Genomic DNA, 57,671 nt, shown 5'->3' with positions numbered 1-57,671 from the left:
ATGTACTTGACCACGGCAACGTTCTCCTTGATCAACTCCTCGCCGATCGGCGAGCCCGTCCGGCGGTCGATCACCGTGCGCCAGATCTCGTTGCGGCGGAAGTACTCGCTGCCGGCCCGCAGAAACCGCTCGCCACGAGCGAACACCCGGTACGACGAACTCGTCGACTCCTCGGCCAGGATCTCGCCCTCGAGGTACCGCTCGCCGACTCCGACGCGGAGCTGGAAGGTCTGGTCGGTGTCGTTGCGGAACTGCAGATCCACATAGTTGTAGACGATGCTGCAGCCGACACCCCACGGCAGCACGCGGCCGTTGTCCGGGAACGGGTCGAAGCTGTGGTTCGAGCGCTGGGTCACGGTGAGCGGCGAGTGCAGGACCATCCAGTGCAACAGGTTCGCGAGCTGGCAGATGCCGCCGCCGATCCCTGGCTTGGCCTGGCCGTTGGACAGCCGCATGCCCTTCACATAACCCTTGCGACGGGTCGCGTTGCCGACCAGCTTGTTGAAGGAGAACGTCTCGCCGGGCTTGATCAGTACGCCGTCGACCTGCTCACAGGCGAGCTTCAGATTGGTCACCTTGTTGTGCTGCATCCACATCTCGGTCTCACCGAGCTGGCGCAGCAGCAAAGACTTGTGCCGCTTCACGCGCACTGGCAGGTCCACTGCTCGCCGGTCCCGCGCGTACGCCGTACTGGACCTCATCCACTCGATCCGCCGCCGGGCCCGGTGATACCGGACAGCAACCGGATAAAGCGCAGGAACCCGCTGCGACCACCGCCGCTCCCCAACCCGAGGCAACACCCGAGCCAACTCCGCGGGAGTCAGTTCATCCCACTCATCCAGCCCACCACCCGACTCCGCTGCGGTGACCGACTCGCGGGTGGTGGCGGGTGGGGTGTGGTTGGGCGGGTTGGTTGCTCCGGCACCCGGGGCCGGCGTACCGGCTGCGGTGGTGTCCGCGATGGACAGGGTGCTGGTGGTGCTCTTCTGCATTCGTTCCCCCGGAACGGACTGGATCGATCCCCCTGACCGATCTCGCAACGCTATGCCCGGTCGTACGGCAGTTCAGTGACAGTGAAGGCACGATCGGGTTGCATGGGGTGTGACGCCGCGAACCTCAGCCAAGTTCGAGCGCAGTGCAGACCCAGCGGTTTCTGTGCACTTCCAGGCGAAGCGCCATCGCGCGGGACCGATCGCCGTACCGGACGTGAGCCGAAACCTCCGCGACCTCGGTGGCAGGCGTGCACACCCGAACCGACCGAACGGCACTCCGTTCCTTGGCACTACGGCCGGTGGCGGTGGTCGTCAGCCCGAGCACGCGAACCCGCCGATTGAGGTCGCTGAACACCACCGTGTCAGTAAATCGAATCAACTGCCCGATCGGCCGATCCCCAGCCAGAACCTCAGCAACCGCCTGCACCAGCCGAGTCGCCCAGGCCTGCGCATCAGGCAACGACGGCCCGCCCGGCACCAACCGAAGCACCGGCGGCACCGGCACCGGCTGAAGCTCCGGCACCTCTTGATACCGCAGAGCCAACGCCCCCTGCGTCATCACCCCAACCGACCTACCCGCCGCAGCCCGCTCCCGCCGCCGAGCCGCCAGCACATCCTGCCCACCCACCCCGGCCTCGCCAGCCAAACCCTCCCCACCCGCAGAGCCCTTCCCGCCGGCCGAACCCTTCCCACCGGCCGAACCCTTCCCAACCGCAGAACCCTTCCCATCCGCAGAACCCGTCCCATCCGCGGAGCTCTTTCCGACGGCGCCACCGTCGTCGGGCTTGTCTGCGAGGGCGTTCTTGTCGGTCAGGACGTCATTGGCCGCGGAGATGTTCTGACCGGTGACGACGCCTTCGCCTGCAGCGGATTCGCTGGTCGCGTGAGTGGCCTTGGCGAGGGCCTTCGGTGCCGACTGCGTGGCGGCTGCCGGAGTGCTGGCGACGGCCTGAAGTTGCTCCGTTGAGGACTGGGTGTCGATGGTCGGTACGGGGGTGAGGTTGCGGTGGTTGCTCATGTCACTTCTCCTGGTGGGTTGGCGGCACGGGGTGGCTGGGTGGTGGTGGGGTGAGCACCTGGCCGGGGTGGATCAGGTTGGGGTTCGGGCCGATCTGGTGACGGTTGGCCTCGTACCACTGCGGCCAGCGGGCGGCGATGGCGTCGGTGGTTGCGTCGGGACCGAGTTCGGCGGCGGCGATCGACCAGAGTGAGTCGCCCGCCTTCACCACATGAGAGGCGGCACGAGCCAGCCGCCCGGACTGCAGGTGGGTATACCGAGTAGGAGCCCCACTAGTAGGCCGATCCGGAACCGCAATCTCCCCACCCGACACCCCACCCCGCCCAACCACCGCCCCTCCGGTACGCCCGGTGGTGGCGCGCTTGGTGTCCGGTACTCCGGTACGCCCGGCGGTCGGATGCTTGGGGCCGGGTGCTCCGGTGTGGCCGGTGGTCGTACGTCGGGGGTCCAGTACGTCGGTGCGCGCGGTGGCTGGGTGTTTGGGGTTGGGAGCCTCGGTACGACCGGGTGTGGTGTGGTCGGTCTGGTCCGGTGCGGCGGTGGGGGCGGTTGGGGACTGCTTCCTGGGTGCTCGGTCGCTCCGAGTGGGCGGTTGAGCGGGTGGGGTGGTGGGGCGCGGGGCTGGTTGGTGGGGGCGTGTGGCGTTGGGGTGCGATGGGCTGGCTGGGGCGGTTGGTGCGCCTAGCTGGACGGAGGACTGCTTTTCGGGTGCTCGCCAGTTGGTGGGAGTGCCGTCGCTCACCTCGACGGTCGAGCTGGGCTCGACGGAGCTCCACGGGCGGGAGCCGGGCGGAGTCTTCGCGGCGCTCGTCGTCTGTGGGCGAGTGGACTGGGGTTTTGCCGAGCCAGAGCCACCTGAGGCGACTGGGTGGCCTGCGATTGGGTTGTTGGTGATCTCGAGGGTTGAGGCAGGCTCGGGGGACGTCCAGGCGCGGAGGCTGGGGCGGGAGGTGGAGGTGGTGCCGGCAGTGGGGGTGCTGCCGGCACCGGATTGGGGGGTGACGGGGTGGGTGGGGGTGGCGTGGGCTAGGCCGATGGTTAGTGGGGTTACGGCGGCGACGCCTAGGGCCGAGCGGAGTAGGGCTCGGGAGCCTTGGGAAGTGATTTGGGTGGCTACGAGGGAGGCGCCTCGGCCGACCGCGCCGGGGAGCTGCTCCAGGACCGTGGCTAGTACGGCGACGGCTAGCCAGCAGTAGGCGGGCCAGGCGACTGCGCCGATGGCGAGGGAGGCCATCGAGGTCAGGTCCTGGGTGGTGGCTGCCTCGATCGAGCCGGCGGTGACCCAGTGCAGGAGGAGGCCGAGGCCGGCCAGCGCGCCTAGCGCGATCAGCCCCTTCAGTCCACGGATCGTCGTTTTCATCCGTTTTAGCCTCCGACCTATGAGTTTGCGTTAGTTTGCGTCTGCTTGATCAATATAGACCTGACTAGACCAGCCTTGGCAAGTCGAAAAACGGGCGATCGGTGTCACGGAGTGCGAGAGCGGTCGACGCAGAGTGGTGATGACCGCGCGGAAGGGTAGGTTCGCGGCATGCGTCTGGAAGCCCTGTTCGAGGACCTGGAGTCACAGTTCGAGGCCCTGCAGGACGGCGATCTGTACGGCGAGGTGGCGGACCGGATCCGTGCCGAGGTCGGCAAGATCACCGTCCTGGACCGCTTGCGCGGCGCCGTCGGGACGGTGATCCGGGTCGAACTGAGGCATGCCGAGCCGGTGCAGGGCACCCTCAGCCGGGTCGGCAAGGACTGCTTGTTGCTGGAGGCCGAGCGCTATGAGGAGTGGCTGATCCCCGATACCGCGCTCACCGGGATCCACGGGCTCGGCCCGTTCGCGGAGCCGGCCGAAGGAGCGGTCGCGGCCAAGCTCGGTCTCGCGCACCTGCTGCGGGGGATCGCCCGGGATCGTTCACCGGTGACGCTGTACTGCGGTGGGCACCCGATCACCGGCACGATCGACCGGGTCGGCGCCGACTTCCTCGAGCTCGCCGAACACGCCCTCGACGCGCCAAGACGCCGTACCGAGGTCTACAACTCCCGCCTCGTCCCCACCCAAGCCCTCGACGCCGTCCGCCGCCGCTGACCCACCCCCAACGCGCCAGAACACCTCGTCGCAGCGCCGGCCGGCCAGGCCTCGGGCGACTTTGTGCTCGATGTGAGCGTTTCCGCCTGCCCCGAACGCTCAGGTCGAGCACAAAGTGGGCGCGACGACACTGCGGGTGGGCGACGGAGCGGGGTCGGCCGGCTGGGCGGTTAGAGCTGGGCGTCCTCGGGGGTTTCGGCTTCTTCGCCGAAGGGGTGGGAGTCGATGAACTGCTTGGTCTCGGTGTAGAGCCGCTCGATGTACTTCTCCAGCTCGGTCGACTCCACCCGCCACTGGCCGCGGCCGCCGATCTTCACGGCGGGGATGTCGCCCCGGCGGACCAGTGCATAGACCTGGTTGGCCGAGATGTTCAGGACCTCGGCGACGTCGGACAGCTGGAGGAAGCGTGGAGCCGGCATACGCGCTTGGTCCCTTCGAGGAGTCGGTTGCTTCAGTTTGCCACGGTTGGCGTCCGGATGAGCCGGTTTGTCCCCAGGCGCCGCCGACCTGTGGATGACGGTGAACGCCGGACCGCCGGACACGGCAGAATGTCGGTCGCCAAGGGCAACCGAGCGCGATCGCCCGCAATCAATTGGTGACCGATACAAGAACCGTCAACGACTGGGGAGTGTTCCGAGTGGCCGACAGTCCTGTGCTGCGGAGTGGGTTCGCGGCGCCGTCAACGCCGACCCTGCGGACCCGGCGGGCGCGCTGGAAGGACGGCCGGCTGCTGCTCGGTGTACTGCTGGTCGCGATCACCGCACTGGCCGGCGCCAAGCTGCTGTCCGCCGCCGACGACACCACCGCCGTCTGGGCCGCCAAGCGTGACCTCCCGATCGGCCAGACGCTCACCGGCGATGACCTGACCACCGTCAACGTCCGCTTCACCAGCGACGCCGCCGCCGGCCAGTACGTCACCGCCGACGCCGACCTCAAGGGCCTGATCGTCACCCGTCCCGTCACCAAGGGCCAGTTCGTCCCACGCGACGCAGCGACCCCCAAGACCGACAGCGACCGCACCGAGCTCCCACTGTCGGTCGCAACCGGCCACCTCCCGTCCGACACCGCAGTGGGCGACCACGTCGACGTCTGGGTGGTGACCAAGGACGCGCCGGCCAGGATGCTGTGGACCGAGGTCCGCGTAGTACAGGTCGATCAGGTGAAAGGTGTGTCCGGCAGTTCAGCCCGCAGGCAGGTGCTGATCGCTCTTGAAACCAAGGACGTCACCAAGCTGTCCGCAACCCTGGCACTGCTCAACAACGGCGAACCAGTGCTCATCAGGCGGGGCAGCTGATGTCCCTCCCCGTACTGCTCGCTGTCACCGGCGCGCCCTGGGAAGCAGACGTCGTACGCCGAGCCGAGCGGGCCAACGGCATCCGCGTAGTCCGCCGCTGTGTCGACATCGCCGACGTGATGGCCGCAGCCGCGAGCGGGCAAGCAAGAGCCGTGGTGCTCGCAGAAGACCTCCCCAGGCTCACCTCTGACGCAGTGGCCGCCCTCCACGCCCGCCACATCGCAGTAGTCGCCCTGGTCGACCCCTCCGACAACGGCGAACCCTCAGGCGCCGAAGACCGCCTGAGCCGGATGGGCATCGAGCGCATCCTCCCCGCCGACGTCAGCGCGGACGATCTCGGCCGGGCGATCATCGACGCCGTCGAGTCGGGCCCGCCGGCGACGGTCTCCCACTTCGCAGGCGGTTTCGTACCGTTCAACAGCGAATCAGCACCCAGCCCCGAGCCCTACGGTCAAGGCACCGGCCGGATCATCGCTGTCTGGGGCCCCACCGGAGCACCAGGCCGCAGTACGGTCGCCGTAGGACTCGCAGCAGAGCTAGCCGCACGCCAAATCCCCACTCTGCTGGCCGATGCCGACGTGTACGGCGGCACGGTCGCCCAACTACTCGGCATGCTCGACGAGACCTCCGGCCTGGCCGCAGCGGCGAGATCAGCAAGCGGCGGTTCCCTGGACGTAGCAGTGCTCGCCAGGCACGCCAGGCAGGTCGGGCCGAACCAGCTGGTCCTCACCGGCCTCAGCCGCGCAGACCGCTGGACAGAGCTACGTCCCACCGCGGTCGAGTCGGTCTGGTCGACGGCGAGGATGCTCGCACCCTGCACAGTCGTCGACGCGGGCTTCTGCATCGAGAGTGACGAGGAGATCTCCTTCGACACGCTCGCACCACGCCGCAACGGCGCCACCCTGGCAACGCTCGAGGAGGCTGATGAGGTGGTCGTGGTCGGGACGGCCGACCCAGTCGGCCTCACCCGGCTGATCAGGTCGCTGCACGAGCTCAGGGCGGCCGTACCGTCTGTCACCACCCGGGTAGTGGTCAACAGGGTTCGCTCAGGGTCGCTCGGGAGCTCCCCGGCCGACGCGGTGACAGAGGCTCTCACCCGGTACGCCGGGGTCGAGCCTGCCGCCCTGCTCCCGTTCGATCAGGCGGCCTGCGACGCTGCCCTGGCGCACGGCCGGAGCCTGGTCGAGGCGGCGAAATCCAGCAAACTCCGTAAGGGAATGCAGCAGCTGGCAGCCGGGGTAGTCAGGGATCTGTTCAGTTGAAGATAGGGGGTCAACCCCACCGACAAGGCCCTGGCGATGTGCCAGGGTTGAGCCATGTCCGACCTCGAGGGCCGTCCGGCCAGCACGATGAGCGCCGAGCGCCGCTACGGCATCGCGATCTCGGTCGCCCTGATCCTGGGCGGCGTCTACTGGGCGCTGACCAGCCTGAGCGAGGACACCAAGACCAGCCACCAGACCTACCCGGTGGTCGGCACGGCGCTGTCGATCGATACCAGCTCCACCGACCTTCAGGTGCACTCGGGCGACGTCAAGGAGATCACCGTCGACCGGAAGTTCGAGCGCAACGCCCTCGGCTCGGACCCGAAGGACAACTACGACAACGGCAAGCTGGAGATCAGCGACTCCGGCTGCGGGTTCCTGTCGTTCGGCTGCCACACCGACTACGTGGTGACCGTGCCGAAGGACCTCGACGTGACGATCAGGACCAGCAGCGGTGACCTCAAGGTGGTCGGCCTGGGCGGATCGACCACGCTGGAGTCGAGCTCCGGCAAGATCGAAGCACAGGGTCTGTCCGGCAGCCTGACGATGGAGTCCTCGTCCGGCGATCTCGAAGCGGCCGGGCTGAGTTCGAGTTCGGTGACGTCGAAGAGCAGCTCCGGCAGCGTCGAGCTGAGCTTCACCACCGCGCCGACGACCGTCGACGTGACGACCAGCTCCGGAGACGCGCTGGTGCGGCTGCCGGACGGCACCGAGACGTACAAGGTCGACACCGCCAGCAAGTCCGGCGACGAGAACGCGGAGGTGAAGATGGACCCGGCCGCCACCCGCACGATCAAGGTCAGATCCTCCTCGGGCGACGCGGTGGTCGAGTACGACCGGTGAGCGGGCGGCCGGAACCCGTGACCATGTCCTGAGTAGTCTTGCGCGCATGCCTGACGACACGCCCGTACTCCGTGGCCTGCTGGTGGACTGGGGTGGTGTGCTCACCTCCGGTCTCGACGACGCCCTGGGCCGCTGGGCCGAGTTGGACGGTCTCGACTTCGAGGCGTACTACCGGGCGATGGTCGACTGGCTGGCCGCCAGCCCGGTCGAGGCCGAGGTGAACCCGATCCACGCGCTCGAGCGCGGCCAGATCGCGGTCCCCGACTTCGAGCGCAAGCTGGCCTCGATGCTGGTCCGCAAGGACGGTGGCCCGGTCCAGGCCGAAGGCCTGATCGAGCGGATGTTCGCCCACTTCGAGCACCAGCCGCAGATGTCCGCGCTGATCCGCCGCGCCCGCGGCCACGGCATCAAGACCGCGCTGCTCTCCAACTCCTGGGGCAACAGCTACCCGCGCGAGACCTGGGACGGCATGTTCGACGACATCGTCATCTCCGGCGAGGTCCACCTGCGCAAGCCGGAGCCGGAGATCTACCACCTGGCCGCGCAGCGACTCGCGCTGCGGCCTAGCGAGTGCGTCTTCATCGACGACCTCGAACTGAACGTGATCGCCGCCCGCGAACTCGGCATCACCGGGATCCTGCACACCTCGTACGACGAGACGCGCCGCGAACTGGAAGCCCTCTTCGGAGTCGATCTGACGTGACCATGACCACTACCCAGCCCCGCACGGACCGCCGCTGGATCATCGTCGCCGTCCTCGGCTGCGCGGCCTTCGTCGCCCTCGGCGCCTGGGCCTACGGACTGTTCGACGGGATGATCGACCTGCGGGTGTACAGGTTGGGCGGTTCGGTCCTGCTCGACCGCGACTCCCTGTACGACGCCCAGCTGCCGGGCTCGGGGCTGCCGTTCACCTACCCGCCGTTCGCGGCGATCGCGATGGTGCCGCTGGCCGTCGTGCCGTGGGGTGTCGCGCTGGTCGTGTGGACGACCATCTCGGTGGTCTGCATCGCGCTCATCTGGCGCGCTGCGCTGCCGGCCGGAGCCTGGACGCTCGTCCCGGCGCAGTGGCGCGACCGGCGGCTCGTAGTACTGGCTGCGTTGACCGGGTTGTCGTTGCTGCTCGAACCGGTCTGGCAGACGATCCAGTTCGGCCAGATCAACTTGTTGCTCACCGCAATGATCCTGCTCGACCTGGTCCGTCCGGCGAACGCGAAGTGGCGCGGGTTCTGGGTCGGCGTGACGATCGGGGTGAAGCTGACGCCGCTGCCGTTCCTGGCGTTCCTGCTGATCACCAAGCAGTGGCGGGCGTTCCGCAACGCGGTGCTGGGGCTGCTCGCGACGATGGCGATCGGCTTCGCCGTCATACCGCATCAGTCCTGGGAGTACTGGACCGTCGTCATCCGCAACGCGAACCGGGTCGGCGGCCTGGCGTACACGGCGAACCAGTCGTTCATGGGCTTCCTCAGCCGGCTCGGCGACGAGGCGTCCTGGGTCGAGCCGGTCTGGTTCCTGCTGTCGGCCGTCTTCGGTCTGGCCGTTCTCTGGCTGGCCCGCAAGTACTGGCTCGCCGACGAGCGCGTCACCGCGATCTCCGTGATGGCGCTGGCCGTGCTCTACGCCTCACCGGTCAGCTGGAGCCACCACTGGGTCTGGATCATCCCGCTAGGCATCAGCCTGATCCGCGCCGTCCAGCGCGAATGGGGCACCAAGCCCGCCCTGGTCATCGGCATCCTCTGGTACGGCCTCTTCGTACTCCGCTCGATCTGGTGGGTGCCCTTCCGCGACGACCGCGAACTCAGCTGGACCTTCTGGCAGTCCATCCCCGGCAACTCCCACCTGATCCTCGGCATGCTCGCCTTCCTAACCCTCGCCTACACCAGCCGCTCCCTGCCCGATACCTCGGCCGCAGCAGAGGTACCGGCCAAGCAGAGCTAGGCAGAGAAGAGCAGTAGTAGGCCGCCGACTGTGTAGCCGACCATTACTACCAGGAGGGGGAGTTGGCCGGCTAGGGCCTTGTTGCGGGGGAAGAGGGCTACTGCTCGGTCGTGGGCGGAGACGACGCCCATCAGGTGGCCGGAGACTACGGCCAGGACCTGGATGACCGAGATTGTCGTGCTGTGGTTGGTGATTCCGGTGTTGAGGCCGAGGAGGCCGGTGCCGAAGATGTTGGCGCCGTTGGACAGCGGGTCGCTCAGGTAGATGAGGGTCCGCTGGCCTTCCAGGATCAACAGGGTCAGGTAGTGCGCTACGACGTACCCGAAGGCGATCGGTACTACGGAATGCGCGAACAACCCAGGAAGCGCCGTCCGCGAGCTGTCCGACAGCCGCCCGGCAAGGAGAGTCGCGCTCGAATACGTCACCAGCACGAACAGGATGAAGACGATCAGCGCGAGCGTGCCGAGCGTCGTCATCGAGTAGTCGGTGTTCTGGGCCCAGCCGATCCACGCGGTCGAGTTGGAGAAACCGTCGTACGCCGTCGAGCCGAGCAGCGCGGCGACCATACCGACCAGACCGGGTTGCGCCTTCAGCCCGTCGAGGTTCTCCAGCGGTCGCCGGATCACCAGCTTGCCGTCGTCGCGCCGGCCCCACGGGGACAGCCGCGCCATCAGCGACGCGTAGACCTCGAACGGATCGGCCGTCGAGAACCACCGATCACCGAACAGAAGAGCGCCGAACAGCATGATCACGACGTACAGCGCGAGCCACGCCTGCAGGACCGGCTGGGTGGCCCGGTCCGGAGCGACCAGTTCGAGCCAGGTGAAGGCGAAGATGCCGAGCGCGGCAGGCCACAGCCCGAGCCACTTCGGCAGCGTGAGGAGGCCTTGGGACGGCGGCTGGCGGAGCAGCTTGCTGAGCAGCAGGTGGATCGTGCGCAGCGGGTTCAGCGTGCGCCAGACCGGGCCGAGGAACAGCGAGATCGGCACCAGCCCGACCCAGACCAGGATGTAGATGAACCCGAAGATCGGGTTCGTCAGCCGGTCCACGCCGAACATCAGCGCCACCATCGCGTACAGGAAGATGGCCAGCCCGACCAGCCGGACGAACCAGCGGAAGCCGGCCGAGTCGACCGTCCGGGTGACCGCGTCCGGCAACGCCTTGCCGGACTTGTCACCCCGGTACTTCGGGTTGCGCCAGGCCAGTCCGAGGACGACGAACGAGAGCGCGATCGCCACGCCGGCGCCGCCGACGGCCAGCCCGAACGGTACGGGCAGGTCTTGCCGGCCGCCGATCCCGTGCAGCGGCAGGAGTAGAGGCATCACAGCCGGGTCAGGAGACGACGAGCTTGGCGACCAGCTTGCCGCTCTTGTGCGTCTCGATCTCGAAGGTGCCCTTCATGTTCGCCTCGAACTTCACCGAGTTGGGCTTGCCCGGCGCCAGCTCGAGCTCCTTGTCGTAACCGTGGATGTGCAGCTCCTCGTCGGCGTCGCTGACCGCGGTGATCAGCACCGTCTGGCCGGCCTTCACCTTGACGCCGGCGCCGCTCGGGTTGACCTTGCCGTTGGCAACGATGACGTTGATGGTCACGTCCGCGGTCTCGCCGGACGGGTCGGCGGTGTTCGACGGCGACTTGGTGTTCGGCGTGCTGCCCGGGCCGCTCGGCGTCCCGGTCGGGGCCGACGTCGGCGCGGTGGTCGGGGCGGTCGACGGGCTGGTCGGGCTCGATCCGCTGCTCGAGTCGTCGCCGCAGCCGGCCAGGACCAGCATGCCGAGAGCGGGCAGGAGCGCGAGCGCGGTACCGCGGGAGAACGTCGAACGCATGAGACGAGGGGCCTTTCGAAGGTCGATTCACTTACCGGGGCGCACGACACGCCCCCTTGCCTGACGAACGCGCGGGCCCCAGTGTTCCCGCTGTGCACCATCAGTCGTGTCACTGTCGCTGACAGCCAGGTTTGCCAATCCCAGCCAGTGTCGCAGCCCACTGTCGGCGGTGCCGGTTAGGGTGACTCAACACGAACCTGATCGCCGAAGGAGGGCCCGCGGATGCCGGACCGGTTGACGTCGCTGGACCTGACCTTCCTGAAGGCCGAGAGCGCGGCCACGCCGATGCACGTCGGCACCGTGGACATCTTCGAGCCGCCGGTGCACGGGGACGACGGGTTCGACTACGAGAGCCTGGTCGCGTTGATCCGGGACCGGATCGCCTTCGTGCCGCGGTACCGGCAGCGGATCCAGCAGATCCCGGGCCGGTTCGCCGGTCCGATCTGGGTGGACGACGAGGACTTCGACATCACTTTCCATGTCCGCCGGTCCGCGCTGCCGCGCCCTGGCACGCATGCGCAACTGCTGGAGCTGGTCGCCCGGATCATGTCGCGGCGACTCGACCGGGCCCGGCCGCTGTGGGAGATGTACCTGGTCGAGGGGCTGCAGGGAGACCGGTTCGCGATCATCGCGAAGTCCCACCAAGCGCTTGTCGACGGCAACAGCACGGTCGACATCGGCCAGGTCGTCCTGGACGCCACTGCCCACCCACGGGACACCCCCACCGACACCTGGCAGCCGGCGCACCCGCCGTCGGCCCTGGAGCTGCTCGCGGGCGTGTTCGCCGACGCGACGCGGAGCCCGACGGCCGTGCTGGAGCTGGCGCGGGCCGAGATGACCAGCCTGACCGGTTCGACCTCCCTGCGTGAGGTGCTCGGTGACGTGGTCGGCTCGGTGGTCGCGCAGCGGCATGTCCAGGAGAGCTCGCTGCACGTCAAGACGTCCGGGCAGCGCCGGTTCACCACCGTGCAGACCGACCTCGAGGACTATCGGGCCGTCCGGGCGATGCACGGCGGCACCGTGAACGACGTGATCCTGGCCGTGGTGGCCGGCGCGCTGCGCGCCTGGATGATGACGCGTGGTGAGTCGGTCAGCCCGACGCGCGGGGTGCGCGCGGTAGTACCGGTGAGCATCCGGGACGACGATGACGAGGAGCCGACGTCGCTCGGCTCGCGGGTGATCGCCTCGACGGTGAACCTGCCGGTCGGGGAGAACTCGCCGGTCATGCGGCTGCACCAGATCTCGTACCAGACCAAGGTGCACAAGGACACCGGGCGAGCCGTCAGCGCCCGCTCGCTCGTCGGGATCGCGGGCTTCGCGCCGACCACACTGCACGCGCTCGCGGCGCGGGTGGCGACGGCGACGGTGCGGCCGATCGACGACGTCGTGATCACCAATGTGCCCGGACCACAGTTCCCGTTGTATGCCCAGGGTGCGCCGATGCTGGCGTCGTACCCGGTGGTGCCGTTGATGCCGGGGCAAGGTCTGTCCGTGGGCGTCACGTCGTACGACGGGAAAGTGTCGTTCGGGCTGAACGCGGACCGGACGGCGATGCCCGACCTCGCTGTCTTCGCCCAGTGTGTGACCGATGCGCTGGACGAGTTGCTGGATACGACCAAGGGGAGCCGTAGTCGCGCAGCGCGGGGACGGAAGAAGCCTCGCAGCAGTAGTAAGAAGGCGGGTTCATGAGGATCTACATCCCAAGCACCATCCCCCTGCTCGACGCCGCCTGTCACGCGGGGGAGTTCGGACCGGCGCCCCAGACCGCGTACGCAGTGACCCCGGCGCTGCGCGAGTGGTTCGCGACGGCCGATGACGAGGAGCTTGAGTACGCCGCGATGGAGCAAGCGGCCCGGGCGTCTGTCGGACTGGTCGCGGCCGACCCGGCCGCCCCGCGGAAGCGGGTCGTGGTGGCCTGTGACGTCGCGGCGATCCCACCGGCCGACGGCACCGTCCAGCTGGGCGATGCGCGGCTGGAGCTGCACGTGGTCGTGCCGTGGACGGCGGTCGCGGCAGTGCATCTGGACGGCGACCCCGCGGTCGAGGTGGTCCGCAAGGCCGCGGAGCTGTGGGACGTGGCGCACGGAGATACCGCGGATCCGGGCCACGAAGACGCTGTCTTCGCCCTCGACTCGTGCGAAGGTGAAGACCTGCTGTGGTACGCGACACAGGAGATCCCGGATTTCCTCGCGGCCGTGGGGCCGCGTGGCGGTTTGCAGGGTCGGGCGACGAGCTGACAGGGAGCTGATGGCGATGCAGGCGATCTGGAAGGGCGCCATCTCGTTCGGGATGGTGACGATCCCGATCAAGGTGTTCTCGGCGACGGAGGAGAAGGACATCTCCTTCCGTCAGGTGCATGTCGCCGACGGCGGCCGGATCAAGTACAAGCGGGTCTGCTCGATCGACGGCGAGGAGGTCCCGTACTCCGATATCGGCAAGGGCTACGAGATGGCCGACGGCCGGATGGTGGTGCTCGAGCCGGAGGACTTCGCCGACCTGCCGCTGTCGAGCAAGAAGGTCATCGACGTGCTGGAGTTCGTGCCGGCCGACCAGGTCGACCCGCTCTACCTCGGCAAGTCGTACTACCTCGCCGCCGACGGCGGTCCGGGCGCCAAGCCGTACGTGCTGCTCCGGGACGCGCTGGAGGGCTCCGAGCTGTACGCACTGGTGAAGGTCGCGCTGCGGTCTCGTGAGTCGCTCGGCCTGCTCCGCACCCACGACAACGTGCTCGTGCTCCAAGTGATGCTGTGGCCGGACGAGGTCCGTGACTCGGCCTTCGCGGCGCCGGACGAAGACGTGGAGATCCGCAAGCAGGAGAAGGCGATGGCGGAGTCGTACATCGACACCCTGCGCGGCGAGTTCGACCCGGACCAGTACCACGACGAATACCGGCACGCGTTGGAGCAAGTGGTCGAGGCGAAGGCCGCCGGCGTACCGCTGCCTGCTGAGGCGGATGAGGAGGAGACGGAGGGCGCAGAGGTGGTCGACCTGGTCGCGGCCCTCCGTGCTTCCGTCGAGGCCGCCAAGGCTCGCCGGGCAGCCGGGGGCTCCGGTGGCGGGGGTCAAGGCGATGCCCCGGCCAAGAAGGCACCCGCTGCGGCGAAGAAGGCGCCGGCCAAGAAGACCGCCGCTGCCAAGAAGACTGCGGCTCCCGCGAAGAAGACCGCTGCCAAGAAGGCCACCAAGAAGTCGGCCTGACCCGGTGGAGTTCCGCCTGTTCGGAGGGGTCGATGTTTTGTCGGACGGCCGGCTGCTGGACGCCGGCTCCCCTCGCCAGCGGCTGGTGCTGGCCGCGCTGCTCGTAGACCCGGGCCGCGCGGTCACCATCGAGACCCTGATCGACCGGGTCTGGGACGACGATCCGCCACCAGCCGCGCGCAACGTCCTGTACGCGCACCTGAGCCGCATCCGCCGCCTCCTCGGCCCAGCCGTCAAGGTCGAACGACGCCACCCCGGCTATCAGCTGGGGATCGACCCGGACCAGGTCGACCTGCATCGCTTCTGGCAGTTGGCGGACCAGGCCAACAACCCGGAGTACCGCGCCCAGGATCGCGCGAGTCAGCTCGCGAAGGCGCTCGGGTTGTGGCAGGGAACCCCGCTGGCCAACCTGCCCGGTGCGTGGGCCGCGCAAGTCCGTGATCGGTGGGACCGGCGCCGGGTGGACGCCATCGTGCAATGGGCCGAATCCGAGCTCCGTCTGGGCAATACCGCCACAGTCATCGCCGAACTGCCCGAGCTGATCGCCGTCTACCCCCTGGTCGAGCCGCTCGAGGCGCTGCTCATGCGGGCCTTGCACACGGCCGGGCGGCCCGCCGAAGCGCTCGACCGGTACGCCTTGGTTCAGCGGCGTCTGGTGGAGGAGCTCGGAGCGGATCCGGGCATCGAGCTGAGCGAAGTCCATCGATCGATCCTGCGCGGCGAACTCCCGGTCCAGCCGGCCGGGAGACTTGCCGTGCCGGCCCAGTTGCCACCGGCCACCTTTGGCTTCACCGGCCGGGTCAGTCACCTGCGCCGCCTGGACAGCGTCCTTGCGAACGGCGGACAAAGCATCGCCGTGGTCTCAGGGACGGCCGGTGTCGGCAAGACCGCCCTCGCCCTGCACTGGGCACATCAGGCACGCGACCGGTTCCCCGACGGCCAGATCTACCTGAATCTCCGCGGCTTCGACCCAGGCGGTACGCCGGTGAGCCCGGCCGAGGCCGTCCGGACCCTGCTCGACGCCTTCGCGGTGGAACCCGAGCGGATCCCCGGCGGACTGGAGGCGCAGGTCGGGCTTTATCGCAGCCTGGTCGCCGATCGCCGGGTCCTGATCGTGCTCGACAACGTTGCCGACGCGGATCAGGCCCGGCCGCTGCTGCCGGGTGCGCGGGAATGTCGAGTGGTCGTGACCAGTAGGAACCAGCTGCGTGGTCTGCTGACGGCCGACGGGGCCCAGCCGGTCACCCTCGACCTGCTCTCGATCAGCGAGGCCCGCTCACTGCTGGCCCAGCGGCTCGGCGCCGAGCGGGTGTCCGCCGAGCCTGCGGCTGTCAACGAGATCATCACGCATTGCGCGCGGCTGCCGTTGGCGCTCTCGATCGTTGCGGCCCGGGCCGTCAGCTATCCCGAGTTCAGCCTGCAGGTGCTGGCGGGCGAGCTGGGGGCCGGCCTGGACGAGTTCGCCGGCGCCGACAATGCAACCGACGTACGGGTCGTCTTCTCCTGGTCGTACCTGCGGCTTTCGCCGGACGCTGCCCGGCTGTTCCGGTTGCTCGGGCTGCACTCCGGACCGGATATCGGCCTCCCGGCGGCGGTCAGCCTTGCCGCTGAGGCGCCTCGGCAGGTGCGGCGGTTGCTCGGCGAGTTGTGTGCCGCGCACCTGTTGACCGAGCATGCGCCCGGTCGGTACGCGTTCCACGACCTACTGCGGGCGTACGCCGCTGAGCTGGCGCTGGCCGAGCATCCCGAGGCCGAGCGGCTCGAGGTGTCGCGGCGGATCCTCGACCACTACGTGCATACCGGCTATCTGGCGGACGGACTGCTCAACACCCGCCGCGACGATGACCCGACCGTGCTCTCGCCGGTAGCGCCGGGGGTCGTTCCCGAGTGTCCTTCGTCGTACGACGAAGGGCTTGGGTGGTTCACCACCGAGCTGCCCGTGTTGTTGTCCATCGTCCGTACGGCCACGGATCCCTGGCAGCTCGTCTGGACGATGACCAGGTTCCTCGCCTATCGAGGGCTCTGGCAGGAATCCCTGGCGGCGCTAGGCATTGCGGTCGCGGCCGCCGAGCGGTCGGGCGACCAGGCCCGGCAGGCCTTCGCGTACCGCTATCTCGGCTGTGCGCAGATCCGGCTCGGGCAGTACGACGATGCGGGGGTCCAGCTGCAGGCGGCCCTCGATCGGTACCTGGCGTCGGGCGATACGGTCGGCGCCGCGCATACGCATCGGCACTTCGCCTGGATGCTCGACCGGCAGGCTGCTCACGCGGAAGCGCTGGAGCATGCCGAGCTGGCGCTGGAGCTGTTCGAGTCGGCCGGTCATCGGGCGGGGCAGGCGCGCTCGCTCAACGCCGTCGGCTGGTTCCACGCGATGCTCGGCGACCACCTCGAGGCACTGCGGAACTGCGAGCTAGCCCTCGAGCTGCAGGCGAGTCTGGCTGACCGCTTCGGACAGGCCGAAACGCTCGACAGCCTCGGGTACATCCAGCAGCGGCTCGGCCGGTTCACGGACGCCATCGAGAGTTACGAGCGGGCAGTGGCCTTGTTCCAGGCTGTCGGCGATCGTTACAACGAGGCCGACACGCTTGGCTCGCTCGGGGACGTCCACCAGGCCGCCGGTGATGACGGCGCTGCCCGGATCGCCTGGGCGCGGGCGGTCGACGTACTGGAGCGGTTGGGCCACCCCGACGCCGATGCCCTTCGGGCTAGACTCACCCTCTGAAAACGCCTCGAAATGGTGAACGACCGCGAGGCCGAACCTGGGGGAGAACGATGGTCGAAGTAACTGTCAGCGCAGACGACGTCGCCGGGCTGGTGACGACGCTGGACGAGCTGAATCTGCCGGAGCCGCAGCGGGTGCTGTTGTCGGGGCTGCTGGCGCTGGCCGCCGAGGTGATCAACAAAGGTGAGCGGACCGCGACCGTCGAGGTGGCCGAGCCGGTACCGTCGTTCGCCGACCAGTTCGCGACCGCGTTCACGCCGGGCGTGGTGCGGAGCCTCGACGCGGGCGGCACGGGCGCGGTCAGCTTCACCCAGTCGTCGAAGATCACCCGTTTCGCCGACGAGTAGCCCCGGGCCGTCTGATGCGGACGGTCCTGGTGTCCATGCCGTTCATGGACGTCGATCGGCCCTCGATCCAGCTCGGTCTGCTGAAGGCGATCGCCGGGCAGCAGGGCCACGACGTCCGGACGTTGCACGCCAACCTCGACTTCGCGGCACAACTCGGGGTCGAGCTGTATCGCAAGCTGTCGGAGCATCGCGGCCGGCTGATCGGGGACTGGCTGTTCTCGATCGAGGCCTTCGGCGACGAGGCGCCCGATGCCGCCGGCGCTCTGCTGGCCGACCACGATTTCGGCTACCTGGCCGATGACGCCGAGCGGCTGCTGCGGCGGATTCGCGACCACGAGGTGCCGCTCTTCCTCGACGGTCTGCTGGAAACCCTTCCCTGGCAGGAGGTTCAGGTCGTTGGGTTCAGCTGTACCTTCCAGCAGAGCGTGGCGTCGTTCGCCTTCGCCCGGCGGCTGAAGCAGCGGTACCCGGAGATCGTCACCGTCTTCGGTGGCGCGAACTTCGACGGTGAGATGGGCCACGAGCTGGCCAGATCGATCGACTGCATCGACCACGCGGTCGTCGGGGAGGGCGACACGGCGTTCCCGGCGCTCTTGCGCAAGCTTGCCGAGGGCAATGAACCGGGGAAGGTCAGCAGCCAGCCGCTGATGACCAGGATGGCGGACCTCCCCGCTCCGGACTACGACGAGTACTTCGAGCGAGCGCGGCACCTCGGCGTCTTCCCGGACGACCTGTGGATCCCTTTCGAATCCGCCCGTGGTTGCTGGTGGGGAGCGAAACACCACTGCACGTTCTGCGGCCTCAACGGCACGACGATGCAGTTCCGGTCGAAGCCGGCCGAACGGGTCGTCACCGAGCTCGCGGACCAGGCCAGCCGGTACCAGACGTCCCGCTTCGAAGCGGTCGACAACATCATCGACATGGCCTACCTGAAGGACCTCTTCCCGGCGCTCATCGACGCCGGCGCCGACTACGAGTTGTTCTACGAGGTCAAGGCCAACCTCAGCCGGGCTCAACTGGAGCTCATGGCCAAGGGCGGTGTCCGGGTGCTCCAGCCGGGACTGGAATCGCTGAGCAGCAACGTCCTGCGGCTGATGGACAAGGGGGTTCGAGCCGCGCAGAACGTCAACCTGCTGCGCTGGGCGCAGTACTACGGGATCCAGGTGGAGTGGAACATCCTCTGGGGATTCCCGGGCGAGACGGTCGGCGACTATGCGGACCAGGCGGCCGTAGTACCGGAGCTGGTGCACCTCCGGCCGCCGGCGAGCGCGGCCCGGATCTGGATCGAACGCTTCAGCCCGCTCTTCTCCAGCCTCGGCCGCCGCTCTCCGGAGAGCAGCTACCGGCACGTCTATCCGGCCGGGGTCGATCTGGGCAAGGTCGCGTACTTCTTCGAGTACGACCTCCCCGGTGCCCTGCCCGACAGCGCGTACGACGAGCTGCGGAAATCCGTAGACGAGTGGAAGACCGCGTGGGCCGGCGACCGGCTCCCGACCCTGCGGTACTGGGCGTCACCCGGCCGGCTGGAGATCTACGACAGCCGCCGGCCGGGTCGCGAGGGCACGTACACGTTCCAGAAAGCGCTCGCCGACATCTACCTCGCCTGTAGTGACCGGCCGACCACGGCGAGCGCCGTCGGACGCAAGCTGGAGCTGCCCGCCGAGGCCGTCGAGGAGGCTCTCGCCGGTTTCGCGGAGCGTGGCCTGATCTTCCTGGACGAGGATCTGGCCGTCGCGCTGGCCGTCCCCGGGGAGTAGACCTGTCAGGTTCGTGGTTCTCCTTTGGACATGGCACGATGGCAGCGTCAGTTCTGGAGGGCCGCCCGCTGAGACCCAGTCGAGCCGAACGAGGAGCACCGCACACCATGGATGCCGTCACCGCAGTACCCACTCCGATCAACGAGACCGTGCGTGGGTACGCACCCGGTTCGCCCGAACGGGCCAGCCTGGAGGCGAAGCTCAAGGAGTTCAACGCGGCCGGTGCGATCGACCTGACCTGCACGATCGGCGGCGAGCAGAAGCTCGGCGGCGGTACGCCGTTCCAGGTGGTCCAGCCGCACAAGCACGCCCACGTGCTCGGCACCCTCGGCAACGCGACCGAAGCAGACGGCAAGGCCGCCGTCGACGCGGCCCTCGCGGCCGCTCCGGCCTGGCGCGGGCTGTCCTTCGACGACCGCGCCGCGGTCTTCCTCAAGGCCGCCGACCTGCTGGCCGGCCCGTGGCGCGACACGCTGAACGCGGCGACCATGCTCGGCCAGTCCAAGACGGTCCAGCAGGCCGAGATCGACGCCGCCTGCGAGCTGATCGACTTCCTCCGGTTCAACGTCGCGTTCGCCCGCAACATCATCGACGACCAGCCGATCTCCTCGCCGGGGATCTGGAACCGGGTCGACTACCGCCCGCTCGAGGGCTTCGTCTACGCGATCACCCCGTTCAACTTCACCGCGATCGCCGGCAACCTGCCGACCGCGCCCGCGCTGATGGGCAACACCGTGGTCTGGAAGCCGTCGCCGACGCAGCAGTTCGCGGCGCACTGGACGATGCGGCTGTTCGAGGCGGCCGGGCTGCCCGCCGGTGTGATCAACCTGGTCACCGGCGACGGCATCGACGTCAGCAAGGCCGCCCTGACCCACCCGGATCTGGCCGGCATCCACTTCACCGGCTCCACCAAGACGTTCCAGTCGCTGTGGGGCACGGTCGGCACCAACATCGCGGGGTACAAGACGTATCCGCGACTGGTCGGCGAGACGGGCGGCAAGGACTTCATCCTGGCGCACCCGTCGGCCGACCCGGCAGTGTTGAAGACGGCGATGGTTCGCGGTGCTTTCGAGTACCAGGGTCAGAAGTGCTCGGCGGCCAGCCGCTCGTACGTCCCGCGCAGCGTGTGGAACCAGATCCGCGACGACATCGCCGCCGAGACCGACTCGCTGACGATGGGCGACGTGACCGATCTGTCGAACTTCATCGGCGCCGTGATCGACGACCGCGCCTTCGCCAAGCACAAGGCGGCACTCGACCGGGCCCAGCAGACGGCCGGCATCGAGGTCCTTGCCGGTGGCACCTATGACGACTCCGAGGGCTACTTCGTCCGGCCGACGCTGCTGGTCTCGGACGACCCGACCGACGAGATCTTCAGCACCGAGTACTTCGGCCCGATCCTCGGCGTGCACGTCTACGAGGACGGCGACTTCGACAAGGTCATGCAGCAGATGGAGCACTCGGCGCCGTACGGGCTGACCGGTGCGGTCATCGCGCAGGACCGGCACGCGGTCGCCGAGGCCGCGGAGTACCTGCGCTTCGCCGCGGGCAACTTCTACGTGAACGACAAGCCGACCGGCGCGGTCGTCGGTCAGCAGCCGTTCGGTGGAGCCCGCGCGAGCGGCACGAACGACAAGGCCGGCTCGATGTGGAACCTGATCCGCTGGGCGAGCCCGCGGTCGATGAAGGAGACCTTCACCCCGCCGACCGACTACCGCTACCCGCACCAGGGCTAGACGACCAAGCCTCTGCGAACAGTGATGTAGAACGACGTCATGTCCTCGACCAGAGTCTCCACCTGGTCGGGGGCGTAGACGTCGGCGTCGAGCAGCCAGTCGGCGATCTGGTCGAAGAACCCGCCGATCAGCCCGATGGCGACCGCGTGCCGGGAGCGCCGGTCCAGCTCGTCCGGAGGCTCCACTTCGTCGCCGGAGTCGGCAGGCGCGTCGAACCGGTCCCAGATCTGTTCCATGAAGCCGGCCGCCCAGCGGCGATTGGTGCGCCGCTGCCGCTCGACGGTCTTGGAGATCCCGCCGGCTTGGCCGAAGGTGACCATGGCGACCCGCGGATCGTCCAGTAAAGCGTGTGCGAAGGCGGCGATGATGCGCGGAACTGCCTCGCGTTCGTTGCCCTGGGCGCCGGCCGCGACCGCCATCATGTCGGCCATCAGGCGCTCAGACGTCCGCTGGAGCAGGGCGACGTAGCAGTCCTCACGGTTGTCGAAGACCTCGTAGAAGCTCTTCGTCCCGACGTACGCCGTACTGCAGATCTGCTCGATCGACGTGCCCAGGTAGCCGTGCGCGGCGATCAGGTCGAGCGCGGCGTCGAGCAGTTGCTCGCGGCGCTCGGCCTTGCGCTGGTCGGCCGTCAGACCTCTGATCACTCGCCCCATGAAGCGACGTTACCCCGGTGGCAGGTTGATAACCACTCGGCGAGTTATGAACACGAAGGCTTGTTCATAACCGCGAGACGTGCTCCACTGTCGGTCATCCCGTCGTCACCGAACGACACTGCCCCTCGGGAGCCGCTATGAGAACTGTTCTCCGGCGAGCCGCAGCAGGCCTGGTGGCCGCCGCACTGCTCGCCAGCACCTTCACTGCCTCGGCACAGGCCGCCCCACCCAGCTCTGGCTTCGACGACTGGTCCTGCAAGCCTTCGGCCGCGCATCCCAACCCGCTGGTGTTGCTGCACGGTCTGGGCGGCAACGGGCCGGGCAACTACTCGTTCCTCGGGCCGTACCTCGCGGCGAAGGGGTACTGCGCCTTCACGCTCACCTACGGTCAGGCGACGCCGGTCATCCCGGTCGGCGGTACGGTCTCGATCGTCCAGTCGTCGGCGGAGATCGAGGCGTTCGTCGACCGGGTCCGGGCCAGCACGGGAGCGGCGAAGGTCGACATCGTCGGGCACTCGGAGGGCGGGTTCCAGAGTCTGTACGGCCCGAAGGTTCGCGGGTACGCGGGCAAGGTCGGTCGCGTGGTCGCGCTCGCGCCGCCGACGCACGGGACGACCTTCGGCGGTCTGGTGAGCGTCGGCGACTACCTCGGGCTGCGGCCGCTGGTCGACCAGGTACTACGGGAGTTCGGCTGCCCGGCTTGCGACGAGATCATCGTCGGCGGCGCCGAGGTGGCGAAGCTGACGACCGGACCGATTGCGCAGGCGGGGGTCAAGTACACGGTGATCGCGTCACGGGCCGACTTGCTGGTGACGCCGCACGAGACGTCGTTCATCCGGGAGTCCGGTGTGACGAACCAGTACGTCCAGGACACCTGCCCCCTCGACCCGGTTGGCCACGTCGGCCTCGCCTTCGACCCGACGGTCGCCCAACTGGTCTCCAACGCCCTTGACCCCTCGCACGCATCGCGCGTGCTGTGCGGCTTCGGCCCGCCGCTCTAGAACCTGGGGGTGGCGCGAATGCCGACAGCAGGGGAGCCGGCATCCGCGCCATCGTTTTGCTTTTGCTAGGCGGTGTGGTGCAGCTGCTGGGCGGCGGGGGCGATCAGGACGGCTGAGCCGCAGGCCACGCAGATCCACTCGTCGGACAGGTCCTCGGCGGGGTGATCGCCGGGATTGACCCGCTCGAACGGGACCGTGTCGTCGCAGAGTACGCAGTACCAGGTGTCGTCGATCGGGCCGCGGCGTCGGGTACGCATCAGAAACCCACCTCCGATAGTCCTTCTCAGGTTGCCATCGGAGGTGGGTTCACCAGGTCAGCGACACGGCCCGGCGGAGCAGTTGTCGCCGGACGGTCAGTTGTCGCCGTTGTGCCAGTCGCGGCCGAGGTCGTGCTCCTTCTGCAGGCCCTTGCGGATCGCGTCGACGACGAACGGCTCGATCTTCTTGCCGATCAGCGGCACCGCGACCTTCACGTCCAGGTCGATCGCCTGCACGGTCTCCCCGCCCGTCGAGGTGATGCTGGCCGTACCTTTGAGCGTCACCGGCGTGTTGGCGATCTCGCCCTTCACCTCCGCGTTCCGCGACCCGTCCGCGTTCGCCGGATGCCAGGTCTCGGTCTGCACGACGGTGAGCGTGCCACCGACGAACTTCCGCGCGATGTCCGGCACGTCGTCCGACGGCATCTCCCGCTGCACCCGCACCACGGTGTCCGCCCCGGACTGGCTCACCTTGACGTCGTACGACAACGCCTTGGTCTTCTCACAGGCCTGCTCGCGAAAAGTAGCGTCGGTGACGATCGCGAAGACTTCCTCAGGGGTGGCGTCATAAGACGCCGACATCTTCAGCTCCATGCCGCACATCATGACATCACCCCGGACGACAAACCCCCCACGCGCCCGCCGCCGCTCGCTCCTGCGTCGCTCCCGCTCTGGGTGCTCCCACCCACCCTTTCCGACTACCGCTCCTGCGTCGCGCAACCACCCGCTTGGCACCCGGCCCCCGCCGAGAGGTTGCCCACGGCCTCGACCCCAACGGTCCCCCGTCGCACCCGGACGCCTCTCGTCCGGGTTGACCGCTAGCGTGCCGGAATGGCGACCCATTGGACCCTCGGCTGCGACGCCCGCGACCCCCACCGACTGGCAGCCTTCTGGGCACTCGCACTGTCCTACATCCCTGAACCCCGCTACGACGACCCCGAAGGCGCCTCGGGTGGTTTGGCTTGGCCAGGGGCTTGCGACTATTTCTGATTAGATAAGGATGCGAGGGTCGAGATGGACCAGGACAGTCGGGCGGTTTGTGAGCAGCTCAACCGCGCTCTCGTCGACAGTGGGCTGTCTCAGGCTGCGTTCGCTACTGCGCTCGGTACTTCTGCCTCCCGATTCTCGACCTACCGTTCTGGCCGGACCAGGCCGACGGCGCAGTTCTTCCTGCGGGCTGGACGGATTGCTGATGCCCTTCACGCGGCGCGGGAGTACCGGATCATGACCGCGCCGGCGACAGCGACAGCGATTCGCGGGGCGGGTGATGATGATTGGGCGTGGCGGATGCTGCTACAGGGGCGGGACCATCTGCGCTTGCTGCTCCGCCGCCATGACGGCTCCGAAGCCGCTTGGGAGGCAGCGCCGGCCTCGACCGGCCGGGCGGATTTCGACACTCTGCTTGCCGTTCTGACCGCGCACGAATTCGAGGCGGCAGGCGAGGAACCACCTGAATGGAGCCGGACAGATGCTCTCGCGGAGCCATGGATTCCCGAGCATCCGTTCCTGGAGCGTGAAGAGATCATCGCCCAAACACCGGAGTACCTGGCGCAGGCCAACATCTTTGTCCCTGCTCGCGACCTGGTGACCGCGTGAGCGACCCGCGCAACGAATTCACGGCCGGCGAAATCGTCGGTCTCCTCTCGGACCTCGACCAGCGTTGAAGGCGCGTGGCATTTCCGCGGCGGTCTCCGTTGTCGGGGGCGCCGCCACTGCCAGAGGGGGCGTTGCAGCGCGGTGAGGCGCCCGGTCTGCACATCACGTACGCCACCGACGAGTTCTTGTTGGCGACCAAGTTGGTTGCCCAGCGCCGCAAGGATGCTGCCGACATCGTTGCCCTCGCCAAGCGTCTTGCCATGGAGCATGCGTCGGCCGACGACCTCGAACGGCTGATCCACCGCTACTACACCGATGAGGATTCGCTCGAGTTCATCCTCGACGGTAATGACGTCGGCCGCGAGACGCGTCTCCTGGCAGTCAGGGCCGCGCGGCTGCTGGCCGGCCAAGCAGGCTGATCGGAGCAAGTCAGGCTGACGGTGGACGCAAGCCGGGTGGATTGCAGCAAGTTGCAGTGGGTGGGTGGGGTGGGGGGACCTTTGCGTCGGTAGGGTTTCAGGGCTGCGGGGGTGGCTACGTGAGGAGTTTTTGGTGAGGGTTTTCAGGGCTGCTGTGGTTTCTACGGTGGTTGCGTTGGTGGGTGGGCTTGTTGTCGGGGCGGGGGCTGCGGGGGCGGAGGATACGAAGACCGTCTCGTACCTTGGGTATGAGGTGAAGGTGCCTGCTAGTTGGCCAGTGGTGGATCTGGCCAAGGATCCGACGGCCTGTGTGCGGTTCGATCGGGCAGCTGTTTACCTGGGGCGGAGTACTGCGCAGGCTGATTGCCCGGCTCATCTTGTGGGGCGTAGTGAAGGGCTGGTGTTAGCGCCGCTCAGCGAGCCGGCTCGGTCGACGGATGGTGAGCTGCAGGTTGCGGTTGAGGGCGCTGGTGTGTTGGCGACTGCGTATTACGTGCCTGGGGCGGATCAGACGGCTCGCAAGGTGCTTGCCAGCGGTCGGGTGACTGCGAAGGCGAAGGGCAATGCGGTTCAGGCGCCGCGGGCGATCCAGGCCACGCCTTCGATCATCGCGACCAAGAACATCTACCAGCCTGCGTTCGACATCTGCGACGCGCCGACCCAGAGCACCATGGATGCCTGGAAGGCGCCGAACTCGCCGTACCGCGCGATCGGCATCTACATCAGTGGCGCTTCCCGTGGTTGCGCCGCGCAGCCCAACCTGACGCCGCAGTGGGTCGCCGCGCAGGACAGCGCCGGATGGCAGTTCCTCCTGATCGACGTCGGCAAGCAGGCGCCGTGCACCAGCTTCTCGAACAAGATTTCCACGGTCCCGGCCACGGCGGCCGCTGAGGGGCGTACTGCTGCGGCGCAGGCGGTTGTTGCAGCGCAGGCGCTCGGGTTTGCGCCGCGGAGTGCGATTTACAGCGACGTCGAGCACTACACGTCGACGGCGGCTTGTAAGGCTTCGGTGCTCTCGTACCTGAGTGGCTGGACGCAGGAGCTCAACTCCCGGGGGTACGTCGGTGGCGCTTACGTCGGCGCGTCGTCCGGTGGGGCGGATCTGGCCAGCGCTTACACCAGTACGGCGTACACGCGGCCGGACAACCTGTGGTTCGCCCACTGGAAGAACACGCCGGTCCTCACCAGCCGGTTCATCCCCGCCGGCTACTGGGCGGCGCACCAGCGAGTGCACCAGAACGAAGGTGACGTCAGCCGGACGTACGGCGGTGTCACCCTGAGCGTCGACGAGAACATGTTGGACCTGACCATGCCGCCTGCAGCCGTCACTGGTTTCACAGCGACCGGTCGCAACGGGTCGGCCGTACTGCGCTGGACCTTGCCGGCAGCCACGACTATCAGCCAGGTCGTCGTCCGCCGCAACGCGGGCAAGGTCGCCCCGGCGCTGCCGACCTCCGGTACTGCGGTCTACGCGGGTGCGAGTGTCAGTGCTGTCAATGCGGGCGGCCTGGTGAGCGGTACCGGCTACACCTTCCGTACCTGGGTCAAGAACAACTACGGCAAGTACAGCCCGGGTGCTGACAAGTATCTCGCCGGTACTTCGAGCACGGCCGCCGCGAGCGCTGCGTCCATCATGTACACCGGGTCGGTCACGCTGAAGAGCCAGGTGAAGCGACTGGACACCGGTGCGGCTCTGGCCGGCGTACCGGTGACCCTGTATGCGAAGGCGATCAACGCGTCGAAGTGGACCGCCGTCGCGACCGTGACGTCGTCTTCCACCGGCGCCGTGGCTGCAGCACACAAGCCGACTGTCTCCACGTACTACATGTGGACCTATAACGGCACGACCGACGTGCTGGGCTCGGGCAGCCCAACCGTGACGGTTGCCGTGCATCCTGCGATGTCGAGCTACCTGTCCCCGACGGCGATCAAGCTGGGTGCGAGCAGCGTCTTCTACGGCTACCTGAACCCGGCCCACGCCGGCACGAAGACCTACCTGCAGCGCAAGTCGGGCACCAAGTGGGTCGCGGTGACCAACGGCAAGCTGTCGACCAATGGCAAGTACACCTATGTCATCAAGCCGACTGCTCGCGGCACCTACACCTACCGCGTCGTCTGGCTGGCCGACGCGGACCACCAAGGCACGCAGACCGTCGCCAAGGTCCTCACCGTCAAGTAGGTGATGCGCGGGGTGCTTGTACTGCGGACAAGCACCCCACGCCCACGCCCCCGCCGCCGGGGGCTCCTACATCGCCCCCAGCTCTGGGGGCTCCCACCCACCCGGGGTGCCGCTCCGCCGTCGCGGGTGGTACGTGGGCGCGGCGCATTGCGTGCCGACATCGGGTCTTTCCGTCGACTGACCGGCTGCGTGTGCTCAGTTGCGCCCGCTGACGAGGTGGTTGGTCGAGAACGTGTCATAGCCACGAGCCTGACGCCCTTCTGCCGGCCGCAAAGGTCGATCCGCCTGTTGCAGGTTGCCCCCGGGGCAGCGGGCGAGACCGCGACGTCATGGAGCCCGCCGGGCAATCGGGCAGTCGGTCTGCGGGGCCGCGGGGCCGACGCGCCACGGGGCGCCCGGGGTGCGAGGCTGACTGGGCCGCCGGGCGGGAGGCTGACTGGGCCGCCGGGCGGGAGGCCGACTGGGCCGCCGGGCGGGAGGCCGACTGGGCCGCCGGGCGCGAGGCCAACGGGGCCGCCGGGATGAGAGGCCGCCGGGCGCGACCCCGACGGGCCGCCGGGGTGTAGGCCGCGGGGGTGTGAGGCCGCCGAGCGCGACGTCGCCGGGGCGCTGCGCCGTGAGGCTGCTGGCGCGCGGGGACGGTGCTCGTGCAAGCCCGAGTCGTGGGACGAGACGGGTCACGGCACGCCAGTCGGGTGAGCACGCAGGTGGTCACCGCGACGCAGGAGCGGCAACTGGGTGGGTGGGAGCGCCCAGAGCGGGAGCGACGAAGGAGCGAACGGCGGCGGGGGCGTGGGTGTATTTGGTTGATGTGTCATTATTGATACATCAATCAGATTGAGGTGGGTTGTGGTGGTGGGGCGGCGGCGGTTGTCGGCCGGAGAGTTGGCTGTTTGGCGGGCGTTGGTGGATACGACCGATGAGTTGCGGCGGCGGCTGAGTGTGCAGTTGGCGGAGGACTCGGGGCTGTCGCCGGCTGACTATCGGGTGTTGCTGGCGTTGAGTGAGGCTGACGGGAAGCGGAGTCGGTCGTCGCGGCTGGCTGGGGTGATGGAGTGGGAGCGGAGCCGGCTCTCGCATCAGCTCGGGCGGATGGAGAAGCGGGGGTTGATTCGGCGGGAGGACTGTGCGACCGACAACCGAGGGGCCGAGGTCGTGCTCACCGAGGACGGAGCCGATGCCTTTCGGAGGGCGACGGCGCCGCATGCGAAGGCGATCAAGAAGCACTTCGCGGATGCGCTGACGCCGGAACAGTTCGACGCGCTCAAGGACATCCTGCAGTCGCTGGAAAGGCATCTGGAGCGATGAGGATCGCGGTGCTGGGAGCCGGGCATGTCGGACCGGTGATCGCCCGGGTGGCGGTCGAGGCCGGGTATGACGTGACGATCGCGGCGTCGGGGGATCCGGCGCGGATCGAGTTGATCACGCAGGTGATGGTGCCGGGGGCGAAGGCGCTCTGGGCGGCTGATGCGGCGGCGGATGCGGACATCGTGGTGCTGGCGATACCGCTCAACAAGTTCGCCACCTTCGACCCGAAGATCGTGCAGGGCAAGCTCGTCATCGACACGATGAACTACTGGCCGCCGGTCGACGGAATTCAGGAGCTGTTCGAGGACCCGGTGCTGACCAGCAGTGAGATCGTCCAGCGCAAACTCAAAGACTCGACGGTGGTGAAGACCTTCAACCACCTCGGCTATCACGAGCTCGCCGATGACCGCAGGCCACCGAATCATCCGGAGCGCCGCGCGATGGGCGTCGCAGGCGAGCAGCCGGCAACAAGAACAGTTGCCGAGGTCATCGATGCCATCGGCTACGACCCCGTTCTGCTGGACGGCCTGGCCGCGGGCAGGGTGCTCCAACCGGGCGGCACGGCGTTCGGCGTACCACTTCGGAAACCAGAGATGAAGAAAGAGATGCAGCGATGACAGACTTCCCGCTCGTACTCGGGCTGGACACCTTCGGCGACGTCACCTCCGACGAGCAGGGCCGGCCGGTCTCGCACGCCCGGACCATCCGTGACCTGGTCGAGCAGGGCGTCAAAGCGGACGAGGTCGGCCTCGACTTCTTCGGTATCGGCGAGCACCACACCGACGACTTCCCGCTGTCGGCCGCCGATGTGGTGCTCAGCGCGATCGCCGCGAAGACCAGGAACATCCATCTCGGGTCAGCCGTCACCGTCCTCAGCTCGGACGACCCGGTCAGGGTCTTCCAGCGCTACTCGACCCTCAACGCGATCTCGAACGGCCGCGCCGAGGTCATCCTCGGCCGCGGCTCGAGCATCGACTCCTTCCCGCTCTTCGGCTACGACCTCGCCGACTACGAGACCCTCTTCGAGGAGAAGACCAACCTCTTCGCCGAGATCCTCAAGGGCGGCCGCGTCACCTGGGAAGGCAAGACCCGAGCGGCCCTCCAAGATCAGGACGTCGTACCGCACCTGGACACCCCGCTGCCGACCTGGATCGGCGTCGGCGGCAGCCCGCAGTCGGTGATCCGGGCCGCGCACTACGGCTTCAACCTGATGCTCGCGATCATCGGCGGCAGCCCGTCCCGCTTCGCTCCCTTCTCCGACCTGTACCACCGTGCGCTCGAGCAGTTCGGCCGCGACCCGTTGCCGATCGGCGTGCACTCGCCCGGCCATGTCGCCGCCACCGACGAGCAGGCCCGCGAGGAGTTCTGGGAGCCCTACCGCGAGGTGATCACGCGGATGAGCAAGACCCGCGGATTCGGGATCCCGACCAAGTCGCAGTATCTGGCCGAGGTCGGCCCGAAGGGCGCCCTGTTCGTCGGCTCACCCGAGACGGTCGCCCAGAAGATCGCCGCCAATCTCAAGAAACTGAAGGCCACCCGCTTCGACCTCAAGTACGGCATGGGCGGCCTGTCCCACCAGGCCTTGGTCACCAACATCGAACTCTTCGGCACCCAGGTCGCCCCGCGAGTCCGGGAACTGATGGCTTAGCAGAGCCAGCAGTCCCCGGACCCCGTCAAGGGAGTCAGCGCAGGCCGACCGCCCGGTCGATGGTCTGGCTGACGCTGTTGCCGGCCTTGTCCCGGGCCGTCGCCCGCAGACTCACAAACTGAGCCTTCGCGGGTGCGTCCAGCCGGCCGATCCAGTCGTTGCCGGAGTGCTGCAAGGACAAGGCCTTCCAGTGGGCACCGTCGTCGTAGGAGACATCCAGCGTCACCGTGCTGATCAGTCCCGCACCGGCCGCGCCGGCCAGGTGGGACGGCGTCACGGCGATGTCGGTACGCCGCAAAGCCCGGCCGCTCAGATCGGTACCGATCCCATAGTCGAGCTGGATCAGCGGGAGCGTCTCCAAGAACCGGTAGTCGGCGTTGTCGGAGATGAAACCCCATTCAGTGCGGGTTCGCGGCGAGTACGGCCGGTCCGGGATGTCACGCGTGGTGTCGACCACGAGCCGGTACGGCAGCTTGTCCGGCGACACTTCCGACGAGACGAAGTCGGCGCCCTCGCTCACCAGCTGAGAACCCTGGTAGAGCGAGGTGTTCAGCGTGATCCCGCCATACACGGTCCCCTCGTGGCGGCCATCGCCCCACCCCGGCATCCCGAAGGTGCTGATGATGTCGCCCACCCGCGACGGCGGCGTGCTCATCGCGTTGTCGGCAAGGAGCCGAGGACGCTGGATCCCGCCGAACCAGGTCTCCTTCGTCGTACTCCGCGCCTGGTATGCCGTCGAGGACCCGAACAGCATCAGATCGGTGACAGCGGTCTGGGTCAGCCACTTCACACCGGGCGCGGCAGTCACCCATGCCGTGTAGTTGCCTTGCGCAAGTACTGGCGTCGCGGCCGCGCCCACCGCCCAGGTGAGGTCAGCGGAGAGGTCGTAGCGGATGTCGACCGCCTCGCCCTGCTTCGTGTCCCGGAACGACTCGTCGATACGAGCCAGCTCGCCCACGCCCGGCCGGTACGACGGGTCGGCCGGGATCGCGCCGTCGTGGTGCTGCACCAGGTCGTACAGGTACTCCGGCTGCGGATGCGCCGTCACCACGAGCATCCGACCACCACGCTGGATCCGGTCGAGCAACTGCTGCGCCCGATCGGTGCCGACCGAAGCCACCGGCAGCGACGGCGTCTCCTCCTGCGGAAGATCCGCCCAGGCATCCAACGGTCCGAAGCCGTCGTTGAGGATCAGCAAGAGCTTGGCGCCCGCCTTGAAGGCAGCCGTGGCCTGCTCGGTAGGAGCAACCGCGTCGTTGCGATGGACCACAGCGATCTTGCCCCGGGCAACGACCTTCGCGAAATCGGTCACCGAACCATTGCCGGCCACAACAACCGGGTAGGCGGAAGTGCCCGCTGGCAAGGAAGGCGACCAGCTCTGCAGGTTCACGTCGAACGAGGCTACGGTCAACGGCGACTGCACCTCACGCCACCGCGACGCGAACGTGTACGACCCCTGCGTCACCTTGCGCGTCGGAGTCGCCCACAGGCTGTCGTAGATCCACGGCTCGAGCTGATACGTGTCGACAAACCGATGAAGATCGCCGTAGCTGCGGTACTGGTCGACCCGGACGTAGCTGTTCACCGTCTGCTGCGGAGCGATCGCCTCGACCTTGCGGAGCTTGGAAGCGTCGAAGGTCAGCGTCTGATCGCCGTCGACGACCACCTCGGGATTGCTGAGTACGGCCCGGCTGAGCGAGTGCGGGCTGTCGAGTCCGCGAACATCGGCGTACAGCCAGGCGGCGTACGTGCTCGGCTGGATGCTGAGCTCCAGCTTGCCGGTCGCGTCGACCTCGTAGGCCTTCGGCACCGTGTCGCGCTTGATGTCCTTCATGATCAGCACGCCAGGCAGCGAGGACTTGACGGTCAGCTTCACTCGCTGGCTCTGCTTGGTGAGCGCGACGGGGGTGTGCGTGCGCAGTACGCCGTCAGCGCCGGTGGCAGTCAGTACTGCGCTGTAGCCGGCGTCCTCGACAGCAGCGCCCAGGTGGCTGACCACTCCAACCGTTGCCGTCCCACCAGCGGGCACAGTCACGGACGGCGCGGTCAAACTGAACAGACCGTCCGGGATGCCCTGGGTCTTCAGCGCCAGGTTCAGCGTGATCGCCGCGGCGCTGGTGTTGGTGTACGTGACATCCTTCTGCACCAACTGTGAAGCCGGATACGGCCACGAAGCGAAGGCGAACGCCGATCCGGTCGCGAAGACGGTGCTGCGAGCCGCGGCAGCCACATCCAGCCGGCCACTGCCGGCCGCGAACGGGCTGTACTGCTGGGTCGTCTTGGTCGTGCTGACCAGTGCGTCCTTCAGTTGCTGCCCGGTCCAGTCAGGATGCGTCCGCGCGAGCAACGCGGCCGCGCCGGCGACGTGCGGTGTCGCCATCGACGTACCGCTCATCGTCAGGTACGAGCCCTCACCTTCCGGCGCGTACTGCGAACGCGCGGCGAGCACGTCGACACCAGGAGCCGTGAGGTCGGGCTTGAGCCCGTTGTCGCCGGTACGCGGGCCACGACTAGAGAACACCGCGAGCCGGTCGGCGCTGTCAACGGCGCCCACGGTCAGGGCGGCGTCGGCTGCACCGGGTGCGCTGACGGAGTACGGATCCGGACCTGAGTTGCCGGCGGCGATGACGAACAGGGCGCCTGTCTCGGCGCTGAGCCGGTTGACCGCCTGGCTCATCGGGTCGGTGCCGTCGGTGGGGCCGGAGCCGAGGCTCATGCTGATCACCTTGGCGTGCTGGTCGCGGGCGGCCCATTCCATCCCGGCCAGGATCCACGAATCCTGCCCGCTGCCGTCGTTGTCGAGCACCTTGCCGATGTGCAACCTGGCCCCTGGCGCGACACCGCGCTCGACCCCGCCCGAGGCTGCGCCGGTACCGGCGATGGTCGAGGCGACGTGCGTGCCGTGGCCGTGCCGGTCGGTGACGTCGAGTCCGGGGACGAAGCTCTCGGAGGCAGCGATCTGGCCGCCGAAGTCGGGGTGGGCTGCGTCGATACCGGTGTCCAGGACGGCGACGTCCACGCCCTGTCCGGTATCACCGCCGGCCCAGACCTCGGGGGCGCCGATCTGCGCGGTCGTGTTGGCCAGCGTCGCCTTGGCCTTGCCGTCCAGCCAGATTTTGGCGATCCCGCCGCCGAACCGCGCCGGCCCGGCCACTCGCTTGGCAGCCGGAGTCAGCGAGCTCCACAAAGCAGCAGACCGGTCCGCAGTCAGCGCGGCGCCCTGGATGCTGCTCAGCGAGAGAGTGCGGCGAGCACCGACAGGCACAGCCTGCTTGCGAGCCGCCGCGTCCGTGTAGGTGACGATCAGCGGCAGTTGTTTGCTGGCCGCGTCGTCGTAGCCGTCGGCAAGCAGTTCGGTGACGTTGAACAGGTGCTCGTCGAGTACGCCGGACGCGAGGTACGGCAGCGCGGCGTCGGGGTAGACGTAGGTATCCTTGCCCGACGTCATGATGTGCGCGCCCGCCGGCCGACCGGCCGCGTTCTGCACTGTCGCGGTGGTGTGACCGTCGGCGGTGACGGCGGCCGTCACCTTGTCGCCGGTGATCAGAGTGATGGTCCGCAACGGAAGTGCGCGGCTGGGACTGGGGCTGGACAGCGGCGGAGCGGCCTGGGACAGGCCGGGGGTCGCAAGCAGGGCGAGGGCGGCGCCGAGCGCGATCACCCCACGTTTGGAGGAGGGCAGCAAGGGGGCTCCAAGGTAGGTGGAGCCCTGATTAAAAGCAGGTCAGAACATGGATCACTACTTACTTACCTGGCGCAAAGAAGCCACGGCCAAGACGGTCAGAGCCAGCCGCGCTCGCGAGCCTGCCACCCGAGTTGCAGCCGGGAGCGCGAGTTGGTCTGCTCCATCAGCAGCTGTACCCGCCGCGCGACCGTCCGCCGGCTGATCCCGAGCCGTGCTCCGGCCGCGTCGTCGGTCAGTCCGGCGACCAGGAGTGACAACAGGTACCGGTCCTCGGCGGACATCGTCGCCTCGGCGGTCAGCTCGTCCACCGCGGTGACCGACAACGGGCTGGCCCGCATCCACACCGTCTCGAAGAGCGCGACCAGCGCATCCAGCAAGCTGCTCGGGTGGACCAGCAGCGCCGCATCGTGCGCCGAGGTCGTCCAGTCCAGCGGCAGCAACGCCAGCTCCCGGTCGGCGATCGCGAGCTTGGTCGGCACGGTATCGGCGATCCGGGCCTGCTCTCCCGCCTCCACGTGCGTGACCGTGCTTGCGGACAGTAGCCGGTCTTCCAGCGCCGTACTGTCGTAGACGACCCGATACGCAACACCCGCCGCCTGGCGATCCAGTTGGGTCCGGTTCACCTCGGCCGACGCCACGTACGGCGCTGCGACCAGTCCCCGGAACTCCTTCTGCGCCGACAGTTGCACCCGGTCGAAGGCCCAGCCGACCGCATCCTGGCCGGAGACGATCTCGATGAGCTCCTCGGTCCGCCGGCTCGTGGGCTTGCGGTACGCCTCGGCCGCCAGCCGTTGCGCCGCCTCGCGAGTCCGGATCAACTCCTGCTCCTGCTGCCGGATGAACTGCTCGACCGCCAGGTCGGGCGGCACCGCGACGACCAGTTCCTGCGGCGGCGGCGTACGGTGCACGAACCCCTCCCGCTGCAGGGCCGCGACGGCCCGGCGTACCTGGACGATGCTCAGGCCGACGCGTTCGGCGAGCTGGGGGACCGAGGCGCTGCCCTGCCGGACCAGTGCGAGGTACGTCGCCTCCTTGGACTCGGGGAGGCCGGCGGCCTTCATGACAACCCTGGTGCCGTCGATGCGTGGATCAGGCCGTCCGCGTCCACGGACGGGTCGGTGATGATCGGGTTCCCCCAGACCAGCGCTTCGTAGTACGTGGTGTTGGGAATCGTCATGCAGAGATGCTGATTGGGCACGCCCATACCATGCACCTCGGCGCGCAGCCCGAAACTCTCGGCCAGGTGCGCGATCCGCAGCGCGCCGGTGATGCCGCCCTTCAGACCGGCCGAGGTGCGGACGTAGGACGCAGTACCGGCCTGGATGAAGTCGGCGGTGTTGAAGTGGGCGCCGTCGCTGGTCTCGCCGACGAGCAGGGGGACGTCGACCCGCTCGGCCAGCCAGCGGTGGCTGGTGATGTTGAACTCGCGCATGGGCTCTTCGTACCACCGGAAGTCCAGCTCCGACAGCACTTTTCCCAGCCGGATCGCGTCCGGCAGGTCGAAACCGGCCGATCCGTCGTACATCAGCTCGACGTCGTCGCCGACATGTTCCCGCAGTCGCTGCGCCAGCCGGGCGTCCCGGACGACGTCACCCCACGCGTGCAGCTTGATGGCCTTGAAGCCCCGTTCGAGGCACTGGTCGGCGATGTCGAGGTACTCCTCGATCGACCCGTACGTCACCGTCGACGCATATGCCGGCAGCCAGGTCCGGTACGTCCCGGCCAGCGCATGGACCGGCAAGCCGGCGACCTGCCCGGCGATGTCCCACAACGCGATGTCGACGAGCCCGAGGAAGTACAGCGGGAACTCCTCGATCCGGTCCAGCTCCCAGATCCGGTGCCACAACCACTCGCGGTGCATCGAGTCCTGGCCGATCAGCTCCTCGCGCACCCGGCGATTCACCAGGTCGGCCGCGATCACGCCTCGCGGCGTCGAGGCCCGGCCGACCACGCCGTCACTCGTCGTGATCTTCAGTACGCCGCCCTGCAGCGCCGGCTCCGACCCCGGCAACCCATCACGCCACCGGAACGGATGCATGGCCGGTACTTCGACCAGCTCGACCTCGACGCGATCGATCGAACTCACTGGGGTCCTTTCAGCCGGTCTCGGATCCGTTGCTCGAACTGGGACTGCGTGGTGTCGATGTGCTGGGTCATCGCGGTCGAGGCCTTGTCGGGATCACCGGCCGCGATCGCTTCCGCGATGTGGACATGTTGTTGCGCCGCGACCTCGAGTGAGCCGGGCAGCCCGCCCGCGAACAGCAGCCGGTCGGACTGCTCTTTGAAGTCCCGCAGCTTCGAGACCGCAGCCTGCAGGAACACGTTGCCCGAGGCCTCGGCGACAGCATCGTGGAAGGTCCGGTCGTACTGCCGGAACAACTCGTGATCCTGATGCGCGGCGACCGATGCCTCGGCGGCCGTCCGGATCGCATGGACCTGGGCCGGCCGGGCTGACGTCGCCGCCAGCCGGGCCGACTCGGCCTCGATCAGCCGGCGATGGTCGAACAGCATCGCCACGTGTTGCAGGTCGGTCGGCTGGAAGTAACCGACCTGGTCGTCTGCCTGCTGGTTCACCGGCACCGACACGAAGATGCCGGCCCCGCGCCGGGTCGAGACCCGGCCGACGGCCGCGAGAACCTTGATCGCCTCGCGCGTCACCGAGCGTCCGGTGCCGAGCAGTTCGGCCAGTGCCTTCTCGGTCGGCAACCGGTCGCCGGGCCGCAGGCCCTGCTCCGCGATGTACGTGACGAGCTGCTCGGCGACGAGTTCGTAGCCGGGACGATAGGGATCAAGGTTCTCGGGCATTCAGAAACCGCCGTAGATCTGGAGTTCGTAGATGCTGCCACCGTTGAAGTTGGAGCCGGTGACGGTCAGCCTGACATACCGCGCCTGGACGGCGGCCGTCCGGATCGACGGGTTCCGCCGCACACTCGTGGCCACCGTCGTGTGGTCGTCGAACATCGACCAGTTCGTGTTGTCGAGGGAGTACTCCAGCTTGTACTTGTATCCGCTCGGCAGCTCGAAGTTGGTGACGATGCTCTTCACTGCGGTCGCAGCGCCCAGATCGACCTGGATCCAGGACGGGTCGGGCAGCCCGAGCCCTTGCGCCCAGCGGGTGTTGAGGTCGCCGTCGACGGCCAGCGCCGGGACGTTCGGTTCGGAGTACGACGAGACCGTGACCGGCTTGCCGACCGCGAGTCCGGCCTCGGCGGGAGTGGTGACCGTCCTCGCCGGGCTCGGCGGCGCGGCGTTGAGGTTCGCGTCGCGGGCGACGACCGTGTAGCTGTGCGTGGAGCCGGCGGCCAGGCCGTCGACGGTAACCGTTGGTCAGCTCGAACGTCGTGATCACCCCGGTCAGGTCGTACTGCGCGCCGAGGTCGACCTGCGGCCAGGACGGGTCGGGGAGCCCGAGTCCTTGCGCCCACCGCGTCGACAGCTTGCCGTCGACCGCGAGGGCGGGGACGTTCGGTTCGGAGTACGAGGAGACCGTGACCGGCTTGTCGAGGGCGAGGTCCGAGCCGGCCGGCATGGTCGCCGTGACGGTCTGGCTCTTGCCGGATTCGTTGCCGACGGCATCGCGGGCGCTGACGGCGAAGGTGTAGCTCTGACCGGAGACGAGACCGGTGATCCTCACCGCCGGATCCTTCGAAGCGCTGGTGAGCTTGCCGTTGACGTAGATCGAGTAGCCGGTGACACCGACCGCGTCCGTCGAAGCCGGCCAGGTCAGGTCGGCGATCGTCGGGAAGCTCGGCTGGACGACCGGCATGCCCGGCTTGGTCGGCGCGACCCGATCGGTCGGCGCCGGTTGCGGGTCGAGGTAGCGGTACGCCGGTTCGAGCCCGGCGTTGTCGACGATCGACGCGGGGAGTTGCTCGCAGCCCGGTACGACCGGGTTGTTCGCGATCGTCGAGTCGGTGCTGTTCGCCTGGGTCGCGGACCTGGGCTGGCTGGTGAAGTTGTGCTGGGCGTCGATGTTCATGCCGTGGTTCAGGAACAGCCAGAGCGCGTCGACGTTGCAGAACGCGTTGCCGGTCGTGGTGAAGTACCGGCTGCCCTCGTCGTGGTAGATCGCGCCGTACGCCGGGCCGGGGGTGTTCTTGATGTAGTTGCCTTCGACAACGCTGTTCGGCTGCATGCCGAGCGTGTAGATGGCGCCGCCGTCGGCCTGGTGCTTCATGATGTCGCTGATCGCGTTGTCGCGGACGATGTTGTTCTTCGACGTCGTCGGGGTGTCGTAGATCGGGATGCCGAAGTTGCCCGGGTAGTTGGTGTCACCGCCGACGTCGGGGTTGCCCCAGCCCCAGCCGACCGAGATCCCGGAGTACGGGAGGTCGTAGATCTTGTTGTGCTCGATCACGGTGTGCTCGGTGTAGCCGGCCAGGATCGCCAGCGAGCCGCTGTAGTCGGCGGCCGCCTTGGTGATCAGGTTGTTGCTGACCAAGGTGTCCTTGGTGATCGCGCGAGCGTCCGTCGGGTGGTGGTCGATGATGTCCGTGCCGCCGACCTGGATGCCGGTCGCGGCCACGTCGCGGACGATGTTGCCCTTGAGCGTCGTGCCCTGCGAGCCGGTGTCGAGGTTGAGGCCGACCGCGCCCAGATGCGTGAACGTGTTGCCGGTGAAGGAGATGTTGCGGCTGTAGCCGACGTTCACCGCACCCGGGGTCTTCTCCCAGTACAGCCGGGAGGCGTCGAAGTCCTTCCAGCCGGTGCCGTTGATCCGGAAGCCGGCCTGGCCCTCGACCATGCCGTCGTCACTGCTCGGCGCGAGCCAGGTGGAGTAGGAGAAGGTGATCCCGTCGAACTGGATGTTCTGCACCGGATCGGTGATGGACCCGGTGACGTCTACCAGGCTCTGCACCTGGGGCACCACGACCGTAGCGGTGGTAGGGCTCTGGCCGGGCTTGGGCAGGTAGTAGACGTCACCGGAGCTCTTGTCGAGGTACCACTCGCCGGGCGAGTCCAGTAGCTCGTAGGCGTTCTCGATCCAGGTCGGGTTCTGGATCTCCTGGCCCTCGTGCAGGTTGGCGTTGTAGTAGCAGGGCTGCTGCATCGTCACCGTGGTGCCGACGGCCGACTGGACCGGGCAGCGGTAGTGCATCCAGCCCCAGCGGCTGTCGACCTCGATGTCGCCCTGGTTCTTGAAGTTGGCCAGGCTGCGGGTCGTGTCGGTGTAGCCGGTTGCCGTCTTCGACCAGCCGGGCGGCTTCTCCGGGCCGCGAGCGCGCTGCTGCCGTTCGCCGTTCACGTAGAACTGCCGGAAGTCGATCGAGCCGACGTGCGCCTTGTAGATGTTCTTGGCCGGGTCGGACAACGTCCAGCCGGTCACCAGCCGGCCGCCGTCGATCGTCACCGACGTACCGGGCAGGGCCTGGTAGATCACCTTGTCGCCGTTGCGCCCGGAGTCCTGGCTGGTCAGCTGGAAGGTGTCCGTACGCCGGTAGTCGCCCGGCAGCAGTACGACGTGGATGTCGCCGCGCTGGCGTTTGGTCAGCTTTCGGACCTGATCGCGCGCCTGCTCGAGTGAGCTGAGCGGGCGGCTGAGGCTCCCCGATCCGCCCTTGGCGTGGGCGGCGGGGGAGACGTACAAGGTGGTCGGGCCGGTGGCCTCAGCGGGCGCGGCGAGGAGTGCGGTGGGGACCAGCAGGCCGGCGAAGGCAGCGAGCAGCCGGCGCGGATGAGCGAACGGGGAGGATGGCATTGGCGGGCCAATCGATCGATGAATCAGATCTATCGGCGCAAACTGTGGCACAGGCTCACCGGAACTGGAAGATGAACCTGATTCATTCTGGGCAGTAGTGTGCTGACAACCGATCGCTGGACCGCTCCGTATTCATCGGTGACGGGATGAGCGAGGGGATGTGAGATGGCACGAGACGCTGAGTTCAGCGAGTACGTCGCGCAGCGCCGGACGCAGTTGCGGCGGATCGCGTATCTGCTCTGCGGGGACGTCCACAAGGCCGAGGACCTGGTCCAGACGGCGCTGCTGAAGCTGTACGTCGCTTGGCCGAAGGTCCGGCGGGCCGGGAACGTCGACGCCTACGCGCGCCGGATCCTGGTGAACTCCGGAATCGACGAGAGCAGACGGCCGTGGCGCCGTGAGGCGCCGGGCCTGGACGGTGTCGACGTCCTGATGGCCGAGGACATCGACACCGAGGACCGGCGGGTGCTGATCGAGGCGCTGGCGAAGCTGCCGATCGGCCAGCGGCAGGTCGTGGTGCTGCGGTACTTCGTCGGGCTGTCCGTCGAGGAGACCGCGGCCGACCTGCACTGCAAACCCGGCACGGTGAAGAGTCAGTGCTCACGAGCCCTCGCCCGGCTCAATGACTTGTTGACGGCCCAGTTCGGGGCAGTGGGAGGGAACGACCGATGATCGACGAGAAGGAACTGGCGGATCGCCTCGCGGACGCCGCGAGCGCACAGGACAACCTGCTGCCCAGAGCATTGAGCGACGACCTGGCAGCCGGCCGCCACCGCTTGCGCCGGCACCGCGTACTGACCGGCAGCGGCGTGATCGGGGGCGCGGCCGCAGTCGCAGTACTGGTGGTGGGGATGACCAGCTGGCTGTCGACCAACGCTGGGCCACTCCCGGTCGGCCCGCCGGTTGCCAGTCCCAGCCAGTCGATCGATGCCCAAGCTCAGGACGCCGCCTTCAATACGACGATGCGGAACCTGCTCGCCAAGCATTTCGATCCGGACCGGCAGCACCTCACCTACGAGTCCGGGCCCTTCGAGGTGAACCATCAGCCCGGGCAGCGGGGGGCGACCGGTCGCGCCGGATGGAAGATTGCCGGCCAGCAGGGTGAGGGACTGCTGACCGTCTCGCTCTTCGGCTCCGGTAGCGGGACGGACTGCGGCCAGTACGAAGGGCTGAAGTGCCACAGCGTGCCGATGTCCATCGGCGGCACGGCGATGATCGGGCGGCTGGGTGAGCGGGTGGAACTGAAGTACCAGCAACCGGACGGCGAGATCGTCTATCTCTCGGCAAGCCCGTTGTTCGCGAACAACACGACGACCGGGGTGCACGGGATGGGGATCTCGGACGCCGAGCTGATGTCGTTCGCCGCCGACCCTCAGCTGAACCTGCCGCCGATGACCGCTGGGGAAGCTGCCGAAGAGGAGCAACTGAAGGCGCCTGTGCCCGATCTCGGAGAGATCGTCGGCGAGGCGGAGGCGATCATGCCCGGTGGCACGCTGGACGTGCATCACATCGACAAGATCAACGGGAACTACCTGGTCTCGATGGACTGGAAGAAGGGCTCGCTCGCCGCGACGATCGAGTTCGGGATCGATGCCAAGCTTCGCGCCAGCACCTGTGAGGATCAGTTGTCCGTGCCGAGTTGTACGCCGTTGACTCTGCCGGACGGCAAGAAGGTCCAGTACTACGAGGGCGCGCGGTCATACCAGGAAGGCGTCAAGTACGTGATGGGTGCTACCTACACGCAGCCCGATGGCGACCTTGCCTCGGTTCGCATTCTCTACCCGGGCAAGGAGCTGCCGACCGGAGCCGCCAGCAAGGAGCAGGTGCTCGAGTTGGTGACGGACCCGGTGTTCGACAAGTAGGGATCAGCTGGTGGCCGCCAGGATGCCGCCCAGTGCGCTGGCTTGGGTTCGCCAGTCGCGCGGGTTGGTGCCCTGGCCGGCCCAGCGCTGGCCGAGGCGGTTGAGGGTGTCGCGATCGGACTGCCAGATCGTGTCGGACTGATGTTGTGCGTAGGTCTTGTACGACGCTGTGCCGGTCGCGTCGGCGAGATCCATCAGGTAGCGCATGAAGATGCCCTTGAACTGCTTCTGGTTGTCGTCGCAACTCCCTGAACCGACGTCGCAGGTCTCGGTCAGGATCCCGTTCGGGCTCATCGCGGGGGAGGCGATAGCAGCATCGGCCAGTTGCTTCGCCGACGTCAGCACAGCGGCGTTGCCGGTGGCTCGGTAGAGCTCCAGCGCACCGCCGATCGCCAGGCCCTGGTTGTAGGTCCAGACGGTCTGGCCGTTGTTGGCGCAGGAGCCGGTGAGGCCGTCGTTGACCAGCTTCGAGGAGTTGATCATGCCGCTGCTCTGGAACCAGTTCCAGCCGGTTGTTGCCCGTTGCAACCAAACGATGTCGCCGGGCAGCCGGTTGTGCAAGGCGGCGGTCATCCGGATGTACAGGCCGTTGGTGATGGCGTTCTTGTAGGTTCGCTCGCGATCCCACCAGACGCCGCCACCGCAGGTGCTGGTGTCCCAGTAGCCCTGGACGTAGTTCGCGATCGTGACGGCCATGTCGAGGTACTTGTGGTCGCCGGTCACGTCGTACGCCTGGATCCAGGCGATCGCCCACCACTCGGTGTCGTCGATCGCGCGGCTGATGAAGTTGCCCTCGATCGCGTCGCCGCTCTTGGTGCCGGCCGGGAAGACGCCCTTGTTGACCGTGAAGGTGCGGTCGATGATCCAGCGGAGGTCGGTTCGGCCGGTGCGCTTCTGGTAGTCCATCAGGGTGGTCACCGCCACCGCCGAGTTCCACCAGCTCGACTGCCACCAGGCGAGGTCGGGGCGGTAGTCGTACATCAGCGCGTCGGCGGCGGCGCCGGCCCGATCGGACGCCGGTCGCGCCCATGCAGTACAGGCTCCGTTGGAGCCTTCAGCTGCACGGCCGCAGGCTCGTACTGCGCCGCCGTACAGCTTGGACTTGGGGTCCTTCGTTGCGTACAAGGCGGTCTTGGTGGCGGTCGACCCGGTGGGTGTGCTGATGCGGCCGAGGGAGGAGCCGCCAGGCCAGGAGGCGCCTTGGTTCCAGGAGCGGTCGAGCCAGATCTCGTCGCCGGGGTTGCCGGTGTCGATGGTCGCCCAGGCCATGCCGCGATTGTCGATGTGCAAGGCGATCCGGCGGTTCGACAGGGTGGTGGACGGGACTGGCTGGGTGTCGCCGACCGGTCCAGCTGCTCCGTCGCAGGCGGCGTCGCAGACCTTGAGGTGAGCCCATTCGGTGCAGGCCACGCCGTTGGCGTCTCCGCAGGCGCGGATCATCCCGCGGCGGTGACCGACCGGGTCGGCCTGGTTGTACATCAACGTCCGGGTGCCGGTCCAAGTCGACGGGATGCTTGCCTTGCCCAGCAGGCCGTCCCAGGTCGCGCCGCCGTCCCAGCTCCGGTCGAGCCAGACGGCGTTGCCTGCGGTTCCGTTGTCGATGCTGGCCCAGCCCATCGCGTCTTTGTCGGACACATGCAGGACGATCCGACGGCCGTTCACCACCTTCTCGGCCACCGGAAACGTCTCCTCCTGCGCCTGCGACGGATCGAGGGTGTCGCAGGCGACCGAGCACACCTGCGCGGCTGCAACCTTTGCTTTAGCCACTCCGAGTCCGGGTGTGTCGGCCCAGGTGGTGTCTGCGTCGTAGCTGCCCGCGCCGTCCCACGGATTGGCGCCGCCGGCAACGGCTATGTAGACCAGCTCGTTCGCGTGCCGGACATAGTGGGTCGGATAGTTGAACGACTGCAGGGACACGTTGCCCGCCCCGCCGGCTCGCGGCGGTTGGGCGCAGAACGTCGCGTCCTTGGCATAGGTGGAGGTGCCGTCGTTGGGGTCCTTGTAGATCCGGTAGCCGCGATGGCGCAGGAACTGGCCTGGGAAGTTGCGCGACTCGAGCGAGTAGCAACTGCTCTCGGCCAACCCCGCACGGATGATGAAGCTCGCATCCTGCCTGGCAAGCTCTGGCGATGCCGCGTCGATGACATCGGTCCGGACGCCACCGTCCTGATGCCGGAGGTACCGGTTGGTGTAGCCGGCGGTGGTCACGCGGAACGATCTGGTCTGACCTTCCGCCAGATCGGCGCCACTGCGCCACCAGCCCGGTACTACGTTCCAGGTCGCGTCCTCGCGGAAGGAGCCGCCGGTGTCGCTGTCGAGCCAGACCTCCGTGTTGCGGTGGCGGAGGTAGTACCCGGGCAGGTTCTTCGACTCGAGCGACGTGCCGCCGCCGCTGAGTCCTTCGCGGGCGCAGAACGTGGCGTCGGCGTTGAAGCTGCCGCCGGTGTTGGCATCCTTCTGGATGCGGTAGTTGAAGTGGCGGAGGTATTGGCCGGGGAAGTTGCGCGACTCGAACGAGTAGCAGGCGGCATCAGCGAGGCCGGGGCGGACCCAGAACGTGCTGTCCTGCTTGAGTCCCTTGCTGCTGGTGGCGTTGACCTCTTCGGTCACGGCCAGTCCGTTGGCGTGCCGGAGGTACCGGGTGGTGAGGCCGGTCGTGGTGACTCTCAGGGACGCGAGCTGGCCGGTCGGCAGCACGGTGCCCTTGGCCGCGGCGATCACCTTCAGGTTGACCTCGCGGACCTTGGCGAAGTCCATCTTGCGGACCTGGCGGTCGTACGTGAAGAAGCCGTTGATCTCGTCCTCGACGTCGGTCGGCTCGGTGTAGACGCTGCCGGACAGGCCGGAGCCGGTGATCAGGTCGGAGAGTTGGCTGGTGATCTGGACGTAGCGGTTGGTCAGGGCTTCCGGGGTCGGCAGCATCTCGTAGGCGAAGGTGTTGCCGGTCGACCATTCATGGCCGGGGACGTGCAGGCCGAGGCCGCCGTACTCGCCCAGTTGGAGGACGCGGGTCGACGACGGAGCCCGGGCGACCGCTGGGCCGACGTACATGTGGTCGTCGATGATGTCGCCGTTGCCGGGATCGGGATCGGAGTCACAGCAGTTCGAACCGGAGTTGTGGTTGACCAGGCGGGTCGGGTCGAGGGACTTGACCAGGTCGGTGATCCGGCCCGCGTCGTACTCGCCCCAGCCCTCGTTGAACGGGATCCACTGGACGATCGAGGTGATGCCCTTGTGGTTGTCGATCATCCGGCGCAGCTCGGTCTCGTACCGGGCCTGGCCGGTGGCCGAGGCGTTACGACCGGCGACGAGTGCGGGCATGTCCTGCCAGACCATCAGGCCGAGCTTGTCGGCCCAGTAGAACCAGCGGGCCGACTCGACCTTGATGTGCTTGCGGACCATGTTGAAGCCGAGCGCCTTCTGCTGTTCGAGGTCGAAGCGGAGGGCCTCGTCGGTCGGCGCGGTCGAGAGTCCGTCGGGCCAGTAGCCCTGGTCGAGGGTGCCGAGCTGGAAGACGAACTTGCCGTTGAGGGTCGGGCGCAGGACTCCGCCGAGGGTGGCTTTGCCGACTGATCGCATACCGAAGTACCCGCCGACCGTGTCGCCGCTGGCGAGGGTGACCTTGAGGTCGTACAGGTAGGGGTCGTCGGGGGACCAGAGTCTGGGGTTGGGGACCGGGATGCGGAACTGGGTGCCGGTGGTGCCGGTCGCTTGGCCGACGACCTGGCCGTTCTGGAGGACCTGCGCGGTGACGTTTTGGCCGGCGGTGCCTTGGACGGTGAGGTCGAGGGCGCTGGCGGCGACGTTGGGGGTGGTGTCGAGGCGGGTGATCTTGGCGGCGTTGGTGGGTTCGAGCCAGGCGGTCTGCCAGATGCCGGAGGTCGGGGTGTACCAGATGCCACCGCGGTCGAGGCGTTGCTTGCCGAGTGGGATGTCCTGGGTGTCGACGGGCGCCCAGACGCCGACGATGATCTCGTTCGATCCGGCGCGGAGGGCTGTGGTGATGTCGTAGGAGAAGGCGTCGTAGCCGCCCTCGTGGGTGCCGAGCAGGGTGCCGTTGACCCAGACTTTGGACTGCCACATGACGGCGCCGAAGTTGAGTTGCACGCGCTGGCCGGACCAGGCTTGCGGGACGGTGAAGGTGCGGCGGTAGTACATCCGCTCCTCGTGTCGCTCGAGGCCGGACAGCGCGGACTCGATGGGGTAGGGGACCAGGACCTCCTCGCCCAGCGTGGTGCCGACGGGCGGGGTGTTGAAGTTGGCTGTCGGGGCGAACTGCCAAGCGCCGTTGAGGCTTTGCCAGTCCTGGCGGGTCAGCTGCGGACGTGGGTACTCGGGCAATGGATTGGTGGTCGACACCTGGCTGGTCCACGGAGTGCTCAGCCGCGGGGGCTTCGGGGTGACTGCCGCTGCTGGTGAGGAGACAGCGGTTGCCAGAAGGGCGAGAACGAGGAGGAGTCTGAGGCGCATCATCCGATCACTACTCCGGTGGCTATCTGGCCGAGGTTCGCCCAGCCGCCGTGACCGTCGCCGCCGGCCCACTGGTAGACGACAGCCGCGTTCGTGCTGAGGTCGACCATCGCGTAGTCGGCGTTCCCGTCACCGGTGAAGTCGCTGAAGTCGACCCGGTCGGAGGTGGTCGTCAACCCGCCCGCGGTCTTTCCCAGCCCGAGCCAGCCGCCACGACCATCGCCGCCGCGATTCAGGTAGCTCTGGACCGAACCGTCTGCCGCGATCGCGCTGTAGTCGGCGCGGGTGTCGCCGTCGAGATCGGCGAAGCGCACCTTGCTGCGGTCGGTTGTCGTGCCGGTCGCGACCTGGCCGATGCTCGACCAACTGTTCACGCCGCGGTTGAGCCAGGCTGAGACCGCTCCGTTGGCCGCGATCGTCAGGTAGTCGGTCTTGCCATCGCCGTCGAAGTCCGCGAAGCGCACCGATGCCTGGTCGGTCGTCACTCCGGCCGCCACCTGGCCGATCGCCGACCAGCCGCCGCGTCCGTCGCCGCCGCGGTTCAGCCAGGCGGAGACGGATCCGTTGCTGTTGATGACGAGATAGTCGGCCTTGCTGTCACCGTCGAAGTCGGCGAACCGGACCCGCGTCGGGTCGGTCGTGATGCCGGTCGCCACCTGCCCGAGCACCGACCAGCCACCGTGCCCGTCGCCACCACGATTCAAGAACGCCTGTACTGCGCCGGTGCTCGCGACGGTCAGGTAGTCGAGCGTCCCGTCCCCGTCGAAGTCGGCCCAACGGACCTTGCCCGAGCCGCCCGCTTCGTTGCCCGCGTTGATCGCCGGGCCGGCCGCGATGACTCCGTCGGAGTAGGCCCGATCCAGCGCCGGGTAGAGCGCCTGCGCCATCCGCTGGAACCCTGCGTCGTTCGGGTGCAACCCGTCCGGCAGTTCGCTGGACGTGAGCGCGGGCGGATCGACGTACCGGGTCTTCGGCGCCGTCAGCATCCCCTTCACCGAACTGTTGAAGCTCGCAACCTTCGCCTCGAGCCCCGGCGTCGTCGGAATCAACCCCAGCACGATCACCGTCACGCCAGGCTTGTCGGTGATGATCCGATCGACCAACGCCTTGAAGCGGCCGGGCGCGTTCGGCACGTCGACGTTGCGGTTGAGGTCGTTGATCCCAAGATGCAACGTCACGACATCCGGCCGAGCCCCCGCCATCCATCCGTCGATCTCCGCCCGAACCTGATCGATGATCCACCCGCTGTGCCCCTCATTGGACAGATCAGCCAAACTCCCCGAAGCCTGCGACCCCACGAAGTTGACGTCATACCTGCTCTGCCCACCGACCAACGCGGCCAGCGGCCGCCGATACGACGAGGAGGTAGGACTCCCAACCCCAGCAGTAATCGAGTCACCGAGCGGCATGACACGCAGGGTCGGCCGCGCGGGTAGCGCAGCCGCAGGCACGGCCTGCATCACCAACGCAGAAGCAACCATCGCACCCGCAACCACAGCAACAACAGCTCGGCGCCCACGCCGGGCAGCCCCGCCTTCCCACCCCCGCCACGCCGCCCGAAGGGCGGCGGCTTTCAGCGGCCGCCTCATGGCGTGGCGTTCAGGAGGTCGAGGGCGCTGTGCTGGCGGGCGGCGTCCAGTTTGTCGACGGGGCCGTACCAGTGGAGGCCGTATTGGTCCATCGCTGTTCGATCGGAGGCGAAGGCTCGGTCGGCCTGGCGGCGGAGGTAGGTGGTGTAGGGGTGGTCGGAGAGGGCTGCGTTCAGCTTGCCCAGGCCCCGGACGTGGGCGCCTTTGAAGGAGGGGCCGTCGCCGCCGCAGTCGCCTGATTCGCAAGGCTCGCGGAGGATGCCGTCCGTGGTGTTGAGGGATGAGGAGGTGGTGGCAGCGTCGGCGATCTGGCGGGCGGTAGTGAGGTACGCGTTGTTGTTCGTTGCCTTGGACAACTCGGTGAGAGCGCCCAGGAGGACGCCCTGGTTGTAGGTCCAGGCGACGTCGCCGTTGTTCTTGCAGGTGGAGAGGTTGATGCCGTCGTTCACCAGGTGGGAGCTGTTGATCATGCCGGTCTGCTGGAACCAGGTCCAGCCGGCTTGTGCTCGTTGGAGATACGTCGTGTCACCGGAGATCCGGTTGTGCAGCGCGGCGCTGAGCTGGATGTAGAGCGAGTTGGAGATCGCGTTCTTGTACGTCTTCGCCTCGCTCCACCAGACCCCGCCACCACAGGTGTTGTCCCAGTACGCCGCCATGTGGTCGGCGTCCGCCCTCGCCGTCTGCAGGTAGCGGGCGTCGCCGGTGTAGTCGTAGGCAGCGATCCACGCGAGACCCCACCAGCCGGTGTCGTCGATGTAGTCGTTGCGGAACTGGCCCTCGGCCTTGTTGAGGTTCAGGTCGTACGTCCGGCCGATCGCGTACCGATAGCTGTTCATCCCCGACACCCGCGCGTTGTCGATGACGGCGGTCAGCGCGTTGGCCGCGTTCCACCAGCCGGTCGTGTCGAAGAGCCCGGTCGAGCGGTTGTAGAACTGCATCTGCGCGGTCGCCGCGGCGGTCCTCCGGTCCCACGCGTTCCAGGTGGTCCGCGCCCACGGAGTACAGGCGACGTCGGCACGGTCACCAGCCTTGCCGCAGGCCCGGAGCGCGCCGACGCCTTCGTTGTTCCAGTCGTCGACGTTGAACATCTGGGTGCGCCAGCCGCGTTGCCCGGTCGGGATCGCCGTGTTGCCGAGCCGGCTGCCACCGGACCAGGTGCGGCCGCCGTCCATCGAGCGGTCCAGCCAGACCTCGTCACCGGGGTTGCCGTTCTCGATCGAGGCCCAGCCCATCGCGTCGGTGTCGTCGAAGTGCAGCCGCAGCGTGCGGCCGAAGATCGTCGCCGAGACGGGGGACCGGTCGCCCGGGGACAGCGCCGGGTCGCGGGCGTCGCAGTACTTGTTGCAGATGGTCGCGTTCGCTGACATGGGCACCGCCGGGGTGGAGGGCGGCGGCGCCGGTGGCGGGGCGCCGACCGAGATGGATAACGCCGTCAAGGCGACGGAAACGATTCCAGCAATCATTGATTCTCCCTGGGGCGGTAGGAAGAGAGCGTTCTCACGAAAGTAGACGCAGGCTGTGAGGTCGTCAATACTGCACGTGATCGAAACTATTCGAACTTTGAGGGAGTGCGATGTCCGCCCGTCGCCTGAACTTCATCGCTGCGCTCGCCCTACTGTCGGGAGTGCTGATCGCTGTGCCGGGAACCGCCGGCGCCGCTGACGGCCCGACCGACGTCCATACCTATCTGGAGGATCCCGGCCGGGTCGCGGAAGGCCAGGTCGCGCCGCACACCCGGCTCTGGCCGTACGCCGACGACGCGTCCGCAGTACGGGCCGAAGGCTCGCCGTATGTGCGGTCGCTGGACGGCTCGTGGAAGTTCAAGCTCGTCGACAAGCCTGGTGACGTGCCGATCGGGTATCAACTGCCGGGGTATGACGACTCCGGCTGGTCGACGGTCAACGTGCCGCACACGTGGCAGAGCGACTTCCTCGATCACCCGATGTTCCGCAACATCCCTGAGGAGGTCTGGCCGGATGCGCCGCCGAAGGTGCCGCGGGATGTGAATCCGACGGGTGCCTATCTCAAGACCTTCACCGTGCCTGCGGGTGAGGCGGGTCGGCGGCAGTTGCTGCGGTTCGAGGGGGTGACCAGCGGCTACTTCGTCTGGGTCAACGGGAAGTACGTCGGCTATGACCAGGGTGGGTACAGCCCCGCCGAGTTCGACATCACCGATGTGGCGCGCGCTGGACGGAACCTGGTGGCGGTGCAGGTCCATCGGTGGGGGTCGGGGTCGTATCTCGAGGACTACGACCAGTGGCGGTACGCCGGCATCTTCCGCGACGTCTTCTCGTACTCCGTGCCTGCGGCAAGGATCCAGGACGCCTATGTGACAACGGATCTGGACGCTTCCTACCAAGACGCGACGCTCTCCGTCGACGCGGAGCTGGCGGGGACCGAGCCCGGCTCTGTACTGACGGCGACGCTTCGTGATCCTTCGGGTGCGGTGGTGGCGACGCTGACTGGGAGCTCGAAACTCAGTGGGGTCGTGCGCAACCCGGCCAAGTGGTCGGACGAGGCGCCGACGCTCTACAGCTTGGTGCTGTCGCTGAGTGACCCGTCCGGCAACGTTGTGCACCGGACGAGCCAGCGGATCGGGTTCCGCGAGATCGAGGTGCGGGACAAGCAGATCCTGCTGAACGGCAAGCGGATCCTGTTCCGCGGCGTGAACCGCTCCGAGACCGACCCGAAGACCGGCCGGCACATCACCCACGAGGCGATGGAGAAGGACGTCCGGCTGATGAAACAACTCCACATCAACGCCGTCCGTACTTCGCACTACGAGAGCGACCCGTACTGGTACGAGCTCGCCGACAAGTACGGCCTGCTGATCGATGACGAGGTCGACATCGAGACGCACGCGCACGAGTCGTGCCCGTCGGTCTGCCTGGCCAGCAAGCCCGAGTGGCAGGCGGCGTACCACGACCGGTTCGAGGCGATGGTCGAGCGCGACAAGAACCACCCGAGCGTCGTCTTCTGGGACACCGGCAACGAGGCGGGGCTGGGCACCGCGCACTACGCGATGGCGTCCTGGGCTGATCAGAACGAGCCGACCCGGTTGCTGTACCACCAGTCCAACTCGCCCGATGGCGATGCGCCGTACGCCGATGTCGCGGGTCCGCGCTATCCGACGCCGGCATCGCTGGAGAACAAGGCGAAGACGTTCAGCAAGCCGATCGTGATGGGTGAGTATGCCCATGCCATGGGCAACGGTCTGGGTAACTTCGACCAGTTCTGGGCACTGGCCCGCAAGTACCCGTCGATGCAGGGCGGGTTCATCTGGGACTGGGCCGAGCAGAACCTCGAGCAGCCATTGCTCACTACGCCGGACTCGTCTGCCGGGAAGGTCCAGGCGTTCTTCGTCGGCAAGCCGTCGCTGACTGCCGGCCATGACGGCAAGGGCGTCGACCTGTCCAGTCTGGACGACTTCGTCGATGTCTTCCGGTCGCCGTCGCTGGAGGTCCCCGGGCCGCTGACGCTCGACGCGTGGGTGAAGCCGGGGACCTGGACCGGCTCGATGCCGATCCTGACCAAGGGGCAGCAGTACGCGTTGCAGCAGCCGAACGCTTCGACGCTGGAGTTCCGGGTCACTTTGAACGGGCAGCAGAAGGTGGTGACCGCGCCGACGCCGGCTGGGTGGATCGGTAGCTGGCATCGGGTCACCGGGACGTACGACGGGGCTGCGCTGACGTTGTATGTCGATGGGGTGCCGGTCAGGTCGACGCCGGCCACCGGCACGATCGAGCCGGGTCTGTGGGAGGTGAATGTCGGCCGCAATGCGCAGACTCAGCAGGATCAGGTCGGTAGCCGGATCGCGCACGGTGTCTTCGATCAGGTGCGGATCCTGCGGCGTGCTCTCACTGCTGCGGAGATTCTCGGCGGAGCGGACTTTGTGCAGGATGCGGTGCTCGCGCTGGACTTCGAGAGCACTGTCAACGCGGGTCGGTTCGAGAGTCTGGGGATCAGTCTTTCGGGGACTGATGGCCTGGTCGGTACTGATCGCTACCTGCAACCCGAGACGGTTGAGATGGCGTGGGCGCAGTCGCCGTTGCGGTTCTCGTCGAGTGCGCCCGGTGTGGTGACGCTGCGGAACGACCAGCAGTTCGCGCCGCTCACCTTCGACCTGCGCTGGGCCGTCCGGCAGGCCGGCTTCGTTGTTCGTGAGGGAACACTGCCGATGACGTTGCCGCCGGACAGTTCTCGCACCGTGGAGCTGCCGGTGGCCGCGGACAATCCGCGGTCGCTGGAGCGGTTCCTCGACCTGGATGCTGTCAGTGGTGCCGTTTCGGTGCAGCACGATCAGTTCCGTCTTGGTGGCACGGTGGTGACCGGGGTCGGTGGCAAACCTGCCACCGGGAAGCCTGCGGTGGTCACCCAAGGCAACCGGGTCATCGTCTCGGGGAAGGACTTCAGCTACACCTTCGCTGCAGGCAACCTGGTCTCGTTGGTTGCGCGAGGCAAGGAGTTGCTGAAGCGCGGTCCGGAGCTGGATGTCTGGCGACCGCCGACCTCGAACGAGACCTACGACTGGGGAACGGCCGACCGCCAGGTCTGGAACGCGCTCGGCATGGATCGCCTCCAACTGATACCTGGTGCAGCCGGGGTTACGACGTTGCCGGACGGCCGCATCCAGGTGACCGCGCCAAGCGTCGCGGCAGCGCCCGGGCATGCTGCCGAGCTGTCGTTCGAGCAGACGATGACGTACACGATCGATGCGGCGGGCGCGATCACGCTGGCTCACCAGGTGACGCCACACGGCAGCAAGCTCACCGACCTGCCGTACCTGCCGCGTGTCGGCTTGTCCCTGCAACTGCCGGAGACCCTGGGCAAGTTCGCGTACTACGGTCGCGGCCCCGAGGAGAGCTACAACGACAGGGCCTCGGGAACCCGCATCGGCGTCTACCGGAGCACGGTGGACGAGCAGTACGTCCGGTACTCGCGTCCGCAGGCGTACGGCAACCACACCGACACCCGCTGGACGAGCCTCACCGACAGCAGCAACGGCGTACTGGTCGCTGCAGCGAAGGGTGACTCGCTCGACGTCAGTGTGACGCCGTACGACCGGCTGGACCTGGCGGAGTACGACTTCCAGAAGCAACTGGTGCGCAACCGTGGCTGGGTGACGTTGCATGTCGGGGATGCCGAGACGGGGATGGGTGAGACGCCCAACAGCGTTCAGGCGCCGTACCGGATCGACCCGACCCAACCACGCTCGTATTCCGTGACGCTGCGGCCGCTGTCTGCTGCAGAGGCTGTGACGGGCGCGCCGGCGATCACTGGTCCGGCTGCGTGCGATCCGACGACTGCGGTCAAGTCTGAAGGGGAGGCGAAGCAGGGTGTGCCGCAGACCGTCGCGGTGACGGTCACTGGCGAGTGTGCTGAGCCGGTGCGTGGCACTGCGGTCAAGCTGGCGGTGCCGAGTGGCTGGAGCGTCGAGCCCGCCTCCATGGCTCTGGGGGACGTTGTCGCCGGGCAGACGAAGACCGCTTCTTTTGTTGTGACTCCGCCGGTCACTGCGGGCTTCGGCAGCTACGAGTACGTCGCTACGACCACCTATCAGGATGGCTCTGTTGGCGCGACGGCCCGCGTTGACCTACCGCTTGCACCCGGCCAGCGCTGGGCCAGTGACCTCCCGTACGTCGGTACGCCGACCAATGGGTGGGGACCGGTCGAGCGTGACACCAGTAACGGCGAAGACTTCGGTGGAGATGGTGGACCGCTCCGGATCGGTACTACCGGCTATGCCAAGGGATTCGGCGCGCATGCCAACTCGGTGATCACGCTGGACGTGCCTGCGGGGTGTACTCGGTTCGATGCGACCGTCGGCCTGGATACGGAGGTTGGTGGGTCCGGGAGCGTCAGCTTCGAGGTGCGGGGCGACGGCGTAATACTGGCGTCGACTCCGCGGCTCACGGGTGGTGGCAACGGTGTGGCGTTGACTGCCGACCTGGCTGGGCGATCGCAGCTGCAGCTGATCGTCAACGATGCCGGTGACGGCAACGGGTCCGATCACGCCGACTGGGCGGCGGCACGGCTTACTTGTTGAGGGGAGTGAGGGTGGCGCCCGTGCTGAGATGTGCTGTGAGGTTGGCGCGGGCGCTGGTGGATCGCAGGGCGACCAGGTTTCCCTTGTAGGTATGGCCGTTGAGGGAGATGCGGTCGACGCGGCGGCTGCCGGCGGCCAGCAGGTAGGAGTCGCCGGCCGGTGCCTTCCAGTAGGCGGAGGCCAGGACGTTCTGGTCGAAGCGGCTGCAGGCTGCGGTGTCGACTGCCTTGCCTGCTGGGAGTGCTGCGGTGCCGCGTGCCAGTAGCTCGGCGCTGGCCCAGCCGTTGCCGTTCCAGGTGTCCGAGCGGGTGCAGACCCAGTTGCCGACGCCGCCTCCCGGTAGTGGTTGCTCGGCGAAGATCCAGTTGTTGGCTGAGCGGACTCCCTGGCCCTGCAGGGGTTGCAGGCTGCAGGCGGTCTTGGCCCAGGTCAGTAGGGCGGCGGTACTGGTCGCCTCGCGTGGGGAGCGGGCGGCGCCGCTCGACGGTGGTGGCATGTAGGTCAGGTGGACTGGGCTGAGGCCGCCCAGGTACGTGAGGAGGAACGCGTGCTTCTCTGCGACGGTTGAGGCCGAGCGGAGTTGCAGTGTCGGCCAGGAGGCGCAGGTGGGGCGGGCGATCTCGGTGGTGACGCCGTCGGCTCGGGTGAGGTCGGCTGCGGGGGTGTTGGGCTTCACCAGGTTGCGGAGGGTCGCTGTGGCGATCCAGGGGGCGGTGAGGAAGCGGACGCCATCGGCTGACTCGCTGATGACGACGGCTGCGGCTGTGGTGACGTCCGCGTTGTCGGCGCTGGCTATGACCAGTCCGGTGCTACCTGCGCCTTCGGTGTAGCGGGCTAGGCGCTGGCCGTCGTACAGGAGGACTACTGGCTTGTTGTCGACGGTGCCGGAGTACAGGAGCTGTGGGGATTGGATGGGGGCGGCGGTCGGCGTACCGGCTACTCCTGTGCCGGCGCCGGTTGCCCAGGCGTGGAGGGCGTTGGTGAGGAGGGCCTTGTCGGCGAGGCGGTCTCCGCGCGGGGGCCAGGCGGTGAAGTCGACGCGGGCGGTGTCTTGCCACTTGTTGGCTGGGGTGCGTTGCAGGGTGTCCGCAGTGAGCTTGGGGGCGAGCATCAGCTGGGCCTGCGGTGCGGTCAGTGGCTCCTCTTTGCCTGCTGTGGCGATGAGGGAGATGAGGATGACGGCGGCCAGTACTGCGGTGACAGCGATGGCCACTGCGCGGCCGCTGACCTTACGGCCGATCAGGTCGGTCGGTGCGAGGTGGACGGCGCAGGGGTCGGAGGTTGAGACGTCCAGGGGCTCGTCGGCGGTGACCTCTTCGAGCAGGGCAGCCTCGTTGACCGCTGCTTGGGGGTGCTGGATGCCGATGGCTCGCAGTTGCAGCTCGGCCTCGTCGACGGACAGTTGCTCCGCGCGCACGAGCGCCCAGGCGGCCCTGGCTTGCGGGGTGAGGGTGCTGAGCGCCTGGTCGAGTGCCAGGTTGTCCACTGCTCCGAGGCGGGGGAACAGGCGGAGGCCCCAGACCTGCGGTAGCCAGCGGAGCGGCGTACGGGAGGAGGCTTGTCTGATGGCGTCCTGGAGCACGCGGCGGCGGAGGAAGGCGGCGGCGTCGGTCTCACCGGCCAGTAGTCGCTGGAGGCGACGGCGGTCGGGTAGTGCGCGCTGGACGATGCCGTGCGCGGCCAGGATGCGGCGGTGGCGGCCCAGTGAGGACGGCAGGATCAGGTAGGCGAGCCGGACGAAGGAGGGATAGCCCTCGAGCAGCGCGGCCTCGACCTCTGCCGGTCCGACGTTCTTGCTATCGGGCAGGACGTGAATGTCCATGACGGCCTCGCTGCTCCTCGGATCGGTGCTGCTCCCACCGAGAGCCCAACGAGCGACAACGCCGGCAGTCACACCGCACCGCCCACCGCCTGAGACGACATCGCGATGGCTTCCTGACAACTCCCTGACATCGTCTTCATAGGTTGCGGGAGAGGATCACAGCGGTCATGGACAAGGAAGGTCGAAACGTTGCGCGCTCGCAGCTCGGCGATCATCGGCGTGGTCGCCGTCGCGGTGGGTCTCGCCGTCTCGGCCCCGTTCGTGAACTCGGCGGCCGGCTCGGCACTGAGGGGTACCGAGCCGGCCGGCCAAGCAACCGCACCGACTGATCTGGCTGGGACTGTGGCGGTGCTGGATTGGATCGGGCTGGTCACGGGGGATCAGGTGGGGGTTGATGGGAATGGTTCGGTGGTTGCCTTCCGGGCGGGGGCTGGGCGTGGTGGGATCCCGCTGCGGGTCTACTCGTCGCGCGGGCACCTGTACGTCGTACCGGCTGATGCGGCTGCTTTGGTCGAGCGTGGGGTGGTCGACCGGCGGTTGTTCGATGTGAGTCTGCTGGCGCGGCCGGAGTACCGGCGGGGGAGCGCCGAGGGGCTCGCGGTGATCGTGACGTATGCCAAGCCGGGTGCTCGCGAGTTGGTGCGGTCTGGGCAAGGGGTTCGGGTCGAGCATGTCTACACGTCGATCGACGGTGACGGGCTGCGGGTCGGATCGGTCGACGCTTGGCGGCGGTTGACGGCTACGGCGGGGATCAAGCGGGTGTGGCTGGACGTAGTACAGGACTCTTTGTATAGCTGACATGACCGAGGGTGATCGCGGCTATCCTCGGGCCGTGAGCGAGACGAGTGGGGTTCAGCCCAGCGGGGAAGCCGTGACCGGCCGATGGGACGGGGTGGATGTCCACTTCGGCGAGGAAGGTGGCCGGCTCACCTACGGAAGCTATCTGCGGCTGGAGCAGCTGCTCGACCAGCAACGGCTGGAATCGGATCCGCCGGCCCACGACGAGCTGCTGTTCATCACGATCCACCAGGTCTACGAGCTGTGGTTCAAGCAGGTACTGCACGAGATGACCGCGTCGCGCGACGCGATGCTGGCCGGCCACCTGTGGAAGGCGCAGCACCTGCTCCGGCGGGTGCACACGATCGAGCGCACGCTGATCCAGCAGGTCGACGTACTGGAGACGATGACGCCGCAGGACTTCGGCGAGTTCCGGCACCGGTTGTCGCCGGCCAGCGGGTTCCAGTCGGTGCAGTTCCGGGAGATCGAGTTCCTGTCGGGCGCCAAGGATCCGTCGTTCGTGAAGCGGTTCCGCGGGTTGAGCGCGGCTGAGACGGCACGGCTGGAGCAGCGGCTGGCTGAGCCGACGTTGTGGGACGCCTTCCTGGGAGTGCTGGAGCAGGCCGGCTTCTCGACGGCTGATGAGGATGATCTGCGCAAGGCGTTGCAGACGGTGGCTGGCGATCGCAGCAGCTTTGCCGAGATCTGGGAGCTCGCCGAGGCGCTGGTCCAGCATGACGAGCTTGCTGCTGCTTGGCGTGCGCGGCACGTGGTGATGGTCGAGCGGATGATCGGGACGAAGCCTGGTACGGGTGGGTCCTCAGGCGCCGGGTACCTGCGCAGCCGGCTGGATCTTCGGTACTACCCGTTGCTCTGGCATCTGCGGACTTCGCTCTAGACGCTGACTGTCAGCTGGTCGAGCTCTGGCAGATGGCCTTTGGTGCATCGGGCAACTATCTCGACCGGGTGGCCGTCGTGGGTGAGTTCGAGCGGCTCGAGCGGGGCGTGGTGGCGGTTGCTCCACTGGGCCAGCCCGAACACGACGGGCATCAGGTCCTTGCCGCTCTCGGTCAGCTGGTATTCGTACCGGCGGCGCTTGCCCGGCTCCTGGTACTCCGTTTTGGCCAGCACCCCGATGTCGACCAGCGTCTTCAGGCGTCCGGCGGTCGTCGCCTCGGTCAGGCCGGTACGGGCGGCGAAGTCGTCGAAGCGGGTGACGCCGTAGTACGCCTCGCGCAGCAGCAGGATCGCGGATCGCTGCCCGACCGCCTGCAGGGCGAGATCGATCGGGCAGTAGTCGCCGAGCGGCGTTTGGCCCCGCTCGGCCAGGCGGCCTTTCAGCTCAACGTGCATGAACTCACAGTAGCTGCTGACTTGTGTCTTCCATAGTCAGAGATGACTATTGATTTATATAGTCAGCTCGTGCTCAGGAGGCTCGCCATGTCTGCTCGCTCCGCCGTCATCGTCGACGCGGTCCGTACTCCGATCGCCAAGGGCAAGCCGGGTGGCGCCTACAGCGACGTGCATCCCGTCGATCTGCATGCTCACGCACTCCGTGCTCTGGTCGACCGGACGGGGATCGACCCGGCGCTGGTCGATGACGTGATCAGCGGGGCGGTCGGTCAGGTTGGGGAACAGAGCACAAACACGGCTCGC

46 protein-coding genes and 1 pseudogene (2 of these 47 cut by a window edge) are annotated in these 57,671 nt (G+C 67.7%); 27 read left to right on the top strand and 20 right to left on the bottom strand.

Annotation, left to right across the window (positions count from 1 at the left end; genetic code table 11):
- The 3 genes from AB0M15_RS16135 to AB0M15_RS16125 all read right to left on the bottom strand — a co-directional run.
- Window positions 1-992 carry the 5' portion of a VanW family protein gene (locus tag AB0M15_RS16135; protein WP_363818713.1) on the bottom strand. The gene continues 58 nt to the left of window position 1, outside the view, so 992 of the gene's 1,050 nt are visible here — the first part of the coding sequence; it begins with the start codon at window positions 990-992; its stop codon lies off the left edge, out of view.
- Between the two features lie 124 nt (window positions 993-1,116).
- Complete coding sequence (locus AB0M15_RS16130) at window positions 1,117-2,010, bottom strand: Rv3235 family protein (RefSeq protein ID WP_363818710.1); 894 nt, start codon at window positions 2,008-2,010, stop codon at window positions 1,117-1,119.
- A gap of 1 nt (window position 2,011) precedes the next feature.
- On the bottom strand, window positions 2,012-3,370 hold the full coding sequence (locus tag AB0M15_RS16125; RefSeq protein ID WP_363818707.1) for a LysM peptidoglycan-binding domain-containing protein: 1,359 nt from the start codon (window positions 3,368-3,370) through the stop codon (window positions 2,012-2,014).
- 168 nt (window positions 3,371-3,538) lie between these two features.
- Between AB0M15_RS16125 and AB0M15_RS16120 the strand changes: the two genes are divergently transcribed.
- Complete coding sequence (locus AB0M15_RS16120) at window positions 3,539-4,084, top strand: hypothetical protein (protein ID WP_363818704.1); 546 nt, start codon at window positions 3,539-3,541, stop codon at window positions 4,082-4,084.
- 170 nt (window positions 4,085-4,254) lie between these two features.
- On the opposite strand, the gene AB0M15_RS16115 is transcribed toward AB0M15_RS16120, so the two are convergent.
- Entirely contained in the window at window positions 4,255-4,503 is a 249-nt protein-coding gene (locus AB0M15_RS16115; RefSeq protein WP_363818701.1) for a helix-turn-helix domain-containing protein, read from the bottom strand.
- Window positions 4,504-4,679: 176 nt separating this feature from the next.
- Here AB0M15_RS16115 and AB0M15_RS16110 point away from each other — a divergent pair, with 176 nt between their 5' ends.
- The 5 genes from AB0M15_RS16110 to AB0M15_RS16090 are packed head-to-tail and all read left to right on the top strand — an operon-like array spanning window position 4,680 to window position 9,418.
- Window positions 4,680-5,378, top strand: coding sequence for an SAF domain-containing protein (locus AB0M15_RS16110; RefSeq protein ID WP_363818698.1), 699 nt, complete (start codon window positions 4,680-4,682; stop codon window positions 5,376-5,378).
- On the top strand, window positions 5,378-6,640 hold the full coding sequence (locus tag AB0M15_RS16105) for a P-loop NTPase (protein ID WP_363818695.1): 1,263 nt from the start codon (window positions 5,378-5,380) through the stop codon (window positions 6,638-6,640). The genes AB0M15_RS16110 and AB0M15_RS16105 overlap by 1 nt, the downstream gene beginning before the upstream one ends.
- 54 nt (window positions 6,641-6,694) lie before the next feature.
- The gene (locus AB0M15_RS16100; RefSeq protein WP_363818692.1) at window positions 6,695-7,483 is read left to right on the top strand and encodes a DUF4097 family beta strand repeat-containing protein; all 789 of its coding nucleotides are present in this window, start codon (window positions 6,695-6,697) and stop codon (window positions 7,481-7,483) included.
- Between the two features lie 46 nt (window positions 7,484-7,529).
- Entirely contained in the window at window positions 7,530-8,186 is a 657-nt protein-coding gene (locus AB0M15_RS16095) for an HAD family phosphatase (RefSeq protein WP_363818689.1), read from the top strand.
- Window positions 8,187-8,188: 2 nt separating this feature from the next.
- Window positions 8,189-9,418, top strand: coding sequence for a glycosyltransferase 87 family protein (locus AB0M15_RS16090; RefSeq protein WP_363820227.1), 1,230 nt, complete (start codon window positions 8,189-8,191; stop codon window positions 9,416-9,418).
- Here AB0M15_RS16090 and AB0M15_RS16085 read toward each other — a convergent pair.
- Together AB0M15_RS16085 and AB0M15_RS16080 are read right to left on the bottom strand one after the other, a co-directional pair.
- A complete protein-coding gene (locus AB0M15_RS16085; RefSeq protein ID WP_363818686.1) occupies window positions 9,415-10,740 on the bottom strand; it encodes a hypothetical protein in 1,326 nt (441 codons plus the stop codon). The two genes, AB0M15_RS16090 and AB0M15_RS16085, sit on opposite strands and share 4 nt — an antisense overlap.
- A gap of 10 nt (window positions 10,741-10,750) precedes the next feature.
- Window positions 10,751-11,242, bottom strand: coding sequence for a cupredoxin domain-containing protein (locus AB0M15_RS16080; protein ID WP_363818683.1), 492 nt, complete (start codon window positions 11,240-11,242; stop codon window positions 10,751-10,753).
- 222 nt (window positions 11,243-11,464) lie between these two features.
- On the opposite strand from AB0M15_RS16080, the gene AB0M15_RS16075 reads away from it, so the two are divergent.
- The 7 genes from AB0M15_RS16075 to pruA all read left to right on the top strand — a co-directional run bounded on the left by AB0M15_RS16075 (window position 11,465) and on the right by pruA (window position 21,002).
- Window positions 11,465-12,931: a wax ester/triacylglycerol synthase family O-acyltransferase gene (locus tag AB0M15_RS16075; protein WP_363818680.1), complete on the top strand. Its 1,467-nt coding sequence runs from the start codon at window positions 11,465-11,467 to the stop codon at window positions 12,929-12,931.
- Window positions 12,928-13,479 (top strand): hypothetical protein, encoded by a 552-nt coding sequence (locus tag AB0M15_RS16070; protein WP_363818677.1) that lies wholly within the window; start codon window positions 12,928-12,930, stop codon window positions 13,477-13,479. Before AB0M15_RS16075 ends, AB0M15_RS16070 begins: the two co-directional genes overlap by 4 nt.
- Window positions 13,480-13,489: 10 nt before the next feature.
- Window positions 13,490-14,440 (top strand): Ku protein, encoded by a 951-nt coding sequence (locus AB0M15_RS16065; RefSeq protein ID WP_363818674.1) that lies wholly within the window; start codon window positions 13,490-13,492, stop codon window positions 14,438-14,440.
- A 4-nt stretch (window positions 14,441-14,444) separates the two neighbouring features.
- Entirely contained in the window at window positions 14,445-17,162 is a 2,718-nt protein-coding gene (locus AB0M15_RS16060) for a BTAD domain-containing putative transcriptional regulator (RefSeq protein WP_363818671.1), read from the top strand.
- Window positions 17,163-17,212: 50 nt separating this feature from the next.
- Window positions 17,213-17,509, top strand: coding sequence for a hypothetical protein (locus AB0M15_RS16055; RefSeq protein ID WP_363818668.1), 297 nt, complete (start codon window positions 17,213-17,215; stop codon window positions 17,507-17,509).
- A gap of 14 nt (window positions 17,510-17,523) precedes the next feature.
- Window positions 17,524-19,266, top strand: coding sequence for a RiPP maturation radical SAM C-methyltransferase (locus tag AB0M15_RS16050; protein WP_363818665.1), 1,743 nt, complete (start codon window positions 17,524-17,526; stop codon window positions 19,264-19,266).
- Window positions 19,267-19,373: 107 nt separating this feature from the next.
- A complete protein-coding gene (gene pruA / locus AB0M15_RS16045) occupies window positions 19,374-21,002 on the top strand; it encodes an L-glutamate gamma-semialdehyde dehydrogenase (protein WP_363818662.1) in 1,629 nt (542 codons plus the stop codon).
- Here the strand turns inward: pruA and AB0M15_RS16040 are convergent.
- A complete protein-coding gene (locus tag AB0M15_RS16040; protein ID WP_363818660.1) occupies window positions 20,999-21,658 on the bottom strand; it encodes a TetR/AcrR family transcriptional regulator in 660 nt (219 codons plus the stop codon). The two genes, pruA and AB0M15_RS16040, sit on opposite strands and share 4 nt — an antisense overlap.
- Window positions 21,659-21,795: 137 nt before the next feature.
- Between AB0M15_RS16040 and AB0M15_RS16035 the strand changes: the two genes are divergently transcribed.
- On the top strand, window positions 21,796-22,659 hold the full coding sequence (locus AB0M15_RS16035) for an alpha/beta fold hydrolase (protein WP_363818658.1): 864 nt from the start codon (window positions 21,796-21,798) through the stop codon (window positions 22,657-22,659).
- Window positions 22,660-22,724: 65 nt separating this feature from the next.
- On the opposite strand, the gene AB0M15_RS16030 is transcribed toward AB0M15_RS16035, so the two are convergent.
- Both AB0M15_RS16030 and AB0M15_RS16025 read right to left on the bottom strand, forming a co-directional pair.
- Window positions 22,725-22,916, bottom strand: a complete 192-nt coding sequence (locus AB0M15_RS16030; protein WP_363818655.1) for a hypothetical protein — start codon at window positions 22,914-22,916, stop codon at window positions 22,725-22,727.
- Between the two features lie 96 nt (window positions 22,917-23,012).
- Window positions 23,013-23,510 carry a DUF2505 domain-containing protein gene (locus AB0M15_RS16025; RefSeq protein WP_363818652.1) on the bottom strand — a complete coding sequence of 166 codons (498 nt, stop codon included), beginning with the start codon at window positions 23,508-23,510 and terminating at the stop codon, window positions 23,013-23,015.
- A 237-nt stretch (window positions 23,511-23,747) separates the two neighbouring features.
- Between AB0M15_RS16025 and AB0M15_RS16020 the strand changes: the two genes are divergently transcribed.
- From AB0M15_RS16020 to AB0M15_RS15990, 7 genes are all read left to right on the top strand, one after another.
- On the top strand, window positions 23,748-23,906 hold the full coding sequence (locus AB0M15_RS16020; RefSeq protein WP_363818649.1) for a hypothetical protein: 159 nt from the start codon (window positions 23,748-23,750) through the stop codon (window positions 23,904-23,906).
- 24 nt (window positions 23,907-23,930) lie between these two features.
- A complete protein-coding gene (locus tag AB0M15_RS16015) occupies window positions 23,931-24,512 on the top strand; it encodes a helix-turn-helix transcriptional regulator (protein ID WP_363818646.1) in 582 nt (193 codons plus the stop codon).
- Window positions 24,513-24,586: 74 nt separating this feature from the next.
- A complete protein-coding gene (locus tag AB0M15_RS16010) occupies window positions 24,587-24,931 on the top strand; it encodes a hypothetical protein (protein WP_363818644.1) in 345 nt (114 codons plus the stop codon).
- A 133-nt stretch (window positions 24,932-25,064) separates the two neighbouring features.
- On the top strand, window positions 25,065-27,110 hold the full coding sequence (locus AB0M15_RS16005) for a DUF1906 domain-containing protein (protein ID WP_363818642.1): 2,046 nt from the start codon (window positions 25,065-25,067) through the stop codon (window positions 27,108-27,110).
- 852 nt (window positions 27,111-27,962) lie between these two features.
- Complete coding sequence (locus AB0M15_RS16000; protein WP_363818639.1) at window positions 27,963-28,418, top strand: MarR family transcriptional regulator; 456 nt, start codon at window positions 27,963-27,965, stop codon at window positions 28,416-28,418.
- Complete coding sequence (locus AB0M15_RS15995; protein WP_363818637.1) at window positions 28,415-29,035, top strand: NAD(P)-binding domain-containing protein; 621 nt, start codon at window positions 28,415-28,417, stop codon at window positions 29,033-29,035. Before AB0M15_RS16000 ends, AB0M15_RS15995 begins: the two co-directional genes overlap by 4 nt.
- Entirely contained in the window at window positions 29,032-30,066 is a 1,035-nt protein-coding gene (locus tag AB0M15_RS15990; protein ID WP_363818634.1) for an LLM class flavin-dependent oxidoreductase, read from the top strand. The genes AB0M15_RS15995 and AB0M15_RS15990 overlap by 4 nt, the downstream gene beginning before the upstream one ends.
- 34 nt (window positions 30,067-30,100) lie before the next feature.
- On the opposite strand, the gene AB0M15_RS15985 is transcribed toward AB0M15_RS15990, so the two are convergent.
- The 6 genes and pseudogenes from AB0M15_RS15985 to AB0M15_RS15960 form a co-directional block, all read right to left on the bottom strand.
- The gene (locus AB0M15_RS15985) at window positions 30,101-33,751 is read right to left on the bottom strand and encodes a S8 family serine peptidase (RefSeq protein WP_363818631.1); all 3,651 of its coding nucleotides are present in this window, start codon (window positions 33,749-33,751) and stop codon (window positions 30,101-30,103) included.
- 95 nt (window positions 33,752-33,846) lie between these two features.
- Complete coding sequence (locus tag AB0M15_RS15980) at window positions 33,847-34,812, bottom strand: helix-turn-helix domain-containing protein (RefSeq protein ID WP_363818629.1); 966 nt, start codon at window positions 34,810-34,812, stop codon at window positions 33,847-33,849.
- Window positions 34,809-35,837 (bottom strand): enolase C-terminal domain-like protein, encoded by a 1,029-nt coding sequence (locus AB0M15_RS15975; RefSeq protein WP_363818626.1) that lies wholly within the window; start codon window positions 35,835-35,837, stop codon window positions 34,809-34,811. Before AB0M15_RS15975 ends, AB0M15_RS15980 begins: the two co-directional genes overlap by 4 nt.
- Entirely contained in the window at window positions 35,834-36,556 is a 723-nt protein-coding gene (locus tag AB0M15_RS15970) for a FadR/GntR family transcriptional regulator (protein WP_363818623.1), read from the bottom strand. The genes AB0M15_RS15975 and AB0M15_RS15970 overlap by 4 nt, the downstream gene beginning before the upstream one ends.
- On the bottom strand, window positions 36,557-36,892 hold the full coding sequence (locus AB0M15_RS15965) for a discoidin domain-containing protein (RefSeq protein WP_363820224.1): 336 nt from the start codon (window positions 36,890-36,892) through the stop codon (window positions 36,557-36,559).
- A 202-nt stretch (window positions 36,893-37,094) separates the two neighbouring features.
- A pseudogene (locus tag AB0M15_RS15960) lies at window positions 37,095-38,801 on the bottom strand (right-handed parallel beta-helix repeat-containing protein); the annotation flags it as partial.
- An 813-nt stretch (window positions 38,802-39,614) separates the two neighbouring features.
- Between AB0M15_RS15960 and AB0M15_RS15955 the strand changes: the two are divergent.
- Together AB0M15_RS15955 and AB0M15_RS15950 are read left to right on the top strand one after the other, a co-directional pair.
- On the top strand, window positions 39,615-40,121 hold the full coding sequence (locus AB0M15_RS15955) for a SigE family RNA polymerase sigma factor (protein WP_363818620.1): 507 nt from the start codon (window positions 39,615-39,617) through the stop codon (window positions 40,119-40,121).
- Window positions 40,118-41,311 carry a hypothetical protein gene (locus AB0M15_RS15950; protein ID WP_363818617.1) on the top strand — a complete coding sequence of 398 codons (1,194 nt, stop codon included), beginning with the start codon at window positions 40,118-40,120 and terminating at the stop codon, window positions 41,309-41,311. Before AB0M15_RS15955 ends, AB0M15_RS15950 begins: the two co-directional genes overlap by 4 nt.
- 3 nt (window positions 41,312-41,314) lie before the next feature.
- On the opposite strand, the gene AB0M15_RS15945 is transcribed toward AB0M15_RS15950, so the two are convergent.
- Genes AB0M15_RS15945 through AB0M15_RS15935 form a run of 3 tightly spaced genes read right to left on the bottom strand, consistent with a single transcriptional unit; the run spans window position 41,315 to window position 48,737 of the window.
- The gene (locus AB0M15_RS15945; RefSeq protein WP_363818615.1) at window positions 41,315-45,784 is read right to left on the bottom strand and encodes an AbfB domain-containing protein; all 4,470 of its coding nucleotides are present in this window, start codon (window positions 45,782-45,784) and stop codon (window positions 41,315-41,317) included.
- On the bottom strand, window positions 45,781-47,370 hold the full coding sequence (locus AB0M15_RS15940) for an FG-GAP-like repeat-containing protein (protein ID WP_363818613.1): 1,590 nt from the start codon (window positions 47,368-47,370) through the stop codon (window positions 45,781-45,783). Before AB0M15_RS15940 ends, AB0M15_RS15945 begins: the two co-directional genes overlap by 4 nt.
- Window positions 47,367-48,737: a glycoside hydrolase family 76 protein gene (locus AB0M15_RS15935; RefSeq protein WP_363818610.1), complete on the bottom strand. Its 1,371-nt coding sequence runs from the start codon at window positions 48,735-48,737 to the stop codon at window positions 47,367-47,369. Before AB0M15_RS15935 ends, AB0M15_RS15940 begins: the two co-directional genes overlap by 4 nt.
- Before the next feature lie 206 nt (window positions 48,738-48,943).
- Between AB0M15_RS15935 and AB0M15_RS15930 the strand changes: the two genes are divergently transcribed.
- Window positions 48,944-53,416: a glycoside hydrolase family 2 TIM barrel-domain containing protein gene (locus AB0M15_RS15930; RefSeq protein WP_363818607.1), complete on the top strand. Its 4,473-nt coding sequence runs from the start codon at window positions 48,944-48,946 to the stop codon at window positions 53,414-53,416.
- Here the strand turns inward: AB0M15_RS15930 and AB0M15_RS15925 are convergent.
- A complete protein-coding gene (locus AB0M15_RS15925) occupies window positions 53,406-55,238 on the bottom strand; it encodes a hypothetical protein (protein WP_363818604.1) in 1,833 nt (610 codons plus the stop codon). The genes AB0M15_RS15930 and AB0M15_RS15925 overlap by 11 nt on opposite strands.
- Before the next feature lie 189 nt (window positions 55,239-55,427).
- Between AB0M15_RS15925 and AB0M15_RS15920 the strand changes: the two genes are divergently transcribed.
- On the top strand, window positions 55,428-56,036 hold the full coding sequence (locus tag AB0M15_RS15920) for a hypothetical protein (RefSeq protein ID WP_363818601.1): 609 nt from the start codon (window positions 55,428-55,430) through the stop codon (window positions 56,034-56,036).
- A 34-nt stretch (window positions 56,037-56,070) separates the two neighbouring features.
- A complete protein-coding gene (locus AB0M15_RS15915) occupies window positions 56,071-56,913 on the top strand; it encodes a tryptophan 2,3-dioxygenase family protein (RefSeq protein ID WP_363818598.1) in 843 nt (280 codons plus the stop codon).
- On the opposite strand, the gene AB0M15_RS15910 is transcribed toward AB0M15_RS15915, so the two are convergent.
- Window positions 56,910-57,368: a helix-turn-helix domain-containing protein gene (locus AB0M15_RS15910; protein WP_363818596.1), complete on the bottom strand. Its 459-nt coding sequence runs from the start codon at window positions 57,366-57,368 to the stop codon at window positions 56,910-56,912. The two genes, AB0M15_RS15915 and AB0M15_RS15910, sit on opposite strands and share 4 nt — an antisense overlap.
- A gap of 87 nt (window positions 57,369-57,455) precedes the next feature.
- On the opposite strand from AB0M15_RS15910, the gene AB0M15_RS15905 reads away from it, so the two are divergent.
- On the top strand, window positions 57,456-57,671 hold the 5' end (the start) of the coding sequence (locus tag AB0M15_RS15905) for a thiolase family protein (RefSeq protein WP_363818594.1). The gene runs 999 nt beyond the window's last position; 216 of the gene's 1,215 nt are visible here — the first part of the coding sequence; its start codon is at window positions 57,456-57,458; the stop codon falls past the right edge of the window.

This window comes from Kribbella sp. NPDC051718, from assembly GCF_040681515.1.
Taxonomy (GTDB): Bacteria; Actinomycetota; Actinomycetes; order Propionibacteriales; family Kribbellaceae; genus Kribbella.
The sequence above is the reverse complement of the archived record's forward strand: the minus strand, read 5'-3'. Positions and strand labels throughout refer to the sequence as shown.

Bases quoted from the DNA above. Each gene is read 5' to 3' on its own strand.
- AB0M15_RS16125 (WP_363818707.1), bottom strand. From the start codon at position 3,370: ATGAAAACGACGATCCGTGGACTGAAGGGGCTGATCGCGCTAGGCGCG.
- AB0M15_RS16020 (WP_363818649.1), top strand. From the start codon at position 23,748: ATGGCGACCCATTGGACCCTCGGCTGCGACGCCCGCGACCCCCACCGA.
- AB0M15_RS16055 (WP_363818668.1), top strand. From the start codon at position 17,213: ATGGTCGAAGTAACTGTCAGCGCAGACGACGTCGCCGGGCTGGTGACG.
- AB0M15_RS16085 (WP_363818686.1), bottom strand. From the start codon at position 10,740: ATGCCTCTACTCCTGCCGCTGCACGGGATCGGCGGCCGGCAAGACCTG.
- AB0M15_RS16015 (WP_363818646.1), top strand. From the start codon at position 23,931: ATGGACCAGGACAGTCGGGCGGTTTGTGAGCAGCTCAACCGCGCTCTC.
- AB0M15_RS16105 (WP_363818695.1), top strand. From the start codon at position 5,378: ATGTCCCTCCCCGTACTGCTCGCTGTCACCGGCGCGCCCTGGGAAGCA.
- AB0M15_RS16040 (WP_363818660.1), bottom strand. From the start codon at position 21,658: ATGGGGCGAGTGATCAGAGGTCTGACGGCCGACCAGCGCAAGGCCGAG.
- AB0M15_RS16090 (WP_363820227.1), top strand. From the start codon at position 8,189: ATGACCACTACCCAGCCCCGCACGGACCGCCGCTGGATCATCGTCGCC.
- AB0M15_RS16025 (WP_363818652.1), bottom strand. From the start codon at position 23,510: ATGGAGCTGAAGATGTCGGCGTCTTATGACGCCACCCCTGAGGAAGTC.
- AB0M15_RS16080 (WP_363818683.1), bottom strand. From the start codon at position 11,242: ATGCGTTCGACGTTCTCCCGCGGTACCGCGCTCGCGCTCCTGCCCGCT.
- AB0M15_RS16120 (WP_363818704.1), top strand. From the start codon at position 3,539: ATGCGTCTGGAAGCCCTGTTCGAGGACCTGGAGTCACAGTTCGAGGCC.
- AB0M15_RS15950 (WP_363818617.1), top strand. From the start codon at position 40,118: ATGATCGACGAGAAGGAACTGGCGGATCGCCTCGCGGACGCCGCGAGC.
- AB0M15_RS16130 (WP_363818710.1), bottom strand. From the start codon at position 2,010: ATGAGCAACCACCGCAACCTCACCCCCGTACCGACCATCGACACCCAG.
- AB0M15_RS16115 (WP_363818701.1), bottom strand. From the start codon at position 4,503: ATGCCGGCTCCACGCTTCCTCCAGCTGTCCGACGTCGCCGAGGTCCTG.
- AB0M15_RS16050 (WP_363818665.1), top strand. From the start codon at position 17,524: ATGCGGACGGTCCTGGTGTCCATGCCGTTCATGGACGTCGATCGGCCC.
- AB0M15_RS16070 (WP_363818677.1), top strand. From the start codon at position 12,928: ATGAGGATCTACATCCCAAGCACCATCCCCCTGCTCGACGCCGCCTGT.
- pruA (WP_363818662.1), top strand. From the start codon at position 19,374: ATGGATGCCGTCACCGCAGTACCCACTCCGATCAACGAGACCGTGCGT.
- AB0M15_RS15910 (WP_363818596.1), bottom strand. From the start codon at position 57,368: ATGCACGTTGAGCTGAAAGGCCGCCTGGCCGAGCGGGGCCAAACGCCG.
- AB0M15_RS15935 (WP_363818610.1), bottom strand. From the start codon at position 48,737: ATGTCAGCGAACGCGACCATCTGCAACAAGTACTGCGACGCCCGCGAC.
- AB0M15_RS16100 (WP_363818692.1), top strand. From the start codon at position 6,695: ATGTCCGACCTCGAGGGCCGTCCGGCCAGCACGATGAGCGCCGAGCGC.
- AB0M15_RS16075 (WP_363818680.1), top strand. From the start codon at position 11,465: ATGCCGGACCGGTTGACGTCGCTGGACCTGACCTTCCTGAAGGCCGAG.
- AB0M15_RS15945 (WP_363818615.1), bottom strand. From the start codon at position 45,784: ATGATGCGCCTCAGACTCCTCCTCGTTCTCGCCCTTCTGGCAACCGCT.
- AB0M15_RS15955 (WP_363818620.1), top strand. From the start codon at position 39,615: ATGGCACGAGACGCTGAGTTCAGCGAGTACGTCGCGCAGCGCCGGACG.
- AB0M15_RS15990 (WP_363818634.1), top strand. From the start codon at position 29,032: ATGACAGACTTCCCGCTCGTACTCGGGCTGGACACCTTCGGCGACGTC.
- AB0M15_RS16035 (WP_363818658.1), top strand. From the start codon at position 21,796: ATGAGAACTGTTCTCCGGCGAGCCGCAGCAGGCCTGGTGGCCGCCGCA.
- AB0M15_RS16095 (WP_363818689.1), top strand. From the start codon at position 7,530: ATGCCTGACGACACGCCCGTACTCCGTGGCCTGCTGGTGGACTGGGGT.
- AB0M15_RS16030 (WP_363818655.1), bottom strand. From the start codon at position 22,916: ATGCGTACCCGACGCCGCGGCCCGATCGACGACACCTGGTACTGCGTA.
- AB0M15_RS16065 (WP_363818674.1), top strand. From the start codon at position 13,490: ATGGCGATGCAGGCGATCTGGAAGGGCGCCATCTCGTTCGGGATGGTG.
- AB0M15_RS15970 (WP_363818623.1), bottom strand. From the start codon at position 36,556: ATGCCCGAGAACCTTGATCCCTATCGTCCCGGCTACGAACTCGTCGCC.
- AB0M15_RS15995 (WP_363818637.1), top strand. From the start codon at position 28,415: ATGAGGATCGCGGTGCTGGGAGCCGGGCATGTCGGACCGGTGATCGCC.
- AB0M15_RS15925 (WP_363818604.1), bottom strand. From the start codon at position 55,238: ATGGACATTCACGTCCTGCCCGATAGCAAGAACGTCGGACCGGCAGAG.
- AB0M15_RS15940 (WP_363818613.1), bottom strand. From the start codon at position 47,370: ATGAGGCGGCCGCTGAAAGCCGCCGCCCTTCGGGCGGCGTGGCGGGGG.
- AB0M15_RS15980 (WP_363818629.1), bottom strand. From the start codon at position 34,812: ATGAAGGCCGCCGGCCTCCCCGAGTCCAAGGAGGCGACGTACCTCGCA.
- AB0M15_RS15930 (WP_363818607.1), top strand. From the start codon at position 48,944: ATGTCCGCCCGTCGCCTGAACTTCATCGCTGCGCTCGCCCTACTGTCG.